At 31.0% G+C, this 57,671-nt stretch carries 61 protein-coding genes and 1 tRNA gene (1 of these 62 only partly in view); 27 read left to right on the top strand and 35 right to left on the bottom strand.

The window, feature by feature from the left end:
* A protein-coding gene (locus Q4586_RS07255; protein WP_303527879.1) for a TetR/AcrR family transcriptional regulator crosses the window boundary here: on the bottom strand, window positions 1-302 show its 5' portion. The gene continues 310 nt to the left of window position 1, outside the view; 302 of the gene's 612 nt are visible here — the first part of the coding sequence; it begins with the start codon at window positions 300-302; its stop codon lies beyond the left edge, outside the window.
* Window positions 303-429: 127 nt separating this feature from the next.
* Between Q4586_RS07255 and Q4586_RS07250 the strand changes: the two genes are divergently transcribed.
* Window positions 430-1,401 (top strand): polyprenyl synthetase family protein, encoded by a 972-nt coding sequence (locus Q4586_RS07250; RefSeq protein ID WP_303527878.1) that lies wholly within the window; start codon window positions 430-432, stop codon window positions 1,399-1,401.
* A gap of 52 nt (window positions 1,402-1,453) precedes the next feature.
* Window positions 1,454-1,527: transfer RNA gene (locus tag Q4586_RS07245), tRNA-Ile, on the top strand.
* A 44-nt stretch (window positions 1,528-1,571) separates the two neighbouring features.
* On the opposite strand, the gene Q4586_RS07240 is transcribed toward Q4586_RS07245, so the two are convergent.
* Entirely contained in the window at window positions 1,572-2,159 is a 588-nt protein-coding gene (locus Q4586_RS07240; RefSeq protein ID WP_303527876.1) for a riboflavin synthase, read from the bottom strand.
* 63 nt (window positions 2,160-2,222) lie between these two features.
* Here Q4586_RS07240 and pdxA point away from each other — a divergent pair, with 63 nt between their 5' ends.
* The 9 genes from pdxA to Q4586_RS07195 all read left to right on the top strand — a co-directional run bounded on the left by pdxA (window position 2,223) and on the right by Q4586_RS07195 (window position 9,423).
* The gene (gene pdxA / locus Q4586_RS07235; protein WP_303527875.1) at window positions 2,223-3,257 is read left to right on the top strand and encodes a 4-hydroxythreonine-4-phosphate dehydrogenase PdxA; all 1,035 of its coding nucleotides are present in this window, start codon (window positions 2,223-2,225) and stop codon (window positions 3,255-3,257) included.
* Window positions 3,258-3,328: 71 nt separating this feature from the next.
* Window positions 3,329-3,865 (top strand): YceD family protein, encoded by a 537-nt coding sequence (locus Q4586_RS07230; RefSeq protein ID WP_303527871.1) that lies wholly within the window; start codon window positions 3,329-3,331, stop codon window positions 3,863-3,865.
* Between the two features lie 8 nt (window positions 3,866-3,873).
* Entirely contained in the window at window positions 3,874-4,068 is a 195-nt protein-coding gene (gene rpmF / locus Q4586_RS07225) for a 50S ribosomal protein L32 (RefSeq protein ID WP_068702687.1), read from the top strand.
* A 152-nt stretch (window positions 4,069-4,220) separates the two neighbouring features.
* Window positions 4,221-5,216, top strand: a complete 996-nt coding sequence (locus Q4586_RS07220; RefSeq protein ID WP_068703923.1) for a beta-ketoacyl-ACP synthase III — start codon at window positions 4,221-4,223, stop codon at window positions 5,214-5,216.
* A gap of 27 nt (window positions 5,217-5,243) precedes the next feature.
* On the top strand, window positions 5,244-5,735 hold the full coding sequence (gene accB, locus Q4586_RS07215) for an acetyl-CoA carboxylase biotin carboxyl carrier protein (RefSeq protein ID WP_068702685.1): 492 nt from the start codon (window positions 5,244-5,246) through the stop codon (window positions 5,733-5,735).
* Between the two features lie 65 nt (window positions 5,736-5,800).
* Window positions 5,801-7,141 carry an acetyl-CoA carboxylase biotin carboxylase subunit gene (gene accC, locus Q4586_RS07210; protein WP_303527866.1) on the top strand — a complete coding sequence of 447 codons (1,341 nt, stop codon included), beginning with the start codon at window positions 5,801-5,803 and terminating at the stop codon, window positions 7,139-7,141.
* A 68-nt stretch (window positions 7,142-7,209) separates the two neighbouring features.
* A complete protein-coding gene (locus tag Q4586_RS07205; RefSeq protein ID WP_303527863.1) occupies window positions 7,210-8,448 on the top strand; it encodes a 3-deoxy-D-manno-octulosonic acid transferase in 1,239 nt (412 codons plus the stop codon).
* Entirely contained in the window at window positions 8,448-9,008 is a 561-nt protein-coding gene (locus Q4586_RS07200; RefSeq protein WP_303527860.1) for a YeeE/YedE family protein, read from the top strand. The genes Q4586_RS07205 and Q4586_RS07200 overlap by 1 nt, the downstream gene beginning before the upstream one ends.
* Window position 9,009: 1 nt before the next feature.
* Window positions 9,010-9,423 carry a DUF6691 family protein gene (locus Q4586_RS07195; protein WP_303527857.1) on the top strand — a complete coding sequence of 138 codons (414 nt, stop codon included), beginning with the start codon at window positions 9,010-9,012 and terminating at the stop codon, window positions 9,421-9,423.
* Between the two features lie 254 nt (window positions 9,424-9,677).
* Here Q4586_RS07195 and Q4586_RS07190 read toward each other — a convergent pair whose 3' ends face one another.
* The 9 genes from Q4586_RS07190 to Q4586_RS07150 all read right to left on the bottom strand — a co-directional run bounded on the left by Q4586_RS07190 (window position 9,678) and on the right by Q4586_RS07150 (window position 17,467).
* Window positions 9,678-10,283, bottom strand: a complete 606-nt coding sequence (locus tag Q4586_RS07190; RefSeq protein ID WP_303527854.1) for a DUF4230 domain-containing protein — start codon at window positions 10,281-10,283, stop codon at window positions 9,678-9,680.
* 55 nt (window positions 10,284-10,338) lie between these two features.
* The gene (locus tag Q4586_RS07185) at window positions 10,339-10,920 is read right to left on the bottom strand and encodes a lipoprotein signal peptidase (RefSeq protein WP_068703921.1); all 582 of its coding nucleotides are present in this window, start codon (window positions 10,918-10,920) and stop codon (window positions 10,339-10,341) included.
* 42 nt (window positions 10,921-10,962) lie between these two features.
* Window positions 10,963-11,580, bottom strand: a complete 618-nt coding sequence (locus tag Q4586_RS07180; RefSeq protein ID WP_303527850.1) for a hypothetical protein — start codon at window positions 11,578-11,580, stop codon at window positions 10,963-10,965.
* Window positions 11,581-11,668: 88 nt separating this feature from the next.
* Window positions 11,669-12,046: a TraR/DksA family transcriptional regulator gene (locus tag Q4586_RS07175; protein WP_068702670.1), complete on the bottom strand. Its 378-nt coding sequence runs from the start codon at window positions 12,044-12,046 to the stop codon at window positions 11,669-11,671.
* Window positions 12,047-12,050: 4 nt separating this feature from the next.
* Entirely contained in the window at window positions 12,051-15,449 is a 3,399-nt protein-coding gene (gene ileS, locus Q4586_RS07170; protein ID WP_303527845.1) for an isoleucine--tRNA ligase, read from the bottom strand.
* Between the two features lie 128 nt (window positions 15,450-15,577).
* On the bottom strand, window positions 15,578-15,817 hold the full coding sequence (locus Q4586_RS07165) for a hypothetical protein (RefSeq protein ID WP_068702666.1): 240 nt from the start codon (window positions 15,815-15,817) through the stop codon (window positions 15,578-15,580).
* Window positions 15,807-16,181, bottom strand: a complete 375-nt coding sequence (locus Q4586_RS07160; protein ID WP_068702664.1) for a hypothetical protein — start codon at window positions 16,179-16,181, stop codon at window positions 15,807-15,809. The genes Q4586_RS07165 and Q4586_RS07160 overlap by 11 nt, the downstream gene beginning before the upstream one ends.
* Window positions 16,182-16,200: 19 nt before the next feature.
* Window positions 16,201-16,533: a roadblock/LC7 domain-containing protein gene (locus tag Q4586_RS07155; protein ID WP_068702662.1), complete on the bottom strand. Its 333-nt coding sequence runs from the start codon at window positions 16,531-16,533 to the stop codon at window positions 16,201-16,203.
* A 175-nt stretch (window positions 16,534-16,708) separates the two neighbouring features.
* Window positions 16,709-17,467 (bottom strand): TerB family tellurite resistance protein, encoded by a 759-nt coding sequence (locus Q4586_RS07150; protein ID WP_303527810.1) that lies wholly within the window; start codon window positions 17,465-17,467, stop codon window positions 16,709-16,711.
* A 118-nt stretch (window positions 17,468-17,585) separates the two neighbouring features.
* On the opposite strand from Q4586_RS07150, the gene Q4586_RS07145 reads away from it, so the two are divergent.
* Complete coding sequence (locus Q4586_RS07145) at window positions 17,586-17,999, top strand: BrxA/BrxB family bacilliredoxin (RefSeq protein WP_068702657.1); 414 nt, start codon at window positions 17,586-17,588, stop codon at window positions 17,997-17,999.
* A gap of 54 nt (window positions 18,000-18,053) precedes the next feature.
* On the opposite strand, the gene Q4586_RS07140 is transcribed toward Q4586_RS07145, so the two are convergent.
* From Q4586_RS07140 to Q4586_RS07120, 5 genes are read right to left on the bottom strand one after another with little or no spacing between them, the layout of a single operon-like run.
* Window positions 18,054-18,491, bottom strand: a complete 438-nt coding sequence (locus Q4586_RS07140; protein WP_028890067.1) for a LexA family protein — start codon at window positions 18,489-18,491, stop codon at window positions 18,054-18,056.
* 3 nt (window positions 18,492-18,494) lie between these two features.
* Entirely contained in the window at window positions 18,495-19,751 is a 1,257-nt protein-coding gene (locus Q4586_RS07135) for a Y-family DNA polymerase (protein WP_303527802.1), read from the bottom strand.
* A gap of 27 nt (window positions 19,752-19,778) precedes the next feature.
* Window positions 19,779-19,985: a helix-turn-helix domain-containing protein gene (locus Q4586_RS07130; RefSeq protein WP_271406315.1), complete on the bottom strand. Its 207-nt coding sequence runs from the start codon at window positions 19,983-19,985 to the stop codon at window positions 19,779-19,781.
* A gap of 2 nt (window positions 19,986-19,987) precedes the next feature.
* The gene (locus Q4586_RS07125; RefSeq protein ID WP_303527800.1) at window positions 19,988-20,491 is read right to left on the bottom strand and encodes a DUF2975 domain-containing protein; all 504 of its coding nucleotides are present in this window, start codon (window positions 20,489-20,491) and stop codon (window positions 19,988-19,990) included.
* A 3-nt stretch (window positions 20,492-20,494) separates the two neighbouring features.
* Window positions 20,495-21,010 (bottom strand): DUF2975 domain-containing protein, encoded by a 516-nt coding sequence (locus tag Q4586_RS07120; protein ID WP_303527798.1) that lies wholly within the window; start codon window positions 21,008-21,010, stop codon window positions 20,495-20,497.
* A gap of 199 nt (window positions 21,011-21,209) precedes the next feature.
* Between Q4586_RS07120 and Q4586_RS07115 the strand changes: the two genes are divergently transcribed.
* The 5 genes from Q4586_RS07115 (at window position 21,210) to Q4586_RS07095 (ending at window position 24,906) form a co-directional block, all read left to right on the top strand.
* Window positions 21,210-21,671: an Lrp/AsnC ligand binding domain-containing protein gene (locus Q4586_RS07115; protein WP_068702646.1), complete on the top strand. Its 462-nt coding sequence runs from the start codon at window positions 21,210-21,212 to the stop codon at window positions 21,669-21,671.
* A gap of 9 nt (window positions 21,672-21,680) precedes the next feature.
* Window positions 21,681-22,262 carry a HupE/UreJ family protein gene (locus tag Q4586_RS07110; protein WP_068702644.1) on the top strand — a complete coding sequence of 194 codons (582 nt, stop codon included), beginning with the start codon at window positions 21,681-21,683 and terminating at the stop codon, window positions 22,260-22,262.
* A 57-nt stretch (window positions 22,263-22,319) separates the two neighbouring features.
* Complete coding sequence (locus Q4586_RS07105) at window positions 22,320-22,751, top strand: deoxycytidylate deaminase (RefSeq protein WP_084443048.1); 432 nt, start codon at window positions 22,320-22,322, stop codon at window positions 22,749-22,751.
* Window positions 22,738-24,303 (top strand): S41 family peptidase, encoded by a 1,566-nt coding sequence (locus tag Q4586_RS07100; RefSeq protein ID WP_303527793.1) that lies wholly within the window; start codon window positions 22,738-22,740, stop codon window positions 24,301-24,303. Before Q4586_RS07105 ends, Q4586_RS07100 begins: the two co-directional genes overlap by 14 nt.
* A gap of 78 nt (window positions 24,304-24,381) precedes the next feature.
* Window positions 24,382-24,906, top strand: coding sequence for a hypothetical protein (locus tag Q4586_RS07095; RefSeq protein WP_141677645.1), 525 nt, complete (start codon window positions 24,382-24,384; stop codon window positions 24,904-24,906).
* Between the two features lie 95 nt (window positions 24,907-25,001).
* Here Q4586_RS07095 and Q4586_RS07090 read toward each other — a convergent pair whose 3' ends face one another.
* The 12 genes from Q4586_RS07090 to thiL all read right to left on the bottom strand — a co-directional run bounded on the left by Q4586_RS07090 (window position 25,002) and on the right by thiL (window position 36,364).
* Window positions 25,002-25,565: an MOSC domain-containing protein gene (locus Q4586_RS07090; RefSeq protein WP_303527790.1), complete on the bottom strand. Its 564-nt coding sequence runs from the start codon at window positions 25,563-25,565 to the stop codon at window positions 25,002-25,004.
* Window positions 25,566-26,051: 486 nt separating this feature from the next.
* Entirely contained in the window at window positions 26,052-26,795 is a 744-nt protein-coding gene (locus Q4586_RS07085; RefSeq protein WP_303527788.1) for a LytR/AlgR family response regulator transcription factor, read from the bottom strand.
* A 43-nt stretch (window positions 26,796-26,838) separates the two neighbouring features.
* Window positions 26,839-28,545 (bottom strand): tetratricopeptide repeat-containing sensor histidine kinase, encoded by a 1,707-nt coding sequence (locus Q4586_RS07080; RefSeq protein ID WP_303527785.1) that lies wholly within the window; start codon window positions 28,543-28,545, stop codon window positions 26,839-26,841.
* Between the two features lie 11 nt (window positions 28,546-28,556).
* Entirely contained in the window at window positions 28,557-29,048 is a 492-nt protein-coding gene (locus tag Q4586_RS07075) for a hypothetical protein (RefSeq protein WP_303527783.1), read from the bottom strand.
* 141 nt (window positions 29,049-29,189) lie between these two features.
* Window positions 29,190-30,683, bottom strand: a complete 1,494-nt coding sequence (locus tag Q4586_RS07070) for a GH3 family acyl-acid amido synthetase (protein ID WP_303527780.1) — start codon at window positions 30,681-30,683, stop codon at window positions 29,190-29,192.
* A 40-nt stretch (window positions 30,684-30,723) separates the two neighbouring features.
* The gene (locus Q4586_RS07065; RefSeq protein WP_068702626.1) at window positions 30,724-31,587 is read right to left on the bottom strand and encodes a M23 family metallopeptidase; all 864 of its coding nucleotides are present in this window, start codon (window positions 31,585-31,587) and stop codon (window positions 30,724-30,726) included.
* Between the two features lie 47 nt (window positions 31,588-31,634).
* A complete protein-coding gene (nadD, locus tag Q4586_RS07060) occupies window positions 31,635-32,219 on the bottom strand; it encodes a nicotinate (nicotinamide) nucleotide adenylyltransferase (protein ID WP_068702624.1) in 585 nt (194 codons plus the stop codon).
* Between the two features lie 30 nt (window positions 32,220-32,249).
* Window positions 32,250-32,834 carry a guanylate kinase gene (gene gmk / locus Q4586_RS07055; protein ID WP_068702621.1) on the bottom strand — a complete coding sequence of 195 codons (585 nt, stop codon included), beginning with the start codon at window positions 32,832-32,834 and terminating at the stop codon, window positions 32,250-32,252.
* A gap of 1 nt (window position 32,835) precedes the next feature.
* Window positions 32,836-33,702 carry a YicC/YloC family endoribonuclease gene (locus Q4586_RS07050; protein WP_303527773.1) on the bottom strand — a complete coding sequence of 289 codons (867 nt, stop codon included), beginning with the start codon at window positions 33,700-33,702 and terminating at the stop codon, window positions 32,836-32,838.
* A 31-nt stretch (window positions 33,703-33,733) separates the two neighbouring features.
* A complete protein-coding gene (locus tag Q4586_RS07045; RefSeq protein WP_068702617.1) occupies window positions 33,734-34,630 on the bottom strand; it encodes a DMT family transporter in 897 nt (298 codons plus the stop codon).
* Between the two features lie 107 nt (window positions 34,631-34,737).
* A complete protein-coding gene (lysM, locus tag Q4586_RS07040; RefSeq protein WP_068702615.1) occupies window positions 34,738-35,208 on the bottom strand; it encodes a peptidoglycan-binding protein LysM in 471 nt (156 codons plus the stop codon).
* A gap of 109 nt (window positions 35,209-35,317) precedes the next feature.
* A complete protein-coding gene (gene thiL / locus Q4586_RS07035; RefSeq protein WP_068702613.1) occupies window positions 35,318-36,364 on the bottom strand; it encodes a thiamine-phosphate kinase in 1,047 nt (348 codons plus the stop codon).
* Window positions 36,365-36,501: 137 nt separating this feature from the next.
* Between thiL and Q4586_RS07030 the strand changes: the two genes are divergently transcribed.
* The 10 genes from Q4586_RS07030 to Q4586_RS06985 all read left to right on the top strand — a co-directional run bounded on the left by Q4586_RS07030 (window position 36,502) and on the right by Q4586_RS06985 (window position 46,629).
* A complete protein-coding gene (locus Q4586_RS07030; protein WP_303527768.1) occupies window positions 36,502-37,731 on the top strand; it encodes a choice-of-anchor B family protein in 1,230 nt (409 codons plus the stop codon).
* On the top strand, window positions 37,732-39,054 hold the full coding sequence (locus Q4586_RS07025; protein WP_303527765.1) for a hypothetical protein: 1,323 nt from the start codon (window positions 37,732-37,734) through the stop codon (window positions 39,052-39,054).
* Window positions 39,055-39,056: 2 nt separating this feature from the next.
* Window positions 39,057-39,815, top strand: a complete 759-nt coding sequence (locus tag Q4586_RS07020) for an MbnP family protein (protein WP_068702607.1) — start codon at window positions 39,057-39,059, stop codon at window positions 39,813-39,815.
* A gap of 7 nt (window positions 39,816-39,822) precedes the next feature.
* Window positions 39,823-40,887 carry a cytochrome-c peroxidase gene (locus tag Q4586_RS07015; protein WP_303527760.1) on the top strand — a complete coding sequence of 355 codons (1,065 nt, stop codon included), beginning with the start codon at window positions 39,823-39,825 and terminating at the stop codon, window positions 40,885-40,887.
* 107 nt (window positions 40,888-40,994) lie between these two features.
* Window positions 40,995-41,324: a HesB/IscA family protein gene (locus tag Q4586_RS07010; protein ID WP_303527757.1), complete on the top strand. Its 330-nt coding sequence runs from the start codon at window positions 40,995-40,997 to the stop codon at window positions 41,322-41,324.
* A 15-nt stretch (window positions 41,325-41,339) separates the two neighbouring features.
* Window positions 41,340-42,788, top strand: coding sequence for a Fe-S cluster assembly protein SufB (gene sufB / locus Q4586_RS07005; RefSeq protein WP_303527754.1), 1,449 nt, complete (start codon window positions 41,340-41,342; stop codon window positions 42,786-42,788).
* A gap of 16 nt (window positions 42,789-42,804) precedes the next feature.
* On the top strand, window positions 42,805-43,647 hold the full coding sequence (locus Q4586_RS07000) for an N-acyl homoserine lactonase family protein (RefSeq protein ID WP_303527752.1): 843 nt from the start codon (window positions 42,805-42,807) through the stop codon (window positions 43,645-43,647).
* A gap of 6 nt (window positions 43,648-43,653) precedes the next feature.
* Complete coding sequence (sufC, locus tag Q4586_RS06995) at window positions 43,654-44,403, top strand: Fe-S cluster assembly ATPase SufC (protein WP_068702598.1); 750 nt, start codon at window positions 43,654-43,656, stop codon at window positions 44,401-44,403.
* Window positions 44,404-44,458: 55 nt separating this feature from the next.
* Complete coding sequence (sufD, locus tag Q4586_RS06990) at window positions 44,459-45,772, top strand: Fe-S cluster assembly protein SufD (RefSeq protein ID WP_068702596.1); 1,314 nt, start codon at window positions 44,459-44,461, stop codon at window positions 45,770-45,772.
* Between the two features lie 146 nt (window positions 45,773-45,918).
* Window positions 45,919-46,629 carry a DUF547 domain-containing protein gene (locus tag Q4586_RS06985; RefSeq protein ID WP_303527749.1) on the top strand — a complete coding sequence of 237 codons (711 nt, stop codon included), beginning with the start codon at window positions 45,919-45,921 and terminating at the stop codon, window positions 46,627-46,629.
* 73 nt (window positions 46,630-46,702) lie between these two features.
* On the opposite strand, the gene Q4586_RS06980 is transcribed toward Q4586_RS06985, so the two are convergent.
* The 7 genes from Q4586_RS06980 to Q4586_RS06950 form a co-directional block, all read right to left on the bottom strand.
* Window positions 46,703-49,108, bottom strand: coding sequence for a helix-turn-helix domain-containing protein (locus tag Q4586_RS06980; RefSeq protein WP_303527746.1), 2,406 nt, complete (start codon window positions 49,106-49,108; stop codon window positions 46,703-46,705).
* A 200-nt stretch (window positions 49,109-49,308) separates the two neighbouring features.
* Window positions 49,309-50,817 carry a hypothetical protein gene (locus Q4586_RS06975; protein ID WP_303527744.1) on the bottom strand — a complete coding sequence of 503 codons (1,509 nt, stop codon included), beginning with the start codon at window positions 50,815-50,817 and terminating at the stop codon, window positions 49,309-49,311.
* Window positions 50,818-50,920: 103 nt separating this feature from the next.
* Window positions 50,921-51,802, bottom strand: a complete 882-nt coding sequence (locus Q4586_RS06970) for a nuclear transport factor 2 family protein (RefSeq protein WP_303527742.1) — start codon at window positions 51,800-51,802, stop codon at window positions 50,921-50,923.
* Between the two features lie 100 nt (window positions 51,803-51,902).
* Window positions 51,903-52,781, bottom strand: coding sequence for a helix-turn-helix domain-containing protein (locus Q4586_RS06965; RefSeq protein ID WP_303527740.1), 879 nt, complete (start codon window positions 52,779-52,781; stop codon window positions 51,903-51,905).
* Window positions 52,782-52,887: 106 nt separating this feature from the next.
* Window positions 52,888-53,076 carry a YgaP family membrane protein gene (locus Q4586_RS06960; protein ID WP_303527738.1) on the bottom strand — a complete coding sequence of 63 codons (189 nt, stop codon included), beginning with the start codon at window positions 53,074-53,076 and terminating at the stop codon, window positions 52,888-52,890.
* Window positions 53,077-53,105: 29 nt separating this feature from the next.
* Window positions 53,106-56,300 carry an efflux RND transporter permease subunit gene (locus Q4586_RS06955; protein ID WP_303527735.1) on the bottom strand — a complete coding sequence of 1,065 codons (3,195 nt, stop codon included), beginning with the start codon at window positions 56,298-56,300 and terminating at the stop codon, window positions 53,106-53,108.
* Window positions 56,301-56,508: 208 nt separating this feature from the next.
* Window positions 56,509-57,585, bottom strand: a complete 1,077-nt coding sequence (locus tag Q4586_RS06950) for an efflux RND transporter periplasmic adaptor subunit (RefSeq protein ID WP_303527732.1) — start codon at window positions 57,583-57,585, stop codon at window positions 56,509-56,511.
* Between the last annotated feature and the right edge of the window lie 86 nt (window positions 57,586-57,671).

Genomic DNA, 57,671 nt, shown 5'->3' with positions numbered 1-57,671 from the left:
TTTTTTAACTGATACATTGGTGAAGTTTTTGCATTTTTAAACATTTCTTTAAAAACTGCTTTTACTGCAAACTCTTCTTCAATTGCATTGTAATTTTGTGCTTTAATATTATTTATTGCTTCATTTATAGTATTATGAACAGCATCAGTACTAGCATCAACCAACTCTGTCTTTTTTGAAAAATATTTATACAGTGTTTTTTTTGATATTGCTAGTTCTTTTGCTATATCATCCATTGTTATACTTTTAAATCCTAAATTTAAAAATAACACTCCAGCTTTGTCTATAATTTTGTCTCTCATAATTCGGGTGCAAATGTACGCTAGGAAACTTTAAAAACAAAAAAAGTTTCCATAGTTTTAATCTTTTTTTAACATTACGTTTAGTCTACAATTTTTGTTTAGCTTATTTTTACAAAAAAATTAAGATTTGGACATATTAGCATATCAATCAGACTTTTTATCATATTTAGATTCTAACAAAATAAATCGAGAACCTAAAAACCTATACCAACCTATTGAGTATATTCTTCAACTTGGAGGCAAAAGAATCAGACCGATTCTTACTCTTATCGCGGCAGATATTTTTTCAGGAGATTACAAAAAAGCCCTGCCTGCTGCTTTAGCTGTTGAAGTATTTCATAATTTCACCCTTGTTCATGATGATATTATGGATGATGCTCCGCTAAGAAGAGGACACGAAACCGTTCATGAAAAATGGGATATTAACACCGGTATCCTATCAGGAGATGCAATGCTAATTTTAGCTTATCAACATTTTGAAAACTATGAGCCAGTAGTTTTTCAAAAATTAGCACAATTATTTAGTAAAACAGCGCTTGAGGTTTGCGACGGACAACAATTAGATGTTGATTTTGAAACCAGAAATGATGTTACTATTGATGAGTACATTAAAATGATCACCTTAAAAACATCCGTTTTAGTAGCAGCCGCTTTAAAAATGGGAGCAATAGTTGCTAAAGCTGATGAAAAGGAAGCGCAACACCTATACAACTATGGATTAAATTTAGGAATTGCTTTTCAATTACAGGATGACTACTTAGACACCTATGGAGACCCTGAAACTTTTGGCAAACAAGTAGGTGGTGACATTATTGAAAACAAAAAAACATATCTTTATTTAAAAGCTTTAGAAGTAGCAAATAACGCTGATAGAGAAAATTTAATGGCTCTTTATAACGAAAAGCAAAAAAATATTACAGAAAAAATCAGCACTGTTTCTGCCATTTTTTCTAAAAACAACATACCTAATTACACACACGAACTTATTGAGTACTACACAAATAAGTCATTTGAAAGCTTAACCCTTTTAAACATTAACGATACTGCTAAAAAAGGGTTACGACTGTTCGGTGAAAATTTAATGAGCAGAAAAGTGTAAAAAACCTTTTTTTATTTAAAAAAGTTACTATTTTTGCATCCGCATTTATGCCGGTCCTATAGCTCAGTTGGTTAGAGCACCTGACTCATAATCAGGTGGTCCCAGGTTCGAGTCCTGGTGGGACCACATTTAAAATCAAGCACTTACATATTATATGTAAGTGCTTTTTTTTATTTTAATTGGTTTAATCTGGCAACATATTTACCAATTACATCAAATTCTAAGTTAATTTTACTACCAACTACAAAGTTTTTAAAAGTGGTATGCTGTAATGTATACGGAATAATAGCAACACTAAACTCATCTTTTTTAGCATTTACTACTGTTAAACTAACTCCGTTTACCGTAATTGAACCTTTTTCAATAGTTACATTGTTTCCATCAAAATTGTACGAAAAAGTAAACACCGTACTTCCGTTTTCATCTTTTATGTTTTTACAAACACCAGTTTTATCAACATGTCCTTGTACGATATGCCCATCTAAACGCGCGCCTAATTTCATAGCACGTTCTAAATTTACTGCATCACCCTCTTTTAAATCGCCTATATTGGTTTTATCAAGCGTTTCTTTAATTGCCGTAACGGTATACTCATCATCTGCTATTGCAACAACTGTTAAACACACACCATTATGCGCCACACTTTGATCTATTTTTAACTCATTAGTAATATCACTTTTAACAGTAATATGTATGTTTTCTTTATCTTTAACTACACTTTTTACAATTCCAAGAGTTTCAATTATTCCAGTAAACATTCTGTATTTTTTTAGTTACTTTTGTTTACATCAAAAATACAACTTTTACCTACGAAAGTAACTATGGATAGTACAGATAAAATTATTGTTGGAATTTCAGTTGGTGATACCAACGGAATTGGAATAGAAATTATTTTAAAAACTTTTGAAGACAAACGCATGCTGGAGTTTTGTACGCCTGTATTATTTGCTTCGACAAAATTGATATCTTACCACAAAAAAAATCTAAAATTACATACTAACATTCATGGTATTACCTCGCTTGATAAAATAGCGCACGGTAAAATAAATTTAATTAATTCGTGGAAAGAAGAGGTAAAAATAGAATTAGGTAAAACTACCGAAATAGGTGGTAAATTTGCTTACAAATCATTAGAAGCTGCTACCAAAGCTTTACAAAATAATCAAATTGACACTTTACTAACTGCACCGATTAGTAAAGAAAACATACAATCAGAAGCGTTTAATTTTCCGGGGCATACCGAATATTTACAAGCTAATTTAAACGGTAAAAGCTTAATGATTTTAATGACCGATGAAATGCGTATAGGTTTAATTACCGGTCATATTCCTATCACAAAAGTAGCCACAACGATTACTCCTGAATTAATTAAGGAAAAAGTTGAAACGATGCACACCTCTTTAAAACAAGATTTTGGCATAACCAAACCTAAAATTGCTATACTAGGTTTAAATCCACATTGTGGTGATAACGGAATTATTGGTAATGAAGATGATGAAATGATACGTCCAACAATTGCAGAAATAAAAGAATCGGGCAAATTAGTTTTTGGACCTTATGCTGCCGATGGATTTTTTGGCTCTAAAACCTACAAACAATTTGATGGTGTTTTAGCCATGTATCACGATCAAGGATTAGCGCCTTTTAAAGCATTATCATTTGGCAATGGTGTAAACTTTACTGCTGGTTTAAACAAAATAAGAACCTCACCCGACCACGGAACAGGTTTTGACATTGCTGGTAAAAATAAAGCAAATTCAACCTCGTTTAAAGAAGCTTTATTTACCTCATTACAAATATTTAAGAACCGAAAACAATATGCAGAACTCACAAAAAAACCATTAAAAGTTAAATAGCATTTTTTTTTAGAGAAAATATAAAAATATAAACATTTTTTATATCTTTGCACGCTCAAATTGATCTTAAGATGAAAGACATAAAAGAATTCAATATACCTTTTGTAGGTTTAAAAGAAGGCAGTCATTTATTTGAATATCAAATTGACAACAAGTTCTTTGAAGCATTTCAGTTTGATGAATATAACAACACAAACGTAGAAGCTAGTTTAAATTTTGTAAAAAAAAGTACGTTATTCGAACTTTACTTTACAATAAAAGGTACTGTTAATGTACCTTGCGACACCACTGGCGAGTTATTTGACCTAGAAATTGATGGTGATTTAAATTTAGTTGTTAAATTTGGTACTGAATATAATGACGAACATGATGAAATTTTGATACTTCCACATGAAGCTTATCAAATGAATGTGGCTCAATTTATATATGAGTTAACAATATTATCAGTTCCGAGTAAAAGAATTCATCCAGACGTTTTAAACGGCACTATGAAATCTGACGCTTTACAAAGATTAGAAGAATTAAGAATACATGAAGAAAAACCTGTTGAAGAAACATCAGCAGACCCAAGATGGGATAAATTAAAGGATTTACTAACAGATAAATAAAACATAAAATGGCACATCCAAAGAGAAAAATATCGAAAACTAGAAGAGATAAAAGAAGAACTCACTATAAAGCTTCTGTACCTCAAATAGCTGTTGATCCTACAACTGGAGAAGCACATTTATACCATAGAGCTCACTGGCACGAAGGTAAATTATACTACAGAGGACAAGTAGTATTAGAAAGTGCAGTTGCTGAAGCTTAAAAATTAGTTTTTACAACATTAAAAAACCCTCTATATAGAGGGTTTTTTTACGTTTTATCATTAAAAATTTACTTTTTAGATAATTTTTCTTTAAAAAAGTGAAATATTTTTCACTACTTTTGAAAACTGGTTTTACCACAAAACAAACAATTATGACTAAAATAACTGCAGCGATTTCCGCAGTAGGAAAATTTGTTCCTGAACATGTTTTAACAAATAAGGAACTAGAAACAATGGTAGATACTAATGATGAATGGATCACTAGTAGAACTGGAATTAAAGAAAGAAGAATCTTAAAAGGTGAAGGTAAAGGAACCTCATATATGGCTATAAAAGCCGCAGAGGATTTACTTCAAAAATCAAATATCGACCCTAAAGAGATAGACATGGTTATCGTTGCTACTGCAACACCAGATATGCTTGTTGCCTCTACCGCTGCATATACAGCCTCTAAAATAGGTGCCGTAAATGCTTTTTCATACGATTTACAAGCCGCTTGTTCAAGCTTTTTATACGGTATGTCTACCGCAGCTAAATACATAGAAAGTGGTCGCTACAAAAAAGTATTATTAATTGGAGCCGATAAAATGTCTTCAATTATTGATTATACTGATAGAGCTACTTGTATTATTTTTGGTGATGGTGCCGGTGCGGTATTATTTGAACCAAATACCGACGGTTTAGGTTTACAAGACGAATATTTAAGAAGTGATGGTATTGGTAGAGAATTTTTAAAAATTGAAGCTGGTGGGTCACTTTTACCAACCTCAGAAGAAACCCTTAAAAACGGACAACATTTTGTACATCAAGAAGGGAAAACGGTATTTAAATACGCCGTTTCTAACATGGCAGATGTTTCTGAAAAAATGCTAACAAGAAATAATCTTTCTAAAGAAGATGTAGACTGGCTTGTACCACACCAAGCTAACAACCGAATTATTGAAGCTACTGCAAATAGAGTTGGTTTAGCGTCTGAAAAAGTAATGGTAAATATCCATAAATATGGTAATACCACTTCAGCAACCTTACCACTACTAATTGCCGACTATGAAAAAGAATTAAAAAAAGGAAATAATTTAATTTTTGCCGCATTTGGTGGAGGTTTCACATGGGGAGCCATCTATTTAAAATGGGCATACAATTCATAAAGAACCAAACAATTAAAATTTAGGAAAATGGATATTAAAGAAATTCAAAGTCTTATAAAATTTGTAGCAAAATCAGGCGCAAGTGAAGTAAAGTTAGAAATGGAAGATATTAAAATCACCATTAAAACTGGAAGTGAAACCCCTGAGACTACAATTATACAGGCAGCTGCACCAATGGGTGTTGCCCCTCAAATGGTAGCACAAGCCCCTGTTGCACAACCTGTAGCACAAGCAGCAACACCAGCTAGTGATGCTTCAAATGCTGAAGACGACTCTAAATACATTACTATAAAATCGCCAATCATTGGAACTTTTTACAGAAAACCTTCTCCAGACAAACCAAATTTTGCTGAAGTAGGTACAGAAGTAAAAGTAGGTGATACCGTTTGTATTATTGAAGCAATGAAATTATTTAACGAAATTGAATCTGAAGTTTCAGGTAAAATCGTTAAAGTATTAGTAGATGATTCTTCTCCTGTAGAATTTGATCAACCATTATTTTTAGTAGATCCATCTTAAGTAACATATAACTCCAAACAACAAGTATATCTTAGTTGTTTGGAGTTTTAAAATTTTTAGAACGTATGTTTAAAAAGATATTAATTGCCAATAGAGGTGAAATTGCGTTACGCGTAATTAGAACCTGTAAAGAAATGGGAATAAAAACTGTAGCTGTATATTCAAAAGCAGATGCTGAAAGTTTACATGTACGATTTGCTGATGAAGCAGTTTGTATAGGTCCAGCCCCAAGTAGTGAATCTTACTTAAAAATGGATCGTATTATTGCTGCGGCTGAAATTACAAATGCTGATGCAATTCACCCAGGATATGGTTTTTTATCAGAAAACGCTAAATTTTCTAAATTATGTGATGAGCATGACATTAAATTTATTGGTGCTTCTGCCGAAATGATAGACCGTATGGGAGATAAAGCAAACGCAAAATCAACCATGATTGCTGCCGGAGTACCATGTGTACCAGGTAGTGAAGGTGTTATTGAAGATTTTGACGCTTGTATAAAAACTGCCGAAGAAACCGGTTACCCAGTAATGTTAAAAGCATCTGCTGGTGGTGGTGGAAAAGGAATGCGCGCTGTATGGAAAGCTGAAGATTTAAAAGATGCGTGGGATTCTGCTCGTCAAGAATCAAAAGCTGCCTTTGGTAACAATGATATGTATATGGAAAAGCTAATTGAAGAGCCTCGCCATATTGAAATACAAATTATTGGAGATTCTTACGGTAAAGCATGTCATTTATCAGAAAGAGATTGTTCAGTACAACGTCGTCATCAAAAATTAACAGAAGAAACTCCTTCTCCGTTTATGACCGATGAATTACGTACACAAATGGGAGAAGCTGCTGTAAAAGCTGCTGAGTTTATTAAGTATGAAGGTGCAGGTACTGTTGAATTTTTGGTTGACAAACACCGTAATTTCTACTTTATGGAAATGAATACTCGTATTCAGGTAGAACACCCTATTACTGAAGAAGTAGTTGATTACGATTTAATTCGTGAGCAAATTTTAGTAGCTAGCGGCGTACCTATTTCTGGTAAAAACTATTTTCCACAAATGCACTCAATTGAATGTAGAATTAATGCGGAAGATCCTCATAACGGTTTTAGACCATCGCCTGGTAAAATTACCTCTTACCACGCTCCAGGAGGTCACGGAGTTCGTATAGATACACATGTATATGCTGGTTATATGATTCCACCAAATTACGATTCAATGATTTCTAAGCTAATTGTTACTGCGCAAACGCGTGAAGAAGCAATCAACAAAATGAAACGTGCATTAGATGAGTATATTATTGAAGGTATTAAAACTACAATTCCTTTTCACAGACAATTAATGGATCATCCTGATTATATTGCGGGTAATTATACCACAAAATTCATGGAAGATTTTGAAATGAAATCATAATAATTTCAACATAAATAAAAAAATCAGTGATTAATCTCACTGATTTTTTTATTTCTTAAATTCGCTGTATGAATTTATTATACAATTTACTACTTTTAAAAGCAAGCATTTTACTACCAATAATAGCTTTATTTAACAAAAAAATAAAATTATTCGTTAATGGAAGAAAAGAAACTTTTGCTAAACTAAATAGTATTCATAAAGACGATAAAGTTATATGGTTTCATGCAGCTTCTTTAGGCGAATTTGAGCAAGGAAGACCTATTATTGAAAAATTAAAACAACAATACCAACAACATAAAATTGTAGTTACCTTTTTTTCACCTTCGGGATATGAAGTCCGAAAAAATTATTCACTAGCAGATGTTATTTGCTACTTACCTCTCGATACTAAATCAAACGTAAAAAAGTTTGTTGCTAAAGTACATCCAGAAGTTGCTATTATTATAAAATATGAATTTTGGCCAAACTTATTATCTGAATTAAAAAAACAACAAATAAAAACTATTTTAATCTCTGGTATTTTTAGAAAAAAACAATCTTTCTTTAAATGGTATGGTAATTTTATGCGTAACAAGCTACGCGCGTTTGATTACTTTTTTGTGCAAAATAAAAACTCAAAACAACTACTCTCAAGCATCAATATAAACAACACTACCATTGCTGGCGATACTCGGTTTGATAGAGTTTATGATATTTTACAACAAAACAATGAATTAGATTTTATCGCTGCATTTAAAAACAACACATACACAGTTGTTGCAGGAAGCACTTGGAGAGAAGATGAAAACTTTTTAGTAAACTATATTAATAACCATGCTTCAGGTAATGAAAAATTTATCATAGCTCCGCATAACATCAATCCAAAACAAATAAAAGAACTACAACAATCTATCACTAAAAAAACAATATTATATTCTGATAAAGATGGTACTGACCTATCTAAATATCAAGTTTTCATCATTGATACCATTGGCTTACTTACAAAAATATATTCGTATGCCGATGTTGCTTATGTTGGTGGTGGATTAAAAACAGGTTTACATAACATATTAGAACCTGCAACTTTTGGTGTTCCTATTATTTTTGGTGGTAATAAATATAAAAAATTTCAAGAAGCTATTGATTTACTTGCTTTAGGTGGTGTTACAATTGTTACAAAGAATGATGAAATTTCTAGTATTTTTACAGCTTTAAAAACCAATGATGATTTAAGAGTTAAACAAGGAAATATCAATCAACAATACATTACTGATAACCTTGGCGCAACAAAAAAAATAATCGATTACCTTAAAAAAACACTATAATGGATTTTATTTTACAACCATGGCCTTGGTATATAGCCGGCCCACTAATTGCTTTTGTGCTTTTCCTATTTTTTTACTTCGGAAAAAGCTTTGGTGTTTCTACCAATTTAGAGACCATGTGTACCATAGCGGGTGCTGGTAAAGTATCTGATTATTTTAAAAAAGATTGGAAAGAACGCGACTGGGCACTTACTTTTTTACTTGGTCTTATTATTGGCGGATTTATAACTATTAATTATTTATCAGCATCAACAAGTATTGATTTAAACCCAAAAACTGTAAAAGAACTAGCTGAGTTAGGTTTTACCAATGCAGGAGATACTTTTGTACCAAGTGAAATTTTTAGCGTTGATAATATGCTTACTCTTAAAGGCTTTGCTATTTTACTAATTGCAGGTACTTTAATTGGTTTTGGTACTAGATATGCCGGCGGATGTACATCTGGGCATGCAATTACAGGTTTAAGCAGTTTACAATTACCATCGTTAATTGCAGTAATTGGTTTTTTTATAGGTGGTTTACTAATGACATGGGTATTATTCCCTTTAATTTTCGGATAAGATGAAAAATATAAAATTTTTACTACTAGGTATTTTCTTCGGAGTTATCATGACAAAATCTGAAGCTATTTCATGGTACAGAATCTATGAAATGTTTAAATTTCAATCCTTTCACATGTATGGAATTATAGGATCAGCTGTGGCAGTTTCTATGCTATTCATGTACTTTTTCAAAACCGGAAAAATCAAAGATTATTTAGGCAATCAAATAAACATTAAAGAAAAGAAAAAAGGCTTTATAAGAACTTTAGTTGGTGGTACCATCTTTGGGTTAGGTTGGGCATTAGCTGGTGCCTGTCCTGCACCTATTTTTGTGTTAATTGGTCACGGAATACTACCAATAACCATTGTTTTATTAGGTGCAATGCTAGGTGCTTTTATTTACGGATTGTTAAGTAAAAAATTACCTAACTAACTTTTAAAAATTACAATTATTAGTAGCTATTTCCCGCTTTTCGCACTCGCTCTCTACGAGGAGCTCAAACAATTGCTACAATCGGGGCTAAGCTTATTTACTATAAATTTTGCTCACTCTTTTAATAAAACAGTATCTAGCAAGTTTATGTAACATCATTCCAGATTTATTTCGTGATCTCACACTAAAAAAACAAGCAATTAATATGTGAACCTAAAATAAATTAAGGTTGATAGCATTAACAAATAATCAATTTACTCTTTTAGTAAAACAGTATCAAACAAGTTATCACCTGTATTATTTACAACCTTCCAATTGTAAATTTTAGAGAGTTGATATATTTTAGATAATTCTTCAAACAATCGTAATTTAGCTTCCTTTTCTAATTTTGATACAGTAATAGTCGTTTGTATTTTTTCGATTGCCTTTCTGTTTAATTTATTCAATTCTTCTTTATTAAAAGTATTAAACTGGCTTTGTTGTAAATCGAAATACTTAATATCTGGAGAAATAACTATTTCTTCTTTCGGAATTTTATTAATAATTATTTGCTTACCAATACTATCTACTTGAATTTCTAATTTAGACAAGTCGTAACCAACCTCAACCTTAGCATTAACCGCAAGTATGGCTTTCTTTTCAAAAGAAAGGTAATCGTACAAATATTTTTTAGTATCAGAAAAGCTGTACATTTCAGAAAAGTTACCTTCACTAACCACTAACTTACTAAGATTTTGCACACCGTTTAAAACCACTTGAATCTCTTCCTTTTCGTGATTTTCTTCTTTTTTATCATACCAAAGCTTGGCTATTAAAAAACCTAGTAAAAAAATAGCTATATATTTAAGAAAACGTATCATTTTGTTTTTCTATAAATATAAAAAAGTAAGTTAACAGAAACAATAAATTTATAGTTTATGCCTCTTTTTCTTCTTTCGGAAATGCCTGTTTGTTAAATAAAAACAACAACACAACACCAATTGTTATCCAAGAATCTGCTCCGTTAAAAATGGCATTAAAAAAAGTAAAACTCTCTCCTTCATACATCGGAAAATATAACATATCAACTACTTTACCATGAAATAATTCTCCATAAGGATTGTCAGAAAATAATGTAGCTACATTGTGATATGAACTATCGAAAATCACACCGTAAAAAACAGAATCGATAATATTACCCACTGCACCTGCTAAAATTAATGCAATTGCCACTACAACAGCCGTATGCGTATTTCTTTTTATTGTTTGCCACAACCAATACACAATACCTGAAACTGCTACAACTCTAAACAATGTTAAAAATAACTTTCCGGCTCTACCTCCAAACTCAAATCCCCAAGCCATACCATTGTTTTCAGTAAAATGAATTTTAAACCAATCACTAAAAACAACTATTTCCTCTCCTAATTGAAAGTGTGTTTTAACATATATTTTACTTATTTGATCAATTAAAATTGCCAAAACTACAGTAAGAATTGCGATATTTTTTTTAGACATTTTCATAATTTAATATCCGCTAAAATAAGAAAAGTATTGGGTTTATTTTGTTATTAAGTTAACATTAGCATTCATAGACTTTACGGTAAAATTGCAGCTTGTTTTTTTAGCCGTGTTGATAGATGATTTTTCTTTAAATATTGTATCATTTACAACTATTTCTCCTTTATTGGTTTTAATATTTATAGCACATTTGTTTTTTAATTTTGCTGATACATTACCTAAAAATAAGGCTACAGTTGCGCTTCTTTGAACTTCGTGTAATTTAACATTTCCCTTATCAATAAAAACCTTAATATCTCCATCATAATTTTTAGAAACAACGCCTATTGTTTTTCCGTAAACGGTTACCTCTTTATTTTTTGGAATTTTAACAATAGCGGTAGCTCTCTGCAATCTTTTAGTAATATATTTTCTAAAAACGGGTTCTTCATAGACATCAAACTCAAGTTTAAAACCCACTTTTAGAGTATTATTTTCTTCTTCAATAAAAACATGATGTGTATTAGGATTTTCGTCTAATAAAATTACCTCTATTTTATTACCTTCAATATTTTCAATAACAATATCATCCAATTCATCTGCAATAATTGTTATCTCTTTTGCTAATACTTGGCTCTTTTTTAATAATTTTTCTTGAGAAAAAATAGAGGTACTCATCAACAAAAAAATAAAAAACACTTGTATTGTAAAACAAAAAAAGCCTCTTTGTAGAGGCTTTTTACTATTATTATACGTAGTCAAAACGTTATTGTTTACGTTTTGCCTCAATACTTAAAGTAGCATGAGGTACTAATTTTAAACGTTCTTTTTGAATTAATTTACCGGTAACTCTACAAACTCCGTATGTTTTATTCTCAATACGAATTAAAGCGTTTTTTAAGTCACGAATAAATTTTTCTTGACGAATGGCTAATTGCATATTTGCTTCTTTTGCCATAGTATCCGACCCTTCTTCAAACGATTTAAACGTTGGTGAAGTATCTTCTGTTCCATTATCAGCACCGTTTTTGTATGAAGATTGTATTAATTTTAAATCTTCTTCAGAGTGCGCTATTTTCTTTAAAATAATTTCTTTGAACTCCTGTAAATCACTATCAGAGTATCTTATTGTAACATCATCCATAATGCTATGCTTTTTCTATTAACATTCTACTTTTTATGGCATCAAACTCAATTTCTGTACCATTCTCTAATTCATCAACAAAAACCAACTCATTTGTTAAGGTTTCTGCTTTTATATAGTTTTCATTTGCAAGTACCGACTCTTCTAAATCAGCAGCTTTTAAGATGGTTAATTTTATTTTATCCGTTACTTCTAAACCAGTGTCTTTACGTGCATTTTGAATTCTATTAATCAATTCTCTTGCCACACCTTCTTTTCGTAATTCTTCATTTATTGTAACATCTAAAGCAACGGTTAAACCTTCAGCATTTGCTACCAACCAACCTTCAATATCTTTCGATGAAATTTCTACATCAGCGGTTTCTAAATTAATCATTTTATCATTAACCTCAACAGAAATAACACCTTCTTTTTCTATTTTGATGATATCTTCTTGCGTAAACTTCTGTATTTCATTCGCAATCAACTTCATATCTTTACCAAACTTTGGCCCTAAAGCTTTAAAATTTGGTTTTATTTGTTTTACTAAAATACCTGAAGCATCATCTAACAACTCAATTTCTTTAACGTTTACTTCCGATTTTATTAAATCTGCAACTGCTAAAATTTCTTCTTTTTGAGTGGCATCTAATACTGGAATCATAATTTTTTGTAATGGCTGACGTACTTTTATCTTTTCTTTAGCTCTTAACGATAAAACTAATGAAGATATTGTTTGTGCATTTTCCATTTTACGTTCTAATGATTTATCAACTAAATCGGTCTTGTATTTTGGAAATTCTGCCAAATGCACACTATCAAAACTTTCAATATTTGTTGTGCTAACTAAATCTTTATATAATTTATCCATAAAGAAAGGTGCCACAGGAGATGCCAATTTAGCCACTGTTAGCATACAAGTATATAAGGTTTGATACGCAGATATTTTATCTTGTGCATATTCGCCTTTCCAAAAACGTCTTCTACACAAACGCACATACCAGTTACTTAAATGATCTTGTACAAAATCAGAAATTGCTCTGGTTGCTTTCGTTGGTTCATAAGCGGCATAAAAAGCATCTACTTTTTCAACTAAAGTATTTAATTCTGATAAAATCCAACGATCAATTTCTGGTCTTTCATTTAAAGGAACCTCAGTTTCGCTGTAATTGAAATTATCTAAGTTTGCGTATAAGCTAAAGAATGAATATGTGTTGTAAAGTGTTCCAAAAAACTTTCTACTAACCTCGGTAATTCCGTCTAAATCGAATTTTAAATTGTCCCAAGGATTTGCGTTTGATATCATGTACCAACGCGTGGCATCAGGCCCGTATTTATCTAACGTTGTAAACGGATCTACTCCATTACCTAAACGCTTCGACATTTTTTGTCCGTTTTTATCTAACACCAATCCGTTAGACACTACATTTTTGTAGGCTTTATCATCAAAAACCATGGTTGCAATGGCGTGTAAGGTATAAAACCATCCACGAGTTTGATCTACTCCTTCAGCAATAAAATCGGCTGTTTTCCAACCTTTTTCTACCAATTCTTTATTTTCAAACGGGTAATGCCATTGTGCATACGGCATAGAGCCAGAATCAAACCAAACATCAATTAAGTCTGATTCACGTTGCATTGGTTGTCCTGAATCAGAAATTAACGTGATTTTATCAACTACATTTTTATGTAAATCAACGGTATCGTAATTTTCATCTGACATGTTTCCGATTTCAAAATCGGCAAAAATATCTTCTGTCATTACACCAGCAGCAACTGCCTTTTGCATTTCTTCTTTTAACTCAGCTACAGAACCCATTATTTTAGCTTCCTTACCATCTTCTGTTCTCCAAACTGGTAATGGAATTCCCCAAAAACGAGAACGTGATAAGTTCCAATCATTGGCATTTTTTAACCAATTACCAAAACGTCCTGTTCCTGTTGCTTCTGGTTTCCAATTAATTTCTTCGTTTAAAGAGTGCATGCGTTCTTTAACATCGGTTACTTTTATAAACCAAGAATCTAACGGATAATATAAAATAGGTTTATCAGTTCTCCAACAATGTGGATAACTGTGCACATATTTTTCTACCTTAAAGGCTTTATTTTCTTCTTTTAACTTAATAGCTATTTGAACATCTACTGATTTTTCTGGTGCTTCACCATCAGCATAATATTCGTTTTTAACATACATACCTGCAAACTCACCAACATCTTTGGTAAACTTACCTTGTAAATCAACTAAAGGTACTAAATTATCATTTGCATCTTTAACTAACATTGGTGGCACGCCTGCGTCTTTACAAACGATAGCATCATCAGCTCCAAAAGTTGGTGCTGTATGTACAATACCCGTACCGTCTTCAGTAGTAACAAAATCTCCTGGAATTACTCTAAAAGCTTCTTCTGGATTTTCATGTGGTAAAACATAAGGTAACAATTGTTCGTATTTTGTACCTACTAAATCAGCCCCTTTAAATTCTTCTGAAATGAAATATGGAATCTGCTTATCTTCAGCTTTATAAGATGCTAAATCTGCTTCATTTTCAACCACTTTAAATTTCTTACCTCCAAACTGTTTTCCTACTAAAGGTTTTCCTAAAATTACCTGCGTAGGTTCAAAAGTATATTGATTGAATGTTTTTACTAAAACATAATCAATTTTTGGCCCAACTGTTAAAGCGGTATTACTTGGTAATGTCCACGGAGTGGTTGTCCATGCTAAAATATGAACATCGCTTCCGTTTTGTAAAATACTTGGTAACGTTTCTGTTACTGCTTTAAACTGTGCTACCACAGTTGTATCTGTAACATCTTGATAAGCTCCTGGTTGATTTACCTCGTGAGAGCTTAAACCGGTACCTGCTTTTGGTGAATAAGGCTGAATAGTATAGCCTTTGTACATCAAATCTTTATTATAGATTTGTTTTAACAACCACCAAACGGTTTCCATATATTTTGGTTTATAGGTAACATATGGATCTTCCATGTCTACCCAATACCCCATTTTTTCGGTAAGTGAATTCCAAATATCAGTATATTTCATTACTGCTTTTTTACAAGCAATATTATATTCTTCTATCGTAATTTTTGTTCCGATATCTTCTTTGGTAATTCCTAATTCTTTTTCAACACCAAGTTCCACCGGTAAACCATGAGTGTCCCAACCAGCTTTACGCTTTACTTGAAAACCTTTTAAAGTTTTATAACGGCAAAAAATATCTTTAATGGTACGTCCCATTGCATGATGAATACCTGGTAAACCATTTGCCGAAGGAGGTCCTTCGAAAAAGATAAACGGTTTATTTTCATCACGCGTAGTTATACTTTTTTCAAAAATGTTGTTTTCTTTCCAATAGTTTAGGATTTCATCTGCAACATTTGGCAAGTTAAGCCCTTTGTATTCAGTAAACTTCGTACTCATTTTGTAATTGTATTAATTGAATTGGCGAAATTACGTATTTTCTTGTAATTGTAAGGTTTACCACATAAAAAAACACCTCATTAATGAAGTGTTTTATCTATTTTTGATATATAGAATAAAAAGTAACTTTAATTTTTACTTTTTTTAGGAAAAACTTTTAAAGCGTTATCGTATTTAGGCTCAAATAAAAAGTCTAATACCTTTTCAGACATTTTTCTTTTCTTCTTACCCTTAGATTTTTTATCGACAACTATATCTTCAACAGGTACCCCAATTATCTTTTTATACTCTTCTTGAGCGAATTCTAAAATAGGCTTCAGTTTCGCGTCAATTACATAACCTCCTAAATTAACAGGTTTATATGGCATCGTTTAATTGAGCTTTATATTTATTCAATAACGTTTTCGTAATTGCTATATTTGCTTTACTAGAGTCAATAGCTAAATAAATAAAGTATCCACCACTTGGCGCTATATTTATAATATGTATTTGACTAGTTAGGGTAATGGTGATGTCTTTAATTTCTTCATCTATTCCTAAAACCTCAATTGCACTTAATTTTGCTTTTACAACTTCTAAATTATAAGCAGAAGCTAAATTAACATCAAAACTACTGTCCGAACTGTCCGCTACTAATGTTTGTCCTGTCTCAATTTCAGTAACACTTAAAGCAACATAACCAGGAACATTTTTACTTATATTCTTTACTAGTTCGTTTAAAATTTCTGTCATTTTAATTGGTTTTTATTATTTATTTTATAAAATTTATCTTTTTTAAAGAAAGACTTATTAAACTTGTATTAATTGCACTATCAGATAAGACACACAAAACATGATCAGCGTCACATTTTGTTATATAAAAATGATGTTTTTCTGTTTTAATAATCATTTCTGTAAGTGGTTTTATTAACAACACTTCTGTGAAAAAATTATCTAACATATTAGACACCACCATTGTAACAGCAGAAAAATCTTCAGCCTTCTCATAATTAACATCGCTATAAGACTTAACAATTTCTCCATTTTTATCAATTAAAATTATAGCTTTAGATTTTGTCTTTTTATACAACTCTTCTAAGTTCATACTTTATATTAAATTTTATTGATTGGATAAAGTTAATTTTAAAGCGCAAATTTAAACAATACAACTTAAATAAAGCTTAAATAAAACTTAAATAAAACTCTTCAAAAAAAATAAACAAGACGACCCAACACAAAGCCTCAATTGATTGTTATAAATAATTAATAACGTCTAAAATTTAAGCAAGTCCACGTTCTTTTTTTATTTGTTCGTAGGCTGCTTGAATGTTTTGAAATTTTTCTTTAGCGCCCTCTTTATGTTCCTCTCCTAAACCTTCTAATTTATCAGGATGGTATTTTTTAGCCATTTTTCTGTAAGCCTTTTTTAACTCATCATTGGTAGCTGATTTTGTTATTTCTAACATCTTATAAGCACCATCAACTTCGTTATAAAACATAGCTTTTATTGATAAATAATCATACTCGTTGATATATAAATAGCTTGAAATTTTTCTAATTTCTTCTTCTTCAGACGCTGTTACTTGTCCGTCCGCCTTAGCTATTCCGAATAAAAAGTGTAACAGTTGCAAACGTGAAGAATGCGACATGTGTTGACGGATTTGCAAACACACCTGACGTGTAGAGATTTGCTTCTTAATAATTCCGTTAAATAATTTAAACGCATGATTAGCACGTTCTTTCCCATACATTTTTACAAAATGCATGCGCACATAATCTAACTCTCGCTGATCTATTTTTCCGTCAGCTTTTATTACTACAGAAGCTAAAATCAATAAGGTTATTTCAAAATCACCAGAGGTAGCTCTTCCTCTTCGTTGTGGTTCTGACCGCCTTTGATATTCTTGCTGTTCTTTTGTAAAATCTTCTATCGAAACTCCATCTATAAAACTACCAACTGCAAACCCTATAATAGCACCTATTGGGCCACCCATTGTAAATCCTGCCCCGGCACCAAGCCATTTTGCAAATTTTCCCATTCTTAAATTTTAAAGCTGTAAATATACTATTAAGTCTTTACAAAAAGTAGCATTTGTTTTCGCTTGATTGTTGGTTTTAAATAAAGTATCTTTGCTTTAAATTATTTAATTAGAAATTATGTACCCAGAAGAATTAGTAAAACCAATGCGCGATCAGTTAATTGACGCAGGTTTTGACGCTTTATATACTGCTGAAGATGTTGACAATGCTTTAGCTAAAAAAGGAACAACATTAGTAATGGTAAACTCTGTTTGTGGTTGTGCAGCTGGTACTGCAAGACCAGGAGCAATTGCTTCTTTAGGAGCTGATAAAACACCAACAAATTTAACAACTGTTTTTGCAGGTGTTGAAAAAGAATCTACTGCTAGAGCGAGAGAACACATGATTCCTTTTCCTCCATCGTCACCAGCTATTGCTTTATTTAAAGATGGTAATTTAGTACACATGTTAGAGCGTCATCATATTGAAGGACACTCTGCACAAGCTATTGCTCAAAATTTAGCAGGAGCTTACGATGAGTTTTGTGAATAATAATTCGCACTAAAAACAATAAAAAAAACCAGCAAATTTGCTGGTTTTTTTTATTTATACTTTTTTAATAACGCTGGTAACAATTCCCCAAATAATAAAATTATTTTCTTCCGTAATTTTAATTATCGGATAATCTGGATTCTCAGGTTGTAACCAAACCTCATCCTTTTCTACTCTTAATCTTTTTACAGTAAATTCTCCATCTAAAAAACAAACAGCAATCTTATTGTTTTCTGGCGAAATACTTCTATCAATTACTAATAAATCATTATCATCTAGTCCTGCACCGATCATAGATTGCCCACTAACTTTCGCAAAAAAAGTAGCTTCTTTATTTCGTATCAATTCTTCATCTAACGATATACGTGTTTCTCTAAAATCATCAGCTGGCGATGGAAATCCTGCAGAAATACCAATATCCTTAAAAATTGTACCTTCAGTTTTACTCATTTCTTTAGGCGAAAAAAAAGTTAACCCTTTTGATGTATTCATTGTTTATTTTACGCTTATTATATCATTAATATTTGTGGTATACTTTGGCGACAATCGTTCTTGACGCATTTTCCAGGTACGTTGTAAATCTTGACTTGCTAATTTAACCTTATCTGATTTAAAAGTCTTATTTAATTTATCAATTGCTAGCATTAATGGCTTATGCTTTGGATTTTCTTTTTCAAACATATTAATTTGATAATTATCCGATGGTACCAAACCTGTAACAATAACACCTGCTCTTTTATATTTTATTCCTTTTTTAAAAATAGTACGCACCGCTTCTACAGCACTTTTACTTATTGTTAATGTTGAATCTGTTGGATACGAAAACACAACTGTTTTACTAATACTGTGCTGCTCACTGTCTTTTTTATGACGATCACTACGCAACATAACAATAACCATATGACAGCTTGAATTTTGCTTTCGTAATTTCTCTGCACAACTTACTGCAAACGTAGCTATTCTTTCTTTTATATTATCAATATCTGAAAAAGTATATTCAAAACTTCGAGTCGTTGCAATTGCTTTTTTGGTTACCGGCTCGTCTAACAAAATTTTAGAATTTCCTTCTAAGTCTTTTTTCAATTTCCAAACCGTAATTGATAAATTTTTACGCACCCAATTATCATCTAACTGTGTAAAATCGTAGGCTTTTACACAACCTTTTGTTTTTAGTTTTTTTGCTAAACGGTTTCCTATTCCCCAAACATTTTCTATAGCTGTCCATTTTAACGCTTTTATTCTTTTATCTTCAGAATCGATAACATACACTCCTTTTGTTTCCTTCGGATATTTACGCGCAATTTTGTTAGCTATTTTGGTTAATGCTTTGGTTGGTGCAACACCTACGCAAGTCGGAATTCCCGTCCATTGTAAAACTCTACTTCGTATTTTCGTTCCGTGTTCTTCTAAATTATAATTTTCAAAACCTTTAAATTGCAGGAAAGCTTCATCAATAGAATACACTTCAATATCTGGCGAAAACTCTTCCAATATTTTCATAACACGTGCACTCATATCGCCATATAACGGATAGTTAGAAGATAATACGGTTATATTATTGTTCTTACAAAACTGATTCCATTTAAAAATTGGTGCACCAAACGGAAGTTGTAATTTTTTAGCTTCGTCGCTCATAGAAATTACACAACCATCGTTATTACTTAAAATAGCGACGGGTTTGTTTTGCAAATTCGGATTAAAAACCCGTTCGCAAGAGGCATAAAAATTATTACAATCTACCAATGCATACATAGTTGTAAAGGTAATACATATGTGGTTTTAGTTTTCTACAAATTCTAAAATATCTGCAGGTTGACAATCCAATGCTTTACAAATTGCTTCTAAGGTTGAAAACCGAATCGCCTTGGCTTTTCCTGATTTTAAGATAGATAAATTTGCCGTAGTTATGCCTACAATCTCTGCCAAGTCTTTGCTTTTCATCTTGCGTTTAGCAAGCATTACATCTAAATTTACAATTATTGGCATAGTTATATTGTTAAATCGTTTTCTTGTTTTATTTGATTTCCTTGTTTTAACACCTTACTAAATATCATTAAAAACAAACCAAAAACCACCATTAATAATGATAAGTATTTAGAATCTCCGCTGTAATAAATTAAATATTTAGTATTAATAAAAAATGCCGTGAAGTTTAAAAAGAAAGTTATGACGTTAGAGATAATTAGAAACTTCCCCGCTTTAAAAAGAAATAGCGAAACTTTATTATTAAAATAATCCATTACATCTTTTAATAACATAACTCTAATCAAAAACGAAGAGCCGTAAATAAACAAGCCTGATGCTATAGTTTTTATCAAAATCACTATTTTCAAAAAACTTGAAGGTGAATCTCCATCAAAATGCCCTAAATGCAAAACATCTTTTTCAAATAATAAAGCAAGTATTACTAAAAAATTATCTAGTATAAACCACAATAGAATTATCACAAATAACGATACTGCTATACTTTTAAGTGCTTTTATCTTTCTCATAATTTATATTGTTAAGTCGTTTTCTGATTGAATTTCAATCCCTCGTTTTACAATTTGTGCAAAAATGAAAATAACGATGGATAAGAAAACAAAATCACTTGAAAATAAATACATTTCAAATCCGTGTTTTTTTCCAATCAATTGCATATGTGTATTATGTACAATTGCTAAAATCCATAAATAAAAAATACCATAACTTATTTGTTGCATCAACTTTTGAACATCGTTATTAAATGGAAGCTTTATATTTAACTTTTTAAGCAATTTAATTACTAAAAATGCAATATAAGCCTCGGCTGCATAAAGCAATATTTTATAACCAATGATAAATGAATATTGTACGAAACTATACTCTCTATATTCAAAAAGATTCATGCCTTCATAAATATTTTTCGAAAATTCTGAATCATTAATACTTAACAAATAAGTTACTAAAATTGTTCCTATTTTAATCATCAATCCGATAAATGCAAACCATGAAAAGAACTTCATAATTTTTAATATTCTTGCTGTTTTCATTTTATATTTTTTGTTTCTATATGTATGTTTAATAATTTAGGTTACATCAACCAGAACTTGTTTCAGGTTTTCATCACAACTATGATTTACTAAAAGAATGTGATTCTGAAATCATTTACACTACAAATATAATTAAATTATCGAAAAACAATAATTTTTTATTTTTATTTGATAATTAAAGATTTCTTATTTTTGCTGTATGACTAAAAAATTAAAGATTGACGGGATTGATAAAATCATTATCAAACGATTGGTTAATGATGCACGTACGCCTATTTTAAGTATTGCACGTGAGGTAGGAATTTCAGGCGCTGCCATACACCAACGTTTACGAAAATTAGATGCTTCTAATTTAATTGATGGTTACAAGATGGTATTAAACCCCAAAGCTTTAGGGTACAACACCACTGCCTTTGTTGGGGTGTTTTTAGATTCTTCTAGCATGTATTCATCAGCAATAAAACGCTTAAAAGAAATTCCAGAAATTGTTGAAAGCCATTATACCACTGGTAACTACGCTATTTTTATTAAAATACTGTGTAAAAACAACGAAGATTTAATGCATTTGTTAAATAAAGATATTCAAAACATAAAAGGAGTATCAAGAACCGAAACTTTTATATCTTTAGACCAACAAATAGATCGACAAATTAAAATTTAAAAACCCCGAATGAACGAATTTATTTTCTACTTTAAAATGGGCTTATTTCATGTGTTAGACATCAAAGCCTACGACCACATTTTATTTTTAATCGTATTAGCCGTTGTTTACCAATTTAAACAATGGACTAAAGTACTTTGGTTAATTACCTTATTTACTATTGGTCATTCTATAACCTTGGCTTTATCAGCTTACGGAATATTAAATATAAATGCCAATTTAATAGAATTTTTAATTCCGCTAACTATTTTTATTACTGGTTTAATGAATGTGTTGACCGCTAAAAAAGCATCTGTTGGTAAAGAAAATCAAAACTTATTTTTCGCGCTTTTCTTCGGATTAATTCACGGACTTGGATTTTCTAATTATTTTAAAATGATGATTGGTAAAAGTTCTGATAAATTAATTCCGCTTTTAGAATTTGCAATTGGTGTAGAAGCTGCTCAAATTATTATCGTTTTATTAATCTTATTAGTAGGTACTTTAGTACAATCAATATTTGGTGTAAACCGTCGCGACTGGATTTTAATTATCTCATCAATCGTAATTGGGTTTGCCTTTCAGATGATGATGAACCGCGTTTTTTGGTAAAAAATTAACGCCTCAAGTTTTTAAAACTAATTATCTTAGCAACTCACATAATTTTTAATTTTGAACAAAAAACAATTAAAGTACGACAAGGCTTATTTAAAAATGGCGCAAGAATGGGGTAAACTATCACATTGCAAACGCAAACAAGTAGGCGCAATAATTGTTAAAGACCGTATGATTATTTCTGACGGATATAATGGTACGCCGTCTGGTTTTGAAAATTATTGTGAAGATGAAGAAGGCTATACAAAATGGTATGTTTTACATGCCGAAGCAAATGCTATCTTAAAAGTTGCCGCATCAACACAATCATGTGCCGGAGCTACTTTATACATTACTCTTTCACCTTGCCAACAATGCAGTAAACTAATACACCAATCAGGCATAAAACGGGTAGTTTATGCAGAAGCCTACAAAGATTCTTCTGGTATTGATTTTTTAGAAAAAGCAGGTGTTGAACTTACTTATTTACCTTATGAACAAGAATAATTTACCTATATATTTTTCAATCGCAGTTGTTTTTGGTATTCTTATCGGAACTTTTTTCAGTAACGGAAATACCGCTAATTTGATTAGCAAAAATTCATCCAACGAAAAAAAAATAAAACGACTCATTGATTATATTCAAAGTGATTATGTTGATAATGTAAATACTGATGATTTATTAGACGGGGCTATTAAAGAAATGTTAGACAAACTAGATCCGCACTCAGTATACATTCCTAAAGAAAACCTACAATTAGTTACCGAAAACATGCAAGGTAATTTTGTAGGTATTGGAGTTCAATTCCGCATGATTGGCGATACCATTACCGTTATTTCACCTATAAAAGGTGGGCCAAGTATTAAAGCAGGCATTAAAGCTGGTGATCGTATTTTACTTGCTGATAACGACACTTTATACAACAAAAAATTACAAACTTCACAAATAATGAAAGCCTTAAAAGGCAAACCAAATACAAAGGTTGATGTACAAATTTATAGAAAAACAACTGATAGTATTTTTAAAGTAACCATAAACAGAGGCAAAGTAAATATTAAAAGTGTTGATGTTGCTTATATGTTAAACGATAGTATTGGATACATAAAATTAAATCGTTTCGCTCGTAACTCTTATATTGAATTTAAAGCTTCTTTAGACGCCCTTAAAGAAACAGGAATGACTGATTTAGTACTTGATCTTCGTGGAAACGGTGGTGGATTTATAGATATAGCCAATAGTATTGTTGATGAGTTTTTAGAAGATGATAAATTAATTGTATTCACTAAAAATAATAAAGGAGATGTTAATGAATCATTTGCTACCGAAAAAGGGGATTTTGAAAAAGGAGGCTTGTATGTTTTAATTGATGAAAACTCAGCTTCAGCTTCAGAGATTGTTGCGGGTGCTTTACAAGATAATGATAAAGGAATAATCATCGGTCGTCGTTCTTTTGGTAAAGGGTTAGTGCAACAAGAAATGGATTTAGGTGATGGCTCTGCCGTTCGCTTAACAACAGCTCGTTACTACACACCAACTGGTCGCTCTATTCAAAAACCATACGTAAAAGAAGATCCCTCTTCTATTTATACAAGCGATATTAGAAATCGTTTTTCTAATGGAGAACTATTTAATAGAGATAGTATAAAAACCATTGATAGCTTAAAATTTACAACACCTAAAGGTAAAATTGTATATGGCGGTGGAGGTATTATTCCTGATTATTTTGTAGCCGTTGATACGGCAACCTACATACCAACCATATTTTTTAGACCTTTAAACGATTTTGCTTTTAATTACGTTGATACAAATCGTAAGAAACTTGCAAACACCTCAGTAGAAAACTTTATTAAAGAATTTGATTTAAATAATGAAGTATTAACTAGTTTTTTAAAAAAATTAAAAGGCTACAAACTTTCATCAAAAACCAAAACACAGCTTAAAAAGAATTTAAAAACATTAATTGCTCGCGAACTTTTTAGCGATGAAGGTTTATACAAAGTAAATCAAATTGATGATAAAATGCTTCAAAAAGTATTTGAGCTAGAAAACACTTTATAAATACTCATTTTTGGGTATTTTTTTGATAGAAATACAATCATATATTTACGGTACTTTAAATAACCTAAAACTTTAAATATGATGAATTTGAAAAAATTACTTACGCTACTTGTAGTTTCTTTTTTTGTAGTTTCTTGTTCTAGCGACGATGATATTGCAGGAGATTTAGCAGGTGTACCAAAAGGAGAAATTGTTGAATTAGCCTTAAGAAACATAACCTTAACAGGGTCTGATGATTTAAACGCACCTAGAAATACAGATACCTCATCTCAAAAATGGTGGACGCATGTTATTTCATCTGCAACCATAAATCGTGAAGAATGTGGTGACGATAGCGAAATAAAAAATAGTGGCTATTTTGCTTTTTATCCTAACGGAGATTATTATGCTAAAACATCTAAAGGCGGAACAGCGATAAGACAGGGTTCTTGGAGCTGGACATCAAGTAGCAAAGATAAAATAACAGTTTCTACACAACTAGGTACAGCAAACTTTAGTGTAACATATTTAAATGACAATAATGTTGTTTATGCTTCTGTTCAATCTGAAGGAGGCTGTTCAGCAACAACGTATGAACAATTTAACGATCCTTTTTTCGAATAAAACTTTTTGTAAAGAACCTCGAAATTATATTTTAAAAGCTGAACAACATTAATGTTGTTCAGCTTTTTCATTTCAATTGTAAAACATTATTACGCTTATAAACTATGTTTTTTTTCTACTCTTTTTAATTTATAAACCTCAGTAATCGTTGGGTTTTCAGGACAAGATTTTATCAACTTAAACTCATCTCCTTTTTTTACAAAACCTGTTTGTATTATTTTAAAATATGCTCCTGGTAAATTTTGCTTCCAAAACTGCTTTACAATTTTCATATTATTAAAACGAATCCCCAGTTTTAAACAAGGCAATCGTGGTTTTGTAACTTCAACTATTGCCTCTCCTACTTTATAAGTATCTCCTACATGAATTTTTGACTCATCTAAATCATCAATTGTTAAGTTTTCACCAAACATACCAAGTTGCCAATCTAAATTTGGATACAACGTTTTCCAGTATTCGTAATGCTTTAAAGAATATGCATACACTGCTTGGTCAATTCCACCATGATTTTCTCTATCACACACAACATCTCCAACAACATCTTCTATCTCTAAAAAAACAGGTGTTTGTACTGAGTACTTAAAAATCCCAGTAACAATAATTTCACCTTTCCAATTAACATCTTTTCGACTACCAATATTCGTAGATACAATTTTCATTTATCTTTTTTTTACTTAAAAACTATAAAACAAGCACTTACACTTATCTCAAGTACGCTTTTTACTTATTTTCACACACTCAAGAAATACTTTTTAATAAAAGAATAAACATAAGTTATATTTACAATAGTTAAAATAAAGTAGGGGGTTATTTTAACTAATTTTTATTAATAATGAACATACTATGGGGTAGTACTCATTATTAAAACGTTCAAAAAGAGGGAGCTATTAAAATATAATTCATTGAGGGGTGATTGTATTTTATATCTCCTTTTTTATGCCAAACAGAAAACGCTTATACTGTTTTTTCTTACACTTATACTTAAATTCACTTCACTTAAAGCTTCATTGCATTATATAATAAGATAGAACTTTACTTTTGAAAAAGTTAAATTTAAAACAATATTTTAAATTGTTTTTTTTACTAAAAGGTAGTAATTAACATCGCTAGCTTCGGGGGGGGATAGTATGTTTTTTACTGCTTTTTTATCTAAAAATAGGATTGTTTTTTATAAACTGATTTTTAAATCGTTCGCTAAACGGAACTTTATATTTCTTTTCTAATATTAATAAATTATCTTCAAAATAAATTTCTTTAATTTTCTTTAAGTTTACTAAATAATTCCTGTGAGTTTGTGTAAAACCTGTACTCCCTAATAATTCTTTTATTTTTGTTAGCGATAATTTTATTAAATAATCCCCTTCATCACAAATTAAACTACAATACTTTTCTTTAACTTCTACATAAATAATAGCTGCTGTATCTACTTTCATAATGCTTCGTTTCTTTTTTACAAACAAAAAAGACGGACTTACAATTGCATTTTTAGCACTTAAACTGATACTACTTGATTGTTCATGAAATTTTTCTAAAGCTAACTCTAACGAATACAATAATTCTAACTTATTAAATGGCTTTAATAAATATGTATAGGGTTTTGTAAGCTTAGCTTCATCAAAAATAACTTTGCTTTGCATGCTTGTTAAAAACAAAAAAGGGGCTTCTATATTTTGTTTATTTAAACGATGCGCTAACGAAATACCTTCTGGTTTTCCGTCAATCATAATATCAAGTAAAATGATATCGAAGAAACGATTTTTGATTTCTTTTTCAGCTTCGGCAGAGTTTTTAACTCGAATAACTTCATAATTATTATCTTCTAAAAGCTCAATAACTTCTATAGCCTCTTCGTCTAAATCCTCTAAAAGAAGTACTCGTAAATTATTCATTTTTTTATTTTTAAACTTTAACTAGCTTATAAGCTAATATTATTTACGCTAAAGGTAATAAAATAATGGCTGTTGTACTTACACCTTCTTGACTTTCAAAAAATAAAGCTCCGTTGTTTTTTTTAATTAGTGTTTGACATAAAAGCAAACCTAATCCGATTCCTTTAGATCGGTTTATTTTATCGATAGATAAGTCTTTTAAAGCATTAATTTTTTGAAGTTTTTCTTCAGGTATTCCAATACCTGAATCTTTAATTTTAATACGTGCTTGAGTTTCTGAATGTTTTTCTGTTTTTACAGAGATACTTCCAGAACCATCCATATATTTTATCGAATTATCAATTAAATTCCGAATTACGATTTTCAACGATTCTTTGTCTACAAGCACAACTATATCACTTTCTAGATTAGTAGAAATCGAAATATTTTTTGCCTCCGCTAAATTCTCATAATCGAACAACACTTGCTCTATAACTGGTTGTAAGGCGTGTTTTTCTTCTGAAAAACTTAACATATTACTTTGTTCTAACGACCAATGTAATACATTATTTAGTAAATGACTCGTGCTTTCGGTAACTGCAATAGCCGATTTTGTAGCTTCTTTAATTGCTGGTAAATCGTTATTAGCAATATGCTTTGCTAATTTTTGATGCTGCCTTTTTATACTATTTATAGGCGAACGTAAATCGTGAGATACTACAGAAAATAAATAATCTTTTGTTTTATTAGCTGTATTTAAAGCCTCTTTTTGCTCGTTAATAAGTTTATTTTTACTTTTTAATTTTCTATAAAAAAAAGTCAATCCGCCTAAAAAAACTAACAAACCAGAAGCACCTAAAATTAACCCTTTTTGAACTACTCTTTGGCGTTTTATTTGCTCATCTTGTACTGCTATTTCTTGTTGTTTTTGTGCAACCGCTATTTTTTTATCTTTTTCAGTCAATTGCCAAATACGGTCTCTACTCCAAATAGAATCTTTCCATTTACCATATTCAATATAATAATCGACACTCTCTTTAAATTGTTTTCTATTTTTCTCTACTACAGCCATATTTTTAGCTGTATTTTGTTTTAACTCTAAATCTGAAAACACCTTTGATAAATCATAAGCTTCTTTAAATAATGGAATTGCTTTATCATCCAAATATTGATTGTAATAAACATTTGCAATATCTGTCTTAAATTTAATCACAGAACTTGTGTCGCTTGAATTTAGAAGTTTAAACTTTTCATCAAAAAAATATTTCGCTTTTTTATAATTTTTTTTATGGAGATAACATGATGCTAAATTATGTAGCATTGCTTTTTTATAAAGTGGACTAGCTAGAGTATCTAATATTATCCATTTTTCTATATTAGTTATCGCGTTATCATATTCTTTTAGCCTAAAATGAACCAAACCTAAAAGATATTCTTTTTGGGCATTTAATTTTTTATTATTTAATCTATTTACAGTTTGTAATGCATTTTTATATAAGCCTTTTTTATATGCGCTAAAACTTCTTAAAAAAAGAAAAAAATCTTTACTCTCTTTATCTTTTACTACAGACAATGACTTCTCACTAAACACATAACAAGAATCATATTCTTTATTTTCATAAAAAACATAAGTTTTACATGGAATCATATCTGTATACTTTTCACAAACCTGCTTTCCTTTTTCATATAAAAAGGATTGTTTTTTTAATGTTTGTGAGAATAAGCTATATGAAAAAAGTAATAGCCAATTAAAGAATATAAAAAATTTCATACTTTTATTCTTTAGCTTTTCATTGTTGGAGCTGGGTCTTCAGGCATAGTAACAGTCCCCCTATCTGTCTCAGGGTCTTCATCTTCATCTCTTACTAAAGTTGCATCAGCAGAACTTCCATCATTTATTTGATAGGTAAACTGCACATAATATAAATCATACACTGTTGTTTCTTCTTTACAATTAAACTCTACACGAAAATCTCTACACTCAATAACTTCTGTAGTTCCGTCTTTTTTCAAAATTGTTGTAGGTGTAATCCCGTAATAGTTTAGATAAATTTCATTATCTTTTAAAGACAAACCTCTAGTATTCTCTACAGGATTTAATTTATTACTAGGCAAGTAGGCTAATACAGTTAGCGTATATGGTGTGCTATTACCCCCTTCAACACCTGAAATGTTTACTAATGGTCCAGATGGTTTGTTTGCTGCGGGGATATTAGTGTCAAATTCTAAAAATTGCACTAAATTTAATGTTACTCCATTAATCGTTGTACTCATGTTGTTTATTTATTGGTTAGCGTGTTAAATCTACAATAAAAATAACTCTTCTTAAAGTCTTCTATTATAAAAATACTTTTTTACAATCAAAAAAAACTAATTAACTGATATCGTAAAATAAAATTAGCTTATATAAAACACTTACATCAAAAAATTTTGTAATACATCTGCAATTTTACGATTGTCAGATAATTGTGGAATTTTATTTTGCCCACCAAACTTACCTATCGATTTCATATATTCATGAAATCCTCCTTTTTTAACTCTTCTAATAATTAACGGTTGTAATATTTTACCTGTAATTAAATCAAAATAATATACATTCTGATTTTGCATAGAAGTATCAATTTTAGTAGCTAATTCTTCTAAATTTTCAGGTTCATTTTCAAACTCAATAAACCATTCGTGGTATGGCAATCCGCTTTCTGGATTTACTTGTGGCGCTACTGTAAACTCACTTACATTTACATTAGTTCCTACAATTGCATCATTCAATGCTTTTTCTACCTCTTTACCAATAACATGTTCGCCAAAGGCGGATATAAAATGTTTTATTCTACCAGTAACTTTTATTCTATACGGTTTTAATGAAGTAAACTCTACCGTATCGCCAATATTATACCCCCAAAGACCTGCCGAAGTATTTAAAATAATTACATAATTAACTCCTAATTGCACATCTTTTAAAGAAATACGTGTTGGGTTTTCATCAAAAAATTCAGTAGCAGGAATAAACTCATAAAAAATTCCTGAATTTAACTGCAATAACATTCCTTTTTCGATTTGAGAATCTTGATAAGCGATAAATCCCTCAGAAGCTGGATACAACTCAACGTAGTCAATTTTCTTCCCTATTAAAGCTTCAAACTTGTTTTTATAAGGTTCAAAATTTACACCTCCGTACACGAAAAAATTAAAGTTTGGAAAAATTTCTGAAATGGTTTTACCTGTTTTATCAATCAATTTTTCGAAATACATTTGCACCCAAGATGGTATTCCGCTGATTACCGACATGTTTTCGTTAATAGTTTCTTCAACCACCTTATCAACCTTAGTATCCCAATCTTCAATACAATTGGTTTCCCAACTTGGTAAACGATTTTTTAATAGATAATTAGGCACATAATGTGCTGCTATTCCACTTAAACGCCCTAATTTAACTCCATTTACATCTTCTAAAACAGGACTTCCTTGTAAAAAAATCATTTTTCCATTTACAAAACTAGCATCATTTGTTTCTGCCACATAAAATAACAATGCATTTCTTGCCGCAGTTATATGCGTTGGCATCGATTCTTTAGTTATTGGAATATATTTTGCACCCGATGTAGTACCTGATGTTTTTGCAAAATACAATGGTTTACCTTTCCATAATACATTTTCTTCACCCGCTACAATTCTATCAACATATGACCTTAAACCCTCGTAGTCTTGTACTTTTACTCGCTTTTTAAAATCTTCATAATTATTAATAGATATAAAATCGTGATCTTTACCAAAAGCTGTTTTACATCCCTCAGAAACTAAATATTGAAATACTTTTTCTTGCGTTTTATGAGGATTATTAGCCCATTTATAAACTTGTTTTCGTACTTGTTTGGCAAATGGTATTGCCAGCATCGATTTAATACTCATTTTTAGCTATTTTAGAATCAAAAAAATTTGATGCATTTTATTATTGAAAATCTATATAATCAGTAGGATTAACCGGAAATCCATTGTTCCATAATTCAAAATGTAAATGTGGTCCTGTTGTTAACTCACCTGTAGAGCCAACGTTTGCAATTGCTTCGCCCGACTTTACAATATCTCCTTGTTGCTTTAATAAAGTTCCGTTGTGTTTATATACCGATATAAATTCATTAGGGTGTTGTATCGTAATTACATACCCTGTTTCAGCTGTCCATTCAGCTAAAATTACAGTACCGTCAGCAATTGTTTTTACAGGTGTACCGGTTTGAGCAACAATATCGAGTGCATAGTGTTTTTCATTCATATTAAAACCTTGTGAAAGGCTTCCTGTTAAAGGCGAAAAGAAAACTATTTTAGCCCTCCCTTCAGCTCCTTCTAACAGCGGATATCTATCTTTACCTTCTACTTTTGCTCTAAATAATGAATCTTGCTTTGTGGCTAATAATTTACTCTCGTTAATTGAAGTACTTTGAACTTCTGTTTTTATAGAATCTATTTTATCTGGGGCAATGTCACCTGTTAAAACAGGCTTTAAAGCTTGGGTAAAACGCTCCATAACCGCCAATCTTGTTTTTAAAGAATCAGCTTCATATACCAATCGGGTTGCTTTCTTTTTTAAAGAGGTTGATGAATATCCCGGTATATATTCTCTTAAGCCTGTAAATGCTATTAATAAAGAAGTTAGCACGATGAGGAGTATAGAAAACAATCCGCCAAAAACAAATACGTTTAAGCGTGATAATTTTAAAGAAAACTTTTCCTGAAAGGTAGCTTCATTTAAAATTACTAATCGATATTTGTCAACAAGTTTTTGTTTAAACTTACGTTTTTTATGAATTTTTGTCACGTGTATACTAATTTGGATTTCAAATATACAACGAAAAATTTTCGCAACTATTTTTTATAAAAGTTCATTTCGTCTATATAATGCCAAACTTTTGTTGAGAGTAATGGCTGAATGTTTTTTTGTGCTTTAATTCCATTACGAATCATGGTTGATGATATTTGCACAATTGGCGCAGCAACTCGATGTATTTTTTCGTGATTTTTAAATTGATTTTCTACAATTCCTTCTGACACTCTTGGGTACACATATATGCTGTAATCATCTAAAATAGCTTCATAATTTTTCCACTTATGAAAACTCTTTAAATTATCTTCTCCCATAATTAAACTAAAATTATACTTCGGATATTTTTCTGATATATGTGCTAAAGTGTTTATTGTGTAATTTGGTTGTGGTAAATTAAACTCAATGTCAGACGGTTTAATTTTATCGTAGTTTTTTGTTGCCAAATACACCATTTCTAACCGATGATGATTATCTAACAAAGAAGTTTTATTTTTAAACGGATTGTGTGGTGTAACGACCATCCAAATTTCATCTAAATCAGAATTTTCAACCATCTGATTGGCTATTATTAAATGACCAACATGAATAGGATTAAAAGTACCAAAATACAATCCGATTTTTTTCATAATTAAAACTTCTTTTATTCTTAACCTTACTTAATCTAAGTTTAAAAATTCGCTAACCAAATTTTCAGTTTCTTGTAAAGCTACTTGCAAGTCGTAGTTTTTAATGATTTTATCAAACTGCGGAGCAGTAGCCAATTCTACCGACGCTTTTGCAATACGCATGTTAATTTTATCTTCGCTTTCGGTGCTTCTTTTCTTTAAGCGTATTTTAAGCTCATCAACACTTGGTGGCTTTACAAAAACTGCCAAAGTTTCTTCTGGAAATTTCCTTTTTATACGTAATCCACCAACCACGTCAATATCAAAAATAACGTGTTTTCCTAAAGCCCAAATACGTTCAACTTCTGTTTTTAGAGTTCCATAAAAATTATCACGATACACCTCTTCCCACTCTAAAAACTCATCCGCTTTAATTTTTTTCTTAAAATCATCTGCCGAAATAAAGTAGTAGTCTTTTCCGTTTACTTCTTCTCCTCTTGCAGCTCTTGAAGTTGCTGAAATAGAAAATTCTAAATTAAACTTTTCTTGCTTTAATAAGTGGCGAACAATGGTTGTTTTCCCTGATCCTGAGGGAGCTGAAAACACAAATAATTTTCCTTTAAAATCTTCAGACATTCTATAAAACGTTTAAAATTTGTTCTTTTATCTTTTCTAATTCGTCTTTCATTTGGATTACTATTTTTTGCATTGGTGCAAAATTAGCTTTAGATCCTGTAGTATTTATTTCTCTACCTATTTCTTGAACGATAAATCCTAATTTTTTTCCGTTAGAATCAGCTGTATCTAATTGTTCTAAAAAGTACACTAAGTGATTTGCTAAACGGACTTTTTCTTCGTTAATATCTAACTTTTCTAAGTAATAAATTAACTCTTGTTCAAATCGGTTTTCGTCTACCTCAACTTTTAATTCTGTTAAAGCTTTTTGCAAACGTTCTTTTACGTTTTCAACTCTTTCTCCGTCAAGAACTCTAACTTCTTCTAAAGCTGCTTGAATATTTGCTATTCTTTCTTTAAAATCTATTTCTAAAGATTTTGCTTCATCGGTTCTATAAGCTACTATTTCTTTTAAAGCTTCGTCAATATGAATATCTATTTGAGCCCATTCGTTTTCATCTAATTCCTCACGCTCAGTTTTTAAAGCATCTGGCATTTTTATTGCCATCTTTAAAAGTTCTACATCATTATCAGAACCTGTAAAAAGTGTATTTTTTAATTGCTGAACATACTCTAAAACAACATTTTTATTAACCTTTGTAGAAGTTTCTTCTGCAGTCGTTTCTATCCAAATAGAAAAATCTATTTTACCTCTTACCAAGTTACTAGCTAGCTTTTTACGAACCGCTAATTCTTTTTCTTTATAATAAGATGGTATTCTTGTATTTAAGTCTAAATTTTTACTGTTAAGCGACTTAATTTCAATGGTTACTTTTTTAGATGGTAAATGTAATACGGATTTACCGTAACCCGTCATAGACTGTATCATATCCTCATTTTAATAAAGCGCAAAGATACATTTATTTATTTTTAGTAGCCACTTGCTTGGTAACCAAAAACACACCTAAAAAGATCAATAATGTTGCTGCTATTTTTATGGCATTTAAGCTATCACTACCTACAAATAAAGCATATATAGATGCGATAACAGGTTGCAAATAAATAAAAACGCTCACAGTTGTTGGTTTTAATCTTGAAAGCGCAAATAGATTAAATAGATAGGTGATACATGTAGTAAACAATACTACAAATGCTGCTTTTAAATAAATTGATATTGGCATTAAATGCCATTGAACTTCTACTAATTCTGATAATCCGAAAGGAACAACGAATAAAAAACCAAATAAATACAACCATTTTACAAATACTATTGGATTGTATTTTGCTATTAATTTTTTAACTTGTACTAAATACATGGCATACGAAGCTGCGTTTACAAATACTAACAAGTTTCCTAGCATTACATTTTCTGCATTTGTAGTTGACGAACTTCCATAAATTATTAAAACAATGGCCCCTATTAATCCTATAACAATACCAATAATTTTTCTTAAAATCAGTTTTTCTTTTAAAAGAATACTTGCAAAAATTAGTACTAAAATAGGCGCTGTAACCATTATTACCGAAGCGCTAATTGGTGTTGTATAACTTAAACCTTTAAAAAAGGTAAGCATATTTAACCCCACCCCAAAAAAAGCTGCTATTATAATTTTTTTATAATCTGCCTTTTCTATAGATGCTGCTTTTACAAAAAGACCTAATATCCAAAAAACAATTGCCGCTCCACCCACTCTCAGTAATATAAATCCAAATGGTTTTATATACATAGGCATTACTTCTTTGGCAACTGTAAAAGTTACTCCATAAATAAGTGTTGCTATTGATGTAGCAATTAAAGCTAGCGTTCTTTGATTCATTTTACTCTTTTAATTAAAGCGCAAAGATGAAGAATAATGTTGAACTTTAATCAAAAAAAAGCACTGCAAATGCAGTACTTTTTTTACTAAATAGTATACTATTTTAATTAATCTACCAAAGGCGGAACTCTTAATAATTGCCCTGGATAAATTTTATCTGGATGTGATAACATTGGTTTGTTTGCCTCAAAAATTACAGGATATTTCATCGCATCTCCATAAAATTCTTTCGCTATTTTACCTAAAGTATCTCCGCTAACTACTGTATGAAATTGTGCCATTGCTGCAACTTCAATTTCTTCAACCTCAGCAACAGTCATATTATCTTCTACAGATGCAATACCGTTTGTATTACCTACTACTAAAACAACCTTTTCTTTTGTCGCTAAATCTACTGCTTCACCTGAAACTGTAGCTTTATCATCATCAATTGTTATTGCTAAATCTGCCACCGATAATTCAAGCGTATTTACAGCGTTTACTAATTTAGCTGATTTTTCAGCTGCTTCTTCAGCTGTAGTTTTACCAACACCAAACACTTTGGCTCCAGCATCTTTAATAAATGAAAAAATTCCCATTCCTTTTTAATTTTTTGTTGATTAATAATATTGTTTACTGATTACTAATATACAATTTTTATACCACGTTTAAATTTTTATTAATTTAATTTTAGATTAAAGATATCATTTACTCTTCAAAAGAGTTCCAACCTTGAGCTTTTAATTCCATTTCTTGATTTGCTCTAGTTACCAAATTCATTCCTTGATTTTCTTCAACCATGTGCCCGATAATAGATAAATGCGGATTTGCCTTTATCTTATCAAAATCGGCAATTGGTACGGTAAATAACAACTCATAATCTTCACCACCACTTAAAGCAATCATCGTACTATCCATATTAAATTCTTCTGAAGTAGCTATCACTTGTGGATCTAATGGTAATTTTTCTTCATAAATTTTACAACCTAACTTACTTTGTGAGCATATATGCATAATTTCAGATGATAATCCATCTGAAATATCAATCATTGAAGTAGGTTTCACCTCTAATTCTTTTAATAATTCGGTAACATCTTTACGTGCTTCTGGCTTTAATTGACGCTCTATCAAATAAGTATAAGCATCTAAATCTGGTTGATTTTTAGGATCTACCTGAAACACCTGTTTTTCTCTTTCTAAAACTTGTAAACCAAGATAAGCTGCTCCTAGATCTCCCGAAACAACAATTAAATCAGTTGCTTTTGCCCCGTTTCTATACACAACATCCTCTTTCTTTGCCTTACCTATCGCGGTAACAGAAATTAACATTCCCTTAGTTGATGATGTTGTATCTCCTCCTATCAAATCAACCTTATAAGTATCACATGCTAATTGAATACCCGCATACAACTCCTCTAAAGCTTCTAACGGAAATCTATTTGAAACTGCTATTGATACCGTAATTTGCTCAGCAGCACCATTCATTGCATACACATCCGATAAATTTACCATTACAGCTTTATATCCCAAATGTTTTAAAGGCATATAACTTAAATCAAAATGCACACCTTCTATTAACAAATCAGTCGTTATTAATAGCTCTTTATCTGACGAACTTATAACGGCAGCATCATCTCCAATTCCTTTTTGAGTTGAACTGCAATATATTTTAAAATGTTCTGTTAAATGATTTATTAAGCCAAACTCTCCCAATTTAGCTAATGAAGTTCTTTCTTGATTTTTATTTGCTAACATGCTGCAAAGATAACAACAAGTAGCTAAAAAATAGTATAAATAACTAACTCTAACTGAAATAAACATAGGGTTTAAGCATTTTTAAATGTTTTATAATTAGTTATTCCTTAATTTAGTACTTTTAAAACCTCCTTGTTATGATAAAACATAAAATTTTACTTGCTTTTTTTTTCATATCACTTTTTATCTCTTGTGATTCTAATAACGAAATTGAAAATCAAGAACCTGTAAAAGATAGTAAAAACAAAATTGAATGTAAAGACGGTAAAGCAGGCATATACCCGTGTAATAACTACGATTTACTTTTAAACATTCCTTTAAGTACTTTTGATGCTACCGAAGGAAATGACTCTTGGGGATGGACAGACCCTACCACCAACAAAGAATACGCAATAATGGGGGTAGAAAACGGAACCGTTTTTGTTGATATTAGCGATACCGAAAAACCTATATATTTAGGTAAACTACCTACCGCAACCGTAAACAGCTCTTGGCACGACATAAAAGTTTATAAAGACCATGCCTTTATTGTAAGCGAAGCTGCTAATCATGGAATGCAAGTTTTTGATTTAACCAAATTAAGAAATGTTGCAAATCCTCCCGAAACTTTTACTGCCGATACTCATTTCACCGATTTTGGACGTGCTCACAACATTGTTATCAACAAAGAATCAGGGTACGCATATCCCGTAGGAACAAAATTAAACGGAACACCATTAAATAACGGAGGTCCTTTATTTATAAACATTCAAGACCCTAAAAATCCAGTAAGCGAAGGTGGTTGGGGTACCGACAATTACAGCCATGACGCACAAGTAATTAACTACAATGGACCAGACACAGACTACACCGGTAAAGAAATTTTAATAGGTAGTAATGAAAACGAAGTAGTAATTGTAGATATTAGCAATAAAGCAACCCCTACAACAATTGCTAAAATTACATATGCTAACGTTGGCTACACCCATCAAGGTTGGTTTACCGAAAACAAAAAATATTTTATCTTAGGTGATGAATTAGACGAACAAAATTTTGGTAACAAAACAAGAACCGTTGTTTTTGATTTTACTGATTTAGATAACCCGAAAGAACACTTTATTTATACAGGCCCTACTGATGCAATAGATCATAACGGTTATATAAAAGGCAACATTTTTTATTTAGCAAACTACACAGCAGGTGTACGTTTTATTGATATTTCAAGTATTGAAAGTAAAAACATTTCAGAAATAGGTTACTTTGATACTTACACAAATAACGATGGCGCTAATTTTAATGGTGTTTGGAACGTTTATCCATATTTTAACAGTGGAAAAATAGTAGTAAGCGATATTAACAAAGGCTTATTTATCCTTAAAAAACAATAAATGCTTAAAAAACTTTTAGCTACTTTAGTTTTAGTAACATTTTTTAATTGTAATAAAGATACAATAGAGTTTCCGGCATTAGCAAAAGTACCCGAAGTTAATTTTGTAAAAACTTTCGGAGGTGCAAAAAATGAAAGCGGAAAAAGTATCCTTAAAACTTCTGATAACGGATACCTTGTTTTAGGATCTACACAAAGTATTGATGGAGATGTTACCACAACAAAAACAGCCATTCAATACGATTTTTGGTTGTTAAAATTTGATGTAAACGACCAATTACAATGGCAAAAAACATACGGAGGTTCAAAAGATGAAAAGGCACACCAAATTATTAAAACCAATGATAACGGATATGCAATTATCGGGCAAAGTAAAAGTAACGACGGCGACCTAAATTCTAATAACGGGTTTGAAGATGTTTGGATTTTAAAAATCGATGCTACTGGAAACATTTTATGGAAAACAACTACAGGTTTTTCTGGAACGGATCAAGGCTTCTGTTTAATTCAAACAAATGATAACGGATATTTTATTGGTAGTATTTTAGACGTAACCGCATCTGGAGGACTAGGGAATTCCCGCTCAGCAGCAAGACATGCTGGTGGTGATTATTGGGGAATTAAATTAGACACTAATGGAAATATCGTTTGGCGAAAATATTTTGGAGGAACCAATACCGATACTTGCTACGGAGTAACAGAAACTACTGATGGTTATTTAATGGTTGGTTCATCTGATAGTAACGACGTAGATATTACCAACAACAAAGGAAGCTACGATTTTTGGGTTGTAAAAATAAACAAAACAGGAACCCTACTTTGGGAAAAATCATTTGGTGGTGATGAAATTGACGAAGCAAGAGCAATTACACCAACCAACGATGGTAATTTTATAATTATTGGCGACACTCGTAGCACCAATAAAGATGTGACTCAAAATAATGGAGGGGCAGATCTTTGGGCTATCAAAATAGATATTGAAGGTAATTTACTTTGGCAAAAAAATTACGGTGGTAATAGTTTTGATGTTGGTCGTTCTATTCATAAAACCTTATATGGTGGCTTTCTAATCTCAGGAAGTTCAAGAAGTGCAGATAATGGATTTACAAACAAAGGGCAAAATGATGCTTTAATTCTTAAAATTGATGCTAACGGAAACTTACTTTGGCAAAAAACCGTGGGTGGCACCGAAATAGATTTTTGCTACGATGCCATTGAATTAACAAATGGCGAAATTATTGCCGTTGGCGAAAGTAGTAGCAACAATCAAGATATAACAACAAACAAAGGTTTTTCAGACCTACTAATTATCAAATTAAAATAAAAATGAAACAGTATATTGTATTTTTTTTAAGCGTATTTCTTTTTTCTTGTAGTTCAGACAACGATGAGTTAATTAAAGAAGTTAGTGTAAAAATCAATTTTACCCAAAATTGGGATGGTACTAAAATTGAAAAGTCAGACATCGGAAATACTGAATTTCTAAATAAAACAGGAAGTAAATTAACATTAAGTAGGTTGCGTTATTTAATTTCTCGCATTAGCCTTGTTGATGGTGCTGGAGACACCACAAAGTTTAACAATTACAAACTATTAGACATCAGTAAACCTGATAGTTTAACACATACGCTTTCTAAAAAAATATCTGAAGGTAGCTATAAATTATTATTTACTTTCGGGTTTAAAAATGAAGATAATATCAGTGGCATTCACCCTAAATTAAATTCAGCTGACTGGATCGTTCCTGATATGATGGGTGGCGGTTATCATTTTATGCAATTAGATGGTAAATTTAAAGATACCTTAGGAGCCGAAAAACCATATAACTTTCACACTATTAAAGCCTATGACAAAGAAAAAGATTCTATTATAGATACTTCAATACCAGTAATAACCCCTTTCATATTGCTAAAAAACGATGCAACTATTGAAATTAAAATGAATGTAGCTGGTTGGTTTAAATCTCCAAACGATTGGGACTTAAATAAAAAAAGCATCGATTTGATGATGGATTTTGAAGCACAAGAAACAATGTATGAAAATGGTAAAAGCGGGGTTTTTAGTTTAGGTAAAATCTCTCAATAAAACACAAATGATTAAAAAAAGTATATACCTGTTGTCGTTCTTTCTTTTAATGAGCTGTTCATCAACAGAAGAAAAAAATGACCTATATACTCCTGTACCAGTAACTTTAAAAATACCCGAATTATTTCAACAAAGAATAATTGCTCCCGTAATTCCAACAAACAACCCTTTAACAAAAGAAGGAATTACTTTAGGAAAAAAATTGTTTTTTGATAAAATCTTATCTAAAAACAATACCCAATCATGTGCAACGTGTCATAATCCTTCAAAAGCTTTTACCAACAACACTCAATTTAGCGAAGGCGTTGATGGATTATTAGGTAGTCGCAACTCAATGCCTCTATTCAATTTAGCATGGAATTTTGACGAACGCTTTGCTTGGGATGGTAAAGAATTAAGTCTCGAACGACAAGCATTCGAACCTGTTCGAAATCCGATAGAAATGCATAGTGAATGGACAAATGTTGCTAAAAAAATACAAGACCATTCAGAATATCCAACACTATTTAAACAAGCTTTCGGAAATGTAAAAATCGATTCTATATTAATTACGAAAGCCTTAGCTCAGTTCGAAAGAACTTTAATTTCAGGTAACTCAAAATTTGATAAATTCTTATTAGGTAAAGCGACTCTTACAGCAGAAGAACAAAACGGATTTAATGTTTTTATGGATGAAGCTCGTGGCGATTGTTTTCACTGCCATGGTAGCGACAACAATCCACTATGGACAAACAATCAATTTCACAATAACGGTTTAGATCTTGTTTTTACTGATTTAGGTTTAGGCGCTGTTACAGGCGACCCTAATGATAACGGTAAATTTAAAACCCCATCAATCAGAAACTTAAAATTCACCGCACCCTACATGCACGATGGTCGTTTTGCAACTTTAGAAGAAGTTATCAATCATTATTCTACCGGATTAAAAAACTCTTCAACCATTGATCCTTTAATGAAAAAAGTAAATCAAGGCGGTGTACATCTTTCTGAAAAAGACAAAGCCGACTTAAAAGCCTTTTTATTTTCACTTACCGACAATGATTTTGTTACAAATTTAGATTTTCAAGAATAATCAAAAAATCTAATAAACCCATCAAAAAACACAATGATGAGTTATGTAATTAACTGAGACTTATATTGTATATTTGCAAACTATTTAGCGTTAATCCACTTAAAACAATGATAAAAGTTTCAGACACAGCAAAAAGGAAAGTTATCGAGTTAATGACTGATGACGGCTTTGATGCTACCACAGATTTCGTTCGTGTTGGTGTAAAAAGCGGAGGTTGTTCAGGATTATCATACGACTTAACCTTTGATAAAAAAACCCAAGAAAACGATAAAATTTTTGAAGAAAACAATGTGAAAATTGTTGTTGACAAAAAAAGTTTTTTATACCTCGTAGGAACTACCTTAGAGTATTCAGGAGGTTTAAACGGAAAAGGATTTGTATTTAACAATCCAAACGCAAACCGTACATGCGGTTGCGGAGAATCTTTTAGTTTATAAAATTACAACTCAATTATGAGCAAGTATACCGAAGACGATTTAAGAGAAGAGTTAAAAACCAAAGAATATGAATATGGTTTTTATACTGATATAGAAAGTGAAACCTTTGCAAAAGGGTTAAATGAAGAAGTAGTTCGTGCAATTTCTAAAAAGAAAAACGAACCAGAATGGATGACCGAGTGGCGTTTAGAAGCCTTTAGAGTTTGGGAAAAAATGGAAGAGCCAGAGTGGGCAAATGTTCACTATGAAAAACCAAAATTTCAAGACATTGCTTATTATTCGGCACCAAAAGAAAAACCAAAATTAAATAGTTTAGATGAAGTTGACCCTGAGTTATTAGATACTTTTAAGCGTTTAGGGATTTCTATAGACGAGCAAAAAAAATTAGCAAATGTAGCTGTTGATATAGTAATGGATTCTGTATCTGTTGCAACTACATTTAAAGAAACTTTAGCTGAAAAAGGAATTATTTTTATGCCTATTTCAGAAGCTATTCAAGAACACCCTGAATTGGTAAAAAAATATTTAGGAACCGTTGTCCCTACAACCGACAACTTTTATGCAGCTTTAAATTCGGCAGTATTTTCTGATGGATCTTTCTGTTACATTCCAAAAGGCGTTCGTTGTCCGATGGAATTATCAACATACTTTAGAATTAACGAAGGTGGAACAGGGCAATTTGAAAGAACCTTAGTTGTTGCCGATGAAAGCAGCTATGTTTCTTATTTAGAAGGATGTACCGCACCAAGTAGAGATGAAAATCAATTACACGCAGCTGTTGTTGAACTAATAGCCATGGACGATGCTGAAATTAAATACTCAACAGTTCAAAACTGGTATCCTGGAAATGCTGAAGGAAAAGGTGGTGTTTATAACTTTGTAACCAAAAGAGGTTTATGCGAAACGAATGCTAAAATTTCTTGGACACAAGTTGAAACAGGTTCAGCAGTTACTTGGAAATACCCTTCATGTGTATTAAAAGGTGACAATTCGGTTGGTGAATTTTATTCAATCGCCGTAACAAACAATCATCAGCAAGCTGATACCGGAACTAAAATGATTCACTTGGGTAAAAATACCAAGTCAACTATTATATCAAAAGGGATATCAGCCGGAAAATCACAAAACTCTTATAGAGGATTAGTTCAGATAAATTCAAGAGCAGAAAATGCCCGTAATTTCTCGCAATGTGATTCTTTATTAATGGGTAATGAATGTGGCGCACACACATTTCCGTACATCGAAACAAAAAATAAATCGGCACAAATAGAACACGAAGCAACAACAAGTAAAATTGGTGAAGATCAATTATTTTACTGTAACCAACGTGGTATTGATACCGAAAAAGCCATTGCTTTAATTGTAAACGGATTTAGTAAAGAAGTACTAAATAAATTACCAATGGAATTTGCTGTTGAAGCTCAAAAATTATTAGAAATTAGTTTAGAAGGTTCAGTAGGATAATTAATAAAGATACGAAATGAAAAAAATAATATTTATAGCTCTTTCTATCCTTATTATTGGTTGTAAACAAACCGAAAAGAAAGAAGTACCTAACGAAGTTAAAAAGCCCGAAGTAAAATTATTTCAATTAGTTGGTGGATCAATTTTAGTAAATAAGTTAGAGGTTTTTTCGCAAGATACAACGTACACCGGTCAAACAAAACAGTTTACCGATGCCTATTATGTAATATCGCACCCAAAAGGGAACTTAATGTGGGATGCTGGTTTACCTGAAAACTTGGTATTACCTGAAGCGGTTACTCCTGGCGACGGAACCTTTACTGTACAAAGACCCGATTCTTTAGCAAATCAATTAAAATCGATTGGTTTTAAAATTGAAGATTTCAAGTATTTTGCAATGTCTCACTCGCATTTTGATCATACTGGGCATGCAAACTATATGAAAGATGCAACTTGGCTAATACAAGAAAACGAATACAATTCGGTTGCAGGAGATTCTTTAGTTAAAAAAAATCCTGCGGTAGCAGCCTTAAAAAATGTACAAAAATTAAACGGTGATTATGATGTTTTTGGTGACGGTACTGTTGTTATAAAATACATGCCAGGTCATACTATTGGTCATCAAATATTATATATTGAAGCTTCTGGAGTTGAAAAACCAATTTTATTAACAGGAGATTTATATCATTTTGAAGAAAACAGAGCCAACAAAGGCGTTCCTTCATTCAACTATAATGTTGAACAAACTTTAGCAAGCATGCAAAAATTTGAAGCTTTTGCTAAAGAAAAAAATGCTGAGGTGATCATTCAACATTCACCAATAGCTTTCAAAAAATTACAAAATCTATTAAAAAAGTAACCAGTAATGTTAAAAATAGAAAACTTACACGCTAATATAGAAGATAAGTCAATTTTAAAAGGATTGAATTTAGAAGTTAAAGCAGGAGAAATTCATGCAATAATGGGTCCTAACGGAGCTGGTAAAAGTACAATGGCTTCTGTTATTGCAGGAAAAGAAGAATACGAAGTTACCAACGGAACTATCGAATTAAATGGGGAAGATATTAGCGAATTGGCGCCAGAAGAGAGAGCCCATAACGGTGTGTTTTTATCATTTCAATATCCGGTTGAAATTCCTGGAGTTACGGTAACTAACTTTATTAAAACAGCAATTAACGAATCGCGCAAAGCACAAGGTTTAGAAGAAATGCCTGCTAAAGATATGCTTAAAATGATTCGTGAAAAATCTGAATTATTAGAAATAGACCGTAAATTTTTATCACGTTCTTTAAACGAAGGATTCTCTGGAGGAGAAAAGAAACGTAATGAAATTTTTCAAATGGCAATGTTAGAGCCTAAGTTAGCAATTTTAGATGAAACCGATTCTGGTTTAGATATTGATGCTTTACGTATTGTTGCTAACGGTGTAAATAAATTAAAATCTAAAGATAACGCAGTAATTGTAATTACGCACTACCAACGTTTATTAGATTATATTGTTCCTGATTTTGTACACGTTTTACACGATGGTAAAATTGTAAAAACAGGAGATGCTTCATTAGCGTTAGAGTTAGAGGCAAAAGGATATGATTGGATTAAAAACGAATTAGTTTAGTTATAAAGTTTAAAAAGTAAAACTTTAAAAACTTACAACTTTAAAACTAAAACAAATGGAATTAAAAGATAAACTAGCTGCATCATACGTAGCTTTTGAAAATGGTGTAGATGTAAACTCTGATATACATGATATTAGAACTAAAGCGCTACAAAATTTTGAAGAATTAGGATTTCCTACTAAGAAATTAGAAGCATGGAAATACACCTCTTTAAAATCAGTATTAAAACAAGATTACAGTATTTTTCCTAGCTCGGAAAATGCTATCGAATTAGCAGATGTAAAAAAATATTTTATCCATGATATAGATACCTATAAAATTGTATTTATTGATGGAAAATACAGCTCTTTTTTATCAGAAACTACACATGATACGATTGATGTTTGTTTAATGTCATCAGCATTAACAAAACCGAAATACAAGGCGGTTATTGAAAACTATTTCAATAAAATAGCCGAACAAGATAATTTAACTTCATTAAATACTGCTTTTGCAAATGAAGGTGCCTACATTAACATTCCTAAAAATGTAGAGGTACAAAAACCAATACAAATTATTTATTTTACAACAGGTACTGAACAAGCTACCATGACACAACCTCGTAACTTAATTGTTGCCGAGCAAAATGCACATGTACAAATTATCGAACGTCATCAAAGCTTAACTTCTAATCCAGTTTTAACAAACGCGGTAACTGAGGTATATGCTGCAAAAGATGCAACAGTAGATATTTATAAAATTCAGAATGATGATAAAAATGCTTCTTTGGTAGATAACTCTTACATAGAGCAAAAATCAAACAGTATTGTTTCTGTACATACTTTTTCTTTCGGAGGAAATATTACACGTAACAACTTAAACTTTTATCAAAGAGGAGAACATATCGATTCTATCTTAAAAGGAATTACAATTACTGAAGGAAAACAACACGTAGATCATCATACTTTAGTACATCATATTGAGCCTAACTGTGAATCTCATCAAGATTATAAAGGAATTTATGATGAGCGTTCTACTGCTGTTTTTAATGGTAAGGTTATTGTTGAAAAAGAGGCGCAGAAAACAAATGCTTATCAGCAAAACAACAATGTTTTAGTAAGTGATAAAGCTACAATTAATGCAAAACCACAATTAGAGATTTTTGCAGACGATGTAAAATGTTCGCACGGTTGCACTATTGGTCAATTAGATGAAGATGCGTTATTTTACATGCAACAACGAGGTATCCCTCAAAAAGAAGCAAAAGCTTTATTAATGTATGCCTTTGCAAATACTGTTTTAGAAAGCGTAAAAATACCAGAAGTTAAAAAACTAATTAATAAATTAATTGCCAATAAACTAGGCGTTAATATTGGTTTTGATTTATAATATCTGTTTTTATTAAATCTTTAAAAATAAAGCTCATTCTATATAGAATGAGCTTTATTTTTTTAAAAAAAAATTAAGTTTTGTAATGATTTAAAAACTGCTTCGTCAAAACTAGTGAAATAATTAAAATTTAAAACTAGAAAAAGATGCGAAAAACAATTACTCTATTCTGCTTATTATTTATTAGCATTCAATCGCAATCACAAACCGATGTTTTTAATGCACTTTTAAAAACGTATGTAACAAAACAAGGAAATGTAGATTATAAAGGATTACGAAAAAATCGTGCTTTATTAGATTTATATTTAAATCATTTAGAAAAAACAGTTCCTGGTAAAAATTGGTCAGCATCAAAAGCCAAAGCTTTTTGGATTAACGCCTATAATGCTTATACGATTAAACTAATATTAGATAGTTACCCTTTAAAAAAGATTACTGACATTAAACGTAAAGGTAGAAATGCATGGAAAATACCTTTTGCTGTCATTGGTAAAAAAACATATTCGTTAGACTATATTGAACATAAAATATTACGACGTTGGCATGATGACCCAAGAATTCATGTTGCTATAAACGCAGCCTCAAAATCAGGGCCGTGCTTTGCAAACTTTGCTTTTACATCTAAGAACATCAACAATTCTTTAGAGTCATTAATGAAAAAATTTATTAACGACCCAAGTAAAAACAAAATAACATTAAATAAAATTGAGGTATCAAAAATGTTTGAATGGTATCAAGAAGATTTTACAATTAAAACTTCGTTGGTTGATTATATTAACAAGTACTCAATAGTTAAAGTAAATGATAATGCTGCCGTATCATATTTAAAATATGACTGGAATTTAAACGGATTATAAAGCCATCATTTACTCTCCTTATTTTATTAACGTAAAAATAAGTATTTGTTTTTACGTTTTTTTTATATCATTTTTAAATTTCTAAAGACATTAATACCATTCGTAACTCCATATAACTATAATCTTTGGCTACTTTTTCTTTTAAATCTGTCAAGCTTTTAAACTCAACATTTTCAACAGCTTTTACTATTTTGTTATATCTTTTTAATGGAATGATTTCAAGAACATCAATATCTCCTTCAGGAATAAAACTTGCTAAGTGACTTTCAATCGTATTGATTGTTAAGCCTCTTTTACTGGCTATTTCTTTGGCTGAAAATCCTTCTTTAAATAAATTAAAGGTTATTTGCCGTGTTGGTATTTTATCTTTTTTAACTACTTTTTCTGTGTCGTTAATTCCTTGTTTTTTAATATAATTACTTATAGTATCTAAAATTCTACCACCATATTTTTGTACTCTAATTTTCCCCATCCCTTCAACTTTAAGTAATTCTTGTGCTGTTTTTGGAACTGTATCACAGATAGCATAGAGTGTTTTTTGAGTAAAAATTTGAAAATGAGGAATTTTTTCTTTTTTATGAATTTCATCTCTCAATTCGCGTAAACTGATTGCTAAAACAGGATCTCTAGATGATATTATTTTCTTTTTCTTAGGTTTTTCTACATTTTGTAAAACAGCATTTGCTCTCACTTGTAAGTAATCTTCAACCTGAAATCCATCCTTCAACTTAAGAAAACAAAATAGTTTAATAGATAATAAGTCTTGTAGCGTATAAATTTGTTTCTCTAAATCTTTTTGAACAGCTTTATTATCTGTAGAAAATGAAATTCCACTTAAAGGCTTCTTAATAAACTCTTCAGTTTGTTTAATAAAATAATCAATTGCTTTAATAAATCGTTCATTAATGGCATCACTATTCTCTGCTAAAATATCATCTTCGGAGAGTTGTTGCAATTGAATTTTAAACCCATTAGCAATTTTTAATAAAGGAATAATCCCGTTATCTTTAATCGTTTCTAAATGGTTGATCATAATACCATTTAAACTCGTTTGATTTTTATAATATATATCAATAGCTCTTGTTGTTGGATATAAAAAAGCTCTAAAATCGAATAATTCTGAAATTAAATTAAGTTGATATCTTTTTTCTGACTCACTTAAAACTGTTTCATCAGGAACGTTTTCGTGTACGTTCTTATTAAAAGAATCAACCGTTCTATCATTTATAATAGAACTGTTTCTAATCTGTGTTTTTAAAACAATCCCCTCTAAAGAAGTACATCTACTTAAAGCAACGTACGTTTGCCCGTGTGCAAAGGAAGCTTCGGCATCAATAATTGCTTTTTCAAAGGTTAATCCTTGACTTTTATGAATTGTAATTGCCCACGCTAATCGTAATGGAATCTGAGAAAAAGAACCAGTAACTTCTTCTTTAATATCCTTTGTTTCTTCATCTATCGAATAATTAATATTCTCCCAAATTTCTTTTTTTGTTTCTATTTCATCATCATCATTCGGACATTTCACATAAATAAGATCATCATCAATTAAAGTTATTTTACCAATTTTCCCGTTAAAATATCGTTTTTCTGGTGAGCTGTCATTTTTAATAAACATCACCTGGGCACCAACTTTTAACTCTAATTTATCGCTATTCGGATAGGCGTTTTCATTAAATTTACCAGATACCTCTGCTTTAAAAAAACTGCTCTTTTTCTTTAACTTATCTAACTCTAGCGTATTAATAGCATCGGCTCTTTTATTGTGGGTAGTTAAAGTAATGTATCCATCATTTTTTTGTGGCTCAAAATCTGGATTATATCTTTTATTTAAAATTGCAGCTGACTTTTCAGATAAAGAATCGTTTCTAATTTCATTTAAAATTTCGATAAACTCATCATTATCCTGTCTGTAAATTTTCTTTAGCTCAATACTTACCGTATTCGATTCTTGAAATGCTCTACTACTAAAAAAATATACCGATTTATAATGTTCTTGTAGCAAACTCCATTCATTAGGTCTTACAACTGGTGATAATTGTTGCAAATCTCCTATCATTAAAACTTGTGCGCCTCCAAAAACTTTGTTTTTATCTTTGTATCGTCTTAAAACCTGATCTATACCATCTAACAAATCAGCTCTAACCATACTAATTTCATCAATAATCACAAGATCTAAAGATCTAATAATGTCAATTTTTGCTTTACCAAACTTTCGTTGTTGGTTAGATGCATTTGCTATTTGGTTTGGTAAAATAGGACCAAACGGCATTTGAAAAAAAGAATGAATGGTAACACCTTTTGCATTAATTGCAGCAACACCTGTTGGTGCTACAATAACCAATCTTTTAAGCGATTCGTTTTTTATTTTATGTAAAAAAGTAGTTTTTCCTGTACCTGCTTTCCCAGTAATAAAGAGATTTCTATCTGTTTTTTCTATAAACTGAATGGCAAGGTCTAATTCTTTATTTTCTATCATCACAAAAGGCTACTACAATTTTTTACTAATAAATGTAAAAGTACTTTTTTTAAGATAATATGTTGCTAAAATTAGAGTGAACAGCTTAATTTTTGACAACAACTCCTTTCAGAAAGTGAAAAAACACCTAATAACAAAACCCTAAGTATTTAACCTAGGGTTTATTAATCATTTTCTAATATTTAGGAAATTTCTTTTTGCTAATTTTTAGACTCCAATCTTTTAAGCCTATCTTGTAAATCAATAAACATTTTATTCAACGCCTTTAACTCCCTAATTTCAGCATCTTGTTTGTTTATTTTTAAATCTTGTGCTTCTAATTTCTTTTCTTGATCAATAGTATATAATGTTAGCTCTTCTATTTTTTGTAATAATTTAGCATCCATTTCTCCCAAGAAAAAACCGTCTTTTTTCACTTTTTCTGCACTTGGTATATCTTTTAAATGCCCTTTTTCATTTATATGGCTTTCAACTTCTTTTAAAGTTGGTAACTGATAGTTCTCTTCGAAAACAAAGTCTGACCAACCAGTTGCTTCCACTTTTATTTCTCTTGCACCTATTGAACCTTCAACAGCTAATCTGTGACTACCTGTAGTTGATGTTCCAATTCCTACTTTCCCTGATGAATTTATACGAAAAGGTGTTGATATCCAAGTATTACGATTCCTCCACATTTGAATAGAAAACTCACCATCATTAGCACTTATAACAGGTCGTTGAGTAATATTATCTTTAGACTCTAATTGTATTGCTGCTGCAACACCACCTCCAACAATCATTTGATGGTAACTTCCTTTAGATCCTTTTACTTCTAACTTAGAATTTGGATTACTTGTTCCAAATCCTACATTTCCTGACGATTCTATTGTAAAAGGAGTTGACATCCAAGTGTTACGGTTTTTCCACATTTGAATAGAAAAATCACCATCATTAGCACTTATAACAGGTCGTTGCGTAATATTATCTTTAGACTCTAATTGTATTGCTGCTGCAACACCACCTCCAACAATCATTTGATGATAACTACCTTTAGATCCTTTTACTTCTAGTTTAGAATTTGGATTACTTGTTCCAAATCCTACATAACCACTATCTCCTTTAACTTTAAATATTGATTGCCTCCAACCATAGTTATCATTTGCTGCATGAAGTCCAAAATCACCTTCATTATTAGCTGAAAAATACCAATTTTTTTTATTAACAGGTGCTTTTGTATTTCTAAAATAAAACAAACCTTCAGCAATAACAGATCTATTACCAACAACATGCAAACCCGCTTTAGGGTCTGTAGTTCCAACACCTACATTACCATTCGATTTAAATGTTACTTTTATAGGGTTCTTCATAGGATTTTGATAGCCTCCAAACGATAAATGAAGTTTACCATTACCATTTGAATTGTATGTACTAGGTACCCAAGCAAAACCTGCATGTTGAATCCCAGTCCCTGCAAAACATAATCTAGATGAAACTACATCTGATTGGGTTTCGCTTAAAGGATTACCAAGAAAAAGATGTGCTTCATTTTCAATTGGTTTTTTAAGAACATTTAAAACACTTTTTGTGTACGAATTTCCAATACTTATATTACCTTTAGTATAGATGAAATCACTTTTACCTGTGGGTGAAGCTCCAGTTAAAATTTTTTCTTGAGCTGTAACAGTTAATCCTATTACAGATAAAAAAATTGCTAAAATTTTTCTTTTCATTTTTTGTATTTTTTTAAAGGCACAAAAATACTCCATATTTTATAAATAAACCCTACACAAAACGTGTAGGGTTTATACTTTGATTCAATTGAAAAAGGTAAAATTAAAATTTTCCGTTTGTATGTGCCATTTCAGCAGGAATTTCTTGAATTACATCCCAGTGTTCAACTATTTTATTGTCTTTTAATCTAAATAAGTCATAAAATGCTTGTGATTTTCCACCCCATTCACCTTCACTCATAGTTAAAACAAAATTTCCTTCACCCAATACTTTATGAAGTTTTTTATACCTAAACATATTATTTTGTGATGTTAAATATGCAATTGCTTCTCCTAAACCATCTAACCCATCTTTAATCATAGGGTTATGCTGATGATATTCTTCAGTGCTTACATAGTTTGTAATTTTTTCTGGTGCTTTACCAAACAACACATCGTTTACAAAGTTTTTTACAATTTCTTTATTAGTAGCTGTTTTACTGATATCAGTAATTTCAGTAACACCATTAACTTGAGAACGTCCACTAGCTGTTTGCTCAACTTTAGCCGTAATATTATCCCAATGTTCAGCAACTTTACCATCTTGCATTCTCCAAACATCAAACGCAACTATCTCTTTACCTCCTAAAGCTTCAGCATTATGATATGAATTATGTAAAATAATAAATTCACCATCTTGTAAAATTCTATGCGTAGTATAAGTTGTATTTGCTTTTTTTAAGACAGGAAGAAATCCTAATACTGGGGCTATTCCTGTTGGTACATGAGGATTATGTTGAATATAATCAGTTGTAAAATATTTTTTTATTCCTTCTGAGCTATACTCCTTAAAAAAAGCCTTTTGTGCTTCTTGTGCTATTGTTTTTAAATTTTCCATTTTAAATTCTTTCTTTAATTTATTTCCTTTTATTGTTGATTTTTTTTGAATTGAATTACAGCTTGTAAAAGCTGCGATGCTCAACACAATAATGATTGCTTTTTTCATCCTATATTTAATTTTAAATGATAGGACAAAATTAAGAGGAAAGGAAAACGTACGATAGGTAAATCTGACGAATAAAATGGTAAATATCGAACCTAAAAATCTAAATATTATTATTTTTGAAAGTATTTGGGGTAAATCCTGTATGTTTTTTAAAATATTTTACAAAATTAGTTGATTCTTCAAACCCCATTAAATAAGCTAACTCTGTACTTTTAATGCTAGAATTTATTAAATTTCTTTTAGCTTCTAAAATTACAAACTCATCTATATATTGTTTTGCGGTTTTATTAATTATTTCTTTACAAACTACATTTAAATGCTTGTAGGTAATATTTAATTTATTAGCATAATAGTCAGCATTTTTATTGAGTACAAAATCACTTTTTAAAAAAGTTTGAAAACTTAAAAAGAGTTTAAATTTTTCGGACTCCTTAATATAATCTGTTTGATTCTTTTTAATTTCTTCAAGCTTAGAAAAGATGATATTAAATAAAGAATCTATAATGTGCTTCTTATTAAAGTTTTCAGATGCCTTGTAAAACTCATTAAAAAAAAGTTGAATATACGTTAGAATATTAGAAGCTTCAGGAACTTCAACTTTTGGAGAAAAGAGTTGAGGAGTTAATAATCTAATGGCTGTATTTTGAGGAATATTAGCAAGCTGGTTCTTAAAATATTCTTCAGTAAAAAGAAGTAGATACCCTTTTACACCTTTATTAAATTTAAAAGCATTCACTTGTCCTTTTGAGACATAGATAATAGCATTACTTTCTACTGTATGCCATACAAAATCGACTAAATGTTCAGTTTTTCCATTTGTATAAAAAGCTAGTTGGTAAAATTCTAATTGATGCGCTCTTTCTGGTAAATGATCAAAAATATCTTTTTTACTTTCTAAATTTTCTAAAGTAATTATTTCTATTCCATGTATTTCAGAAGATTTAGATTCAAATAATAAGTGAGGTATTTCTTTACTCATATAGTAAACGACAATAAGCAATGTTATTTATAGCTAAGTGAAAGATAGTAGATAATAAAGGAAAAATCAAGTTGTTTTAAAAACAACTTGATTTTTCAAAGGGAATCTATTTCTGAATCTTAAGCACTTTCATCAAAATGGTTTCTAACAAACACCATTTTGTAAATGCTGACTGAATTAAATTCAAGCCAATAAACACAGTAAACCACATCCAATTAGGATTTACATAAACCGTTAATATTACACTTAGTAAAACAAAAGAACCAACGATAATTCTAAAATATTTATTTAACATCTTATTTAGTTTTTAATTTATAATCAATACTATTTATAATTTTTCTTTTCAATCATATAATACACCAATGGCACAACCAATAATGTTAATACCGTTGACACAATAGTTCCTCCCATTAACGAAATTGCTAAACCTTGAAAAATCGGATCAAATAATATTACAAAAGCACCAATTACAACAGTACCAGCAGTTAATAAAATAGGCGTTGTACGTACTGCACCTGCTTCAATTGCCGCTTGTTTTAACGGAATTCCTTCGGCTAATCGTAAATTGATAAAGTCTATTAATAAAACGGAATTCCGCACCATAATTCCTGCTAAAGCAATCATACCGATAAATGAAGTTGCTGTAAAAAATGCGCCCATCATCCAATGCCCTAAAATAATTCCTATTAACGATAACGGTATTGCTACCATCATTACAATTGGTGCTTTAAAATTTTGAAACCAACCAACAATTAAAATATAAATCAAGATAATTGCTCCTAAAAAAGCGATTCCTAAATCTCTAAAAACCTCTAGTGTAATTTGCCATTCACCATCCCATTTTACGGTATAATCATCCTCAAAATCAGGTTGCCCTAAATACATTTCGTTCAATTTATAACCTTCAGGAAGTTTAATTTCATTCAACTTCGCTTCCATTCCTAAAATTGCATAGGCTGGACTCTCTAATTCACCTGCCATATCAGCCATTACATACACCACTCGCTTTTGATTTTTACGAAAAATACTTTTTGCATTTACAGTTTCAGTAATATCTACTAAATCTCCAATAGAAATCATGTTACCCTGTTTCGATTTTATTTTTAATTGTGAAATATCAGAAATGGTCGATTTTTCTTTTTCATCCAAGCTCAAAATCAACCCAACCTGACTTACAGCATTTTCATCATACAAACTCGTAATTGGGCTGTTAGCCAATGCCATATTCATGGTATATGCTATTTGTTGTGGTGCAACTCCATACAACATTGCTTTTTCTTTGTTTATTTCAAATTGATATTCAGTTTGATCATCTTCAACCATCCAATCAATATCCACAACATCTGCTGTGTTTTTTAAAATATTCTGAATGCTATTCGCTATTTTAATTTGCTCTTTATAATCAGGTCCATAAACCTCAGCAACAATTGTTGATAAAACCGGTGGTCCTGGTGGTACCTCAACCAATTTTACATTTGCATTGTATTTTGCTGCAATTTTTTGCATTTCAGGACGTAGTAATTTTGCAATACCATGACTTTGAATCGTTCGTTTTCCTTTATCAACCAAATTTACTTGAATATCAGCCATGTTAGATCCACCACGCAAATCGTAATGACGAACCAATCCGTTAAAAGTTATCGGAGCAGAAGTACCAATATAATTTTGATAATTCACCACTTCTGGTCTTGTTGCCAAATACTGAGCAATTTCTTGTGTAACAACCGCTGTACGTTCTAAAGTTGTACCCTCTGGCATATCAATTACTACTTGAAACTCGTTTTTATTATCAAAAGGTAACATTTTAACTGCAACCGAATTTGTAAAAAACAATAACATTGTTACCATTAACACAACAAATGTTCCTCCTAAAAACAACCACCTTTTTGTTTTATTCTCTAATAAAGGCCTTTCAAACTTATTGTAAATTCTGTAAATAAATGTTTCTTCTAATGGTTTCTCAACCTTTTCTACACTACTCTTTTTATCTTTTTCACGTAAAAAAATGTATCCTAAATAAGGTGTAATCGTTAAAGCAACAAATAATGACAAAATCATTGCTATCGAGGCTCCAATAGGCATTGGCGCCATGTAAGGCCCCATTAAACCAGATACAAAAGCCATTGGTAAAACAGAAGCAATTACTGTAAATGTTGCTAAAATTGTTGGGTTCCCAACTTCATTTATCGCATATAAAGCTGCTTGTTTAAAAGGCAAACGTTTCATTTTAAAATGTCGGTGCATGTTTTCGGCTATAATAATGGAATCATCTACCACAATACCCGTTACAAAAACCAAGGCGAAAAGCGTAATTCGGTTTAAGGTATAATCTAACATGTAGTAACTTAACAGTGTTAAAGCAAACGTAATTGGCACCGATAAAAACACCACTAAGCCACCACGCCAACCCATTGCTAACATAACTACTAAAGTAACCGCAATGATTGACCCAATAAGATGCAATAATAATTCAGATACTTTATGTGATGCAGTTTCTCCGTAATTTCTAGTAACTTCTACATGTACATCATCAGGAATTAAAGTAGTACGTAAACGTGTTACCTTTGCTAAAATCGATTCTGCAATTTTCATTGCATCTGCCCCTTTTCTTTTAGCTATAGACAAAGTAACTGCAGGATATTCCGATTTGTAATCGGATGATTTTACACTTCCTTTTCCAAAACCTAAAGACACATAATTTTGAGGTATTTCAGGGCCATCAACAATTGTAGCGATTTGCTTTAAATAAATTGGTTGATTTTGCTGCACACCAACCACTAAATTTTCAACATCAGTAACAGAAGTTAAAAACTTACCTGTATTTACTAAAAACTCAGTATCATTCTTATCAAAACTTCCCGATTTTAACTGCGTATTATTAGCTTTAATCATTTCTGAAACTGATAAGAAATCTAATCCGCTTGCAGCCAATTTATCCTTGTCTAAAACTACTCTTAACTGACGATTTCTTCCTCCAATTTTATGCGTAATAGAAACATCGTTTATCTTTTTAATTTCCGATTCTAATTCTTGCGCCATTTGATTCAACTGAAAATCATCATAATGCTCGCTCCACAAAGTTAACCCCAACATCGGTACATCATCAATTGCACGTGTTTTTACTAACGGAAACGTAACACCTTTTGGCATTTGATCCATATGCTTATTAATTTCATTGTACAATTTTACAAACGAACGCTCAATATCTTCACCCACATAAAACTGCACAATAACCATTGCCTTTTCGTTCATCGATGTAGAATACACGTACTCAACACCTTTAATATTCGAAATTAATTTTTCTAAAGGCTTTACAACTCTAGACTCAACTTCTGTAGGACTCGCTCCTGGATATCCAACAAAAATATCCGCCATTGGCACATCAATCTGTGGCTCTTCTTCTCTTGGTATTAAAAACGAGCTGTACACTCCAATAACCATAAAAACGATCATTAAAAGCACTGTAAGCTTAGAACCAATAAAGACTTTTGCAATTTCCCCTGCTAAACCTTCTTTCATATTTTTATATTTTTTTAGGCGTTTTAACAAGCTATCCGTTTCAATCTTTTTACGCAGTTCTCGATACAAATTTGCTTGGGCAAATTCACTCGAACTGACATAAAAAGGATTTTCACTACTATCTCTAACGCAATTCTTTACTATTCTTAATCTATTCCTTCAAAACAGCATACATACTACTCACTGCCCATCATTTACTAACAACTGCCTACTGAACACTTATTTTAACTCCATTAAATAGTTTTCCTTCAGCTGAAACGATATACGATTCACTAGAATTTAAACCTGATAAAACCTCAACTTTATTACCATAAACTCTTCCCAAACGCAACCAACGTAACAATGCTGTATTACGCTGACTTACCGTATAAACACCAGATAATTGACCGTTTTTAACAATTGCTTTTTTAGGAATTAATACCGATGACGATTTTACTTTCCTTTTTACAGGAAATTGGACTGTAGAAAACATACCCGATAAAATATTCACAGCTGTTTTTTCTAACGCTATTTTTACTAAATACTGACCTCCTGTATTTTTAGCAGAAATACTAACCTCACTAACTTTTCCTTTAATCGTTTTATCTATCGATTTAACTAAAACAGTAACTGCTACTCCATTTTTAATTTGTGCTATCTCTGTTTCAGGAACCATTGCTATTACCTCAAAATACTTAGGCGTTTCTAAACTAATTAAAGGAACACCAGGAGTTGCCATATCACCATTTTCTATATTCTTACTTGTAATAACACCTGTAAAAGGAGCTCTAATATTCGAATAAGCAAACTGAGCATTAATTTCGTTCCTTTGCTGTTTTGCAGCTTCTAAACCCGCTTTTGCCATTTCGTAATTAGCAGTCATATCATCCATTTCTTTCTGACTAACACTCGTACTTGCGAATAAATTTTTAAAACGATTGTAATTCTTTTCAGCATTATTAAAAGCAGTTTTAGCTTGTGAAATCCCTGCTTTTATCTGTGCTTTTTTAGCCTGTAAATCAGTATTATTAATAGAAACTAACAATTGCCCCTTTTTAACCTTATCACCAACATTTACATGTACTTTTTTAACGTACCCCATAATTCTAGTACTTAAATCGGCACTATTTACAGCTTGTATTTTTCCACTTACTGATAAAAATTGACCATTATTGCTTTCAGTAATCTTACTCACTTGAACTTTAATCGGTGGAGAATTATCTACAGCTTCTTCTTTATGCTCTTTACCACAATTTGCAAATGTTAATGCAACAGATAAAATTAGAATTGTATATATATATTTCATTTTATAGTTTGTTTATAATTTTAGGTTTCGACTGCGCTCAACCAGACATTTTTTTTTAAGATTATTTTACTAAAAACTGCAACTGC

Source organism: Tenacibaculum soleae, assembly GCF_030549005.1.
Taxonomy (GTDB): Bacteria; Bacteroidota; Bacteroidia; order Flavobacteriales; family Flavobacteriaceae; genus Polaribacter; species Polaribacter soleae.
The sequence above is the reverse complement of the archived record's forward strand: the minus strand, read 5'-3'. Positions and strand labels throughout refer to the sequence as shown.

What these genes read in the sequence shown, in the direction of transcription:
- Q4586_RS07240 (WP_303527876.1), bottom strand. Translation starts at nt 2,159, where the DNA reads ATGTTTACTGGAATAATTGAAACTCTTGGAATTGTAAAAAGTGTAGTT.
- pdxA (WP_303527875.1), top strand. Translation starts at nt 2,223, where the DNA reads ATGGATAGTACAGATAAAATTATTGTTGGAATTTCAGTTGGTGATACC.
- Q4586_RS07230 (WP_303527871.1), top strand. Translation starts at nt 3,329, where the DNA reads ATGAAAGACATAAAAGAATTCAATATACCTTTTGTAGGTTTAAAAGAA.
- rpmF (WP_068702687.1), top strand. Translation starts at nt 3,874, where the DNA reads ATGGCACATCCAAAGAGAAAAATATCGAAAACTAGAAGAGATAAAAGA.
- Q4586_RS07220 (WP_068703923.1), top strand. Translation starts at nt 4,221, where the DNA reads ATGACTAAAATAACTGCAGCGATTTCCGCAGTAGGAAAATTTGTTCCT.
- accB (WP_068702685.1), top strand. Translation starts at nt 5,244, where the DNA reads ATGGATATTAAAGAAATTCAAAGTCTTATAAAATTTGTAGCAAAATCA.
- accC (WP_303527866.1), top strand. Translation starts at nt 5,801, where the DNA reads ATGTTTAAAAAGATATTAATTGCCAATAGAGGTGAAATTGCGTTACGC.
- Q4586_RS07205 (WP_303527863.1), top strand. Translation starts at nt 7,210, where the DNA reads ATGAATTTATTATACAATTTACTACTTTTAAAAGCAAGCATTTTACTA.
- Q4586_RS07200 (WP_303527860.1), top strand. Translation starts at nt 8,448, where the DNA reads ATGGATTTTATTTTACAACCATGGCCTTGGTATATAGCCGGCCCACTA.
- Q4586_RS07195 (WP_303527857.1), top strand. Translation starts at nt 9,010, where the DNA reads ATGAAAAATATAAAATTTTTACTACTAGGTATTTTCTTCGGAGTTATC.
- Q4586_RS07190 (WP_303527854.1), bottom strand. Translation starts at nt 10,283, where the DNA reads ATGATACGTTTTCTTAAATATATAGCTATTTTTTTACTAGGTTTTTTA.
- Q4586_RS07185 (WP_068703921.1), bottom strand. Translation starts at nt 10,920, where the DNA reads ATGTCTAAAAAAAATATCGCAATTCTTACTGTAGTTTTGGCAATTTTA.
- Q4586_RS07180 (WP_303527850.1), bottom strand. Translation starts at nt 11,580, where the DNA reads ATGAGTACCTCTATTTTTTCTCAAGAAAAATTATTAAAAAAGAGCCAA.
- Q4586_RS07175 (WP_068702670.1), bottom strand. Translation starts at nt 12,046, where the DNA reads ATGGATGATGTTACAATAAGATACTCTGATAGTGATTTACAGGAGTTC.
- ileS (WP_303527845.1), bottom strand. Translation starts at nt 15,449, where the DNA reads ATGAGTACGAAGTTTACTGAATACAAAGGGCTTAACTTGCCAAATGTT.
- Q4586_RS07165 (WP_068702666.1), bottom strand. Translation starts at nt 15,817, where the DNA reads ATGCCATATAAACCTGTTAATTTAGGAGGTTATGTAATTGACGCGAAA.
- Q4586_RS07160 (WP_068702664.1), bottom strand. Translation starts at nt 16,181, where the DNA reads ATGACAGAAATTTTAAACGAACTAGTAAAGAATATAAGTAAAAATGTT.
- Q4586_RS07155 (WP_068702662.1), bottom strand. Translation starts at nt 16,533, where the DNA reads ATGAACTTAGAAGAGTTGTATAAAAAGACAAAATCTAAAGCTATAATT.
- Q4586_RS07150 (WP_303527810.1), bottom strand. Translation starts at nt 17,467, where the DNA reads ATGGGAAAATTTGCAAAATGGCTTGGTGCCGGGGCAGGATTTACAATG.
- Q4586_RS07145 (WP_068702657.1), top strand. Translation starts at nt 17,586, where the DNA reads ATGTACCCAGAAGAATTAGTAAAACCAATGCGCGATCAGTTAATTGAC.
- Q4586_RS07140 (WP_028890067.1), bottom strand. Translation starts at nt 18,491, where the DNA reads ATGAATACATCAAAAGGGTTAACTTTTTTTTCGCCTAAAGAAATGAGT.
- Q4586_RS07135 (WP_303527802.1), bottom strand. Translation starts at nt 19,751, where the DNA reads ATGTATGCATTGGTAGATTGTAATAATTTTTATGCCTCTTGCGAACGG.
- Q4586_RS07130 (WP_271406315.1), bottom strand. Translation starts at nt 19,985, where the DNA reads ATGCCAATAATTGTAAATTTAGATGTAATGCTTGCTAAACGCAAGATG.
- Q4586_RS07125 (WP_303527800.1), bottom strand. Translation starts at nt 20,491, where the DNA reads ATGAGAAAGATAAAAGCACTTAAAAGTATAGCAGTATCGTTATTTGTG.
- Q4586_RS07120 (WP_303527798.1), bottom strand. Translation starts at nt 21,010, where the DNA reads ATGAAAACAGCAAGAATATTAAAAATTATGAAGTTCTTTTCATGGTTT.
- Q4586_RS07115 (WP_068702646.1), top strand. Translation starts at nt 21,210, where the DNA reads ATGACTAAAAAATTAAAGATTGACGGGATTGATAAAATCATTATCAAA.
- Q4586_RS07110 (WP_068702644.1), top strand. Translation starts at nt 21,681, where the DNA reads ATGAACGAATTTATTTTCTACTTTAAAATGGGCTTATTTCATGTGTTA.
- Q4586_RS07100 (WP_303527793.1), top strand. Translation starts at nt 22,738, where the DNA reads ATGAACAAGAATAATTTACCTATATATTTTTCAATCGCAGTTGTTTTT.
- Q4586_RS07095 (WP_141677645.1), top strand. Translation starts at nt 24,382, where the DNA reads ATGATGAATTTGAAAAAATTACTTACGCTACTTGTAGTTTCTTTTTTT.
- Q4586_RS07090 (WP_303527790.1), bottom strand. Translation starts at nt 25,565, where the DNA reads ATGAAAATTGTATCTACGAATATTGGTAGTCGAAAAGATGTTAATTGG.
- Q4586_RS07085 (WP_303527788.1), bottom strand. Translation starts at nt 26,795, where the DNA reads ATGAATAATTTACGAGTACTTCTTTTAGAGGATTTAGACGAAGAGGCT.
- Q4586_RS07080 (WP_303527785.1), bottom strand. Translation starts at nt 28,545, where the DNA reads ATGAAATTTTTTATATTCTTTAATTGGCTATTACTTTTTTCATATAGC.
- Q4586_RS07075 (WP_303527783.1), bottom strand. Translation starts at nt 29,048, where the DNA reads ATGAGTACAACGATTAATGGAGTAACATTAAATTTAGTGCAATTTTTA.
- Q4586_RS07070 (WP_303527780.1), bottom strand. Translation starts at nt 30,683, where the DNA reads ATGAGTATTAAATCGATGCTGGCAATACCATTTGCCAAACAAGTACGA.
- nadD (WP_068702624.1), bottom strand. Translation starts at nt 32,219, where the DNA reads ATGAAAAAAATCGGATTGTATTTTGGTACTTTTAATCCTATTCATGTT.
- gmk (WP_068702621.1), bottom strand. Translation starts at nt 32,834, where the DNA reads ATGTCTGAAGATTTTAAAGGAAAATTATTTGTGTTTTCAGCTCCCTCA.
- Q4586_RS07050 (WP_303527773.1), bottom strand. Translation starts at nt 33,702, where the DNA reads ATGATACAGTCTATGACGGGTTACGGTAAATCCGTATTACATTTACCA.
- Q4586_RS07045 (WP_068702617.1), bottom strand. Translation starts at nt 34,630, where the DNA reads ATGAATCAAAGAACGCTAGCTTTAATTGCTACATCAATAGCAACACTT.
- lysM (WP_068702615.1), bottom strand. Translation starts at nt 35,208, where the DNA reads ATGGGAATTTTTTCATTTATTAAAGATGCTGGAGCCAAAGTGTTTGGT.
- thiL (WP_068702613.1), bottom strand. Translation starts at nt 36,364, where the DNA reads ATGTTAGCAAATAAAAATCAAGAAAGAACTTCATTAGCTAAATTGGGA.
- Q4586_RS07030 (WP_303527768.1), top strand. Translation starts at nt 36,502, where the DNA reads ATGATAAAACATAAAATTTTACTTGCTTTTTTTTTCATATCACTTTTT.
- Q4586_RS07025 (WP_303527765.1), top strand. Translation starts at nt 37,732, where the DNA reads ATGCTTAAAAAACTTTTAGCTACTTTAGTTTTAGTAACATTTTTTAAT.
- Q4586_RS07020 (WP_068702607.1), top strand. Translation starts at nt 39,057, where the DNA reads ATGAAACAGTATATTGTATTTTTTTTAAGCGTATTTCTTTTTTCTTGT.
- Q4586_RS07015 (WP_303527760.1), top strand. Translation starts at nt 39,823, where the DNA reads ATGATTAAAAAAAGTATATACCTGTTGTCGTTCTTTCTTTTAATGAGC.
- Q4586_RS07010 (WP_303527757.1), top strand. Translation starts at nt 40,995, where the DNA reads ATGATAAAAGTTTCAGACACAGCAAAAAGGAAAGTTATCGAGTTAATG.
- sufB (WP_303527754.1), top strand. Translation starts at nt 41,340, where the DNA reads ATGAGCAAGTATACCGAAGACGATTTAAGAGAAGAGTTAAAAACCAAA.
- Q4586_RS07000 (WP_303527752.1), top strand. Translation starts at nt 42,805, where the DNA reads ATGAAAAAAATAATATTTATAGCTCTTTCTATCCTTATTATTGGTTGT.
- sufC (WP_068702598.1), top strand. Translation starts at nt 43,654, where the DNA reads ATGTTAAAAATAGAAAACTTACACGCTAATATAGAAGATAAGTCAATT.
- sufD (WP_068702596.1), top strand. Translation starts at nt 44,459, where the DNA reads ATGGAATTAAAAGATAAACTAGCTGCATCATACGTAGCTTTTGAAAAT.
- Q4586_RS06985 (WP_303527749.1), top strand. Translation starts at nt 45,919, where the DNA reads ATGCGAAAAACAATTACTCTATTCTGCTTATTATTTATTAGCATTCAA.
- Q4586_RS06980 (WP_303527746.1), bottom strand. Translation starts at nt 49,108, where the DNA reads ATGATAGAAAATAAAGAATTAGACCTTGCCATTCAGTTTATAGAAAAA.
- Q4586_RS06975 (WP_303527744.1), bottom strand. Translation starts at nt 50,817, where the DNA reads ATGAAAAGAAAAATTTTAGCAATTTTTTTATCTGTAATAGGATTAACT.
- Q4586_RS06970 (WP_303527742.1), bottom strand. Translation starts at nt 51,802, where the DNA reads ATGAAAAAAGCAATCATTATTGTGTTGAGCATCGCAGCTTTTACAAGC.
- Q4586_RS06965 (WP_303527740.1), bottom strand. Translation starts at nt 52,781, where the DNA reads ATGAGTAAAGAAATACCTCACTTATTATTTGAATCTAAATCTTCTGAA.
- Q4586_RS06960 (WP_303527738.1), bottom strand. Translation starts at nt 53,076, where the DNA reads ATGTTAAATAAATATTTTAGAATTATCGTTGGTTCTTTTGTTTTACTA.
- Q4586_RS06955 (WP_303527735.1), bottom strand. Translation starts at nt 56,300, where the DNA reads ATGAAAGAAGGTTTAGCAGGGGAAATTGCAAAAGTCTTTATTGGTTCT.
- Q4586_RS06950 (WP_303527732.1), bottom strand. Translation starts at nt 57,585, where the DNA reads ATGAAATATATATATACAATTCTAATTTTATCTGTTGCATTAACATTT.